Annotated in this window: 55 protein-coding genes (2 of these 55 only partly in view); 25 read left to right on the forward strand and 30 right to left on the reverse strand. The window is 58.7% G+C overall.

Annotation, left to right across the window (positions count from 1 at the left end):
* Nucleotides 1-558, reverse strand: the 5' portion of a protein-coding gene (locus CS919_RS05585) for a PspA/IM30 family protein (RefSeq protein ID WP_099298505.1). It extends 252 nt beyond the left edge of the window; only the first 558 of its 810 coding nucleotides appear in the window; the start codon lies at nt 556-558; its stop codon lies beyond the left edge, outside the window.
* A gap of 76 nt (nt 559-634) precedes the next feature.
* Here CS919_RS05585 and CS919_RS05590 point away from each other — a divergent pair, with 76 nt between their 5' ends.
* Nucleotides 635-1,693: an NAD(P)-dependent alcohol dehydrogenase gene (locus CS919_RS05590; protein WP_099298506.1), complete on the forward strand. Its 1,059-nt coding sequence runs from the start codon at nt 635-637 to the stop codon at nt 1,691-1,693.
* 25 nt (nt 1,694-1,718) lie between these two features.
* Here CS919_RS05590 and trxA (CS919_RS05595) read toward each other — a convergent pair whose 3' ends face one another.
* Nucleotides 1,719-2,102, reverse strand: a complete 384-nt coding sequence (gene trxA / locus CS919_RS05595; protein WP_099298507.1) for a thioredoxin — start codon at nt 2,100-2,102, stop codon at nt 1,719-1,721.
* Nucleotides 2,103-2,189: 87 nt separating this feature from the next.
* On the opposite strand from trxA (CS919_RS05595), the gene CS919_RS05600 reads away from it, so the two are divergent.
* Nucleotides 2,190-2,696, forward strand: coding sequence for a hotdog fold domain-containing protein (locus CS919_RS05600; protein ID WP_099298508.1), 507 nt, complete (start codon nt 2,190-2,192; stop codon nt 2,694-2,696).
* A 22-nt stretch (nt 2,697-2,718) separates the two neighbouring features.
* Here CS919_RS05600 and CS919_RS05605 read toward each other — a convergent pair whose 3' ends face one another.
* The 3 genes from CS919_RS05605 to CS919_RS05615 are packed head-to-tail and all read right to left on the reverse strand — an operon-like array spanning nt 2,719 to nt 4,227.
* Nucleotides 2,719-3,132, reverse strand: coding sequence for a CrcB family protein (locus tag CS919_RS05605; RefSeq protein ID WP_099298509.1), 414 nt, complete (start codon nt 3,130-3,132; stop codon nt 2,719-2,721).
* The gene (locus CS919_RS11000; protein WP_099298510.1) at nt 3,129-3,644 is read right to left on the reverse strand and encodes a CrcB family protein; all 516 of its coding nucleotides are present in this window, start codon (nt 3,642-3,644) and stop codon (nt 3,129-3,131) included. Before CS919_RS11000 ends, CS919_RS05605 begins: the two co-directional genes overlap by 4 nt.
* Before the next feature lie 40 nt (nt 3,645-3,684).
* The gene (locus CS919_RS05615; protein WP_099298511.1) at nt 3,685-4,227 is read right to left on the reverse strand and encodes a YceI family protein; all 543 of its coding nucleotides are present in this window, start codon (nt 4,225-4,227) and stop codon (nt 3,685-3,687) included.
* Between the two features lie 141 nt (nt 4,228-4,368).
* On the opposite strand from CS919_RS05615, the gene CS919_RS05620 reads away from it, so the two are divergent.
* A complete protein-coding gene (locus tag CS919_RS05620) occupies nt 4,369-4,851 on the forward strand; it encodes a MarR family winged helix-turn-helix transcriptional regulator (RefSeq protein WP_194187488.1) in 483 nt (160 codons plus the stop codon).
* A 54-nt stretch (nt 4,852-4,905) separates the two neighbouring features.
* Here CS919_RS05620 and dnaB read toward each other — a convergent pair whose 3' ends face one another.
* The 8 genes from dnaB to CS919_RS05660 all read right to left on the reverse strand — a co-directional run bounded on the left by dnaB (nt 4,906) and on the right by CS919_RS05660 (nt 13,313).
* Complete coding sequence (gene dnaB, locus CS919_RS05625) at nt 4,906-6,381, reverse strand: replicative DNA helicase (RefSeq protein WP_099298513.1); 1,476 nt, start codon at nt 6,379-6,381, stop codon at nt 4,906-4,908.
* Between the two features lie 693 nt (nt 6,382-7,074).
* Nucleotides 7,075-7,527: a 50S ribosomal protein L9 gene (gene rplI, locus CS919_RS05630; protein ID WP_099298514.1), complete on the reverse strand. Its 453-nt coding sequence runs from the start codon at nt 7,525-7,527 to the stop codon at nt 7,075-7,077.
* Nucleotides 7,528-7,617: 90 nt separating this feature from the next.
* Complete coding sequence (locus tag CS919_RS05635) at nt 7,618-8,223, reverse strand: single-stranded DNA-binding protein (protein WP_099298515.1); 606 nt, start codon at nt 8,221-8,223, stop codon at nt 7,618-7,620.
* Between the two features lie 90 nt (nt 8,224-8,313).
* Complete coding sequence (rpsF, locus tag CS919_RS05640; RefSeq protein WP_099298580.1) at nt 8,314-8,601, reverse strand: 30S ribosomal protein S6; 288 nt, start codon at nt 8,599-8,601, stop codon at nt 8,314-8,316.
* A gap of 141 nt (nt 8,602-8,742) precedes the next feature.
* A complete protein-coding gene (locus tag CS919_RS05645) occupies nt 8,743-8,934 on the reverse strand; it encodes a hypothetical protein (RefSeq protein WP_099298516.1) in 192 nt (63 codons plus the stop codon).
* Complete coding sequence (locus tag CS919_RS05650; RefSeq protein WP_099298517.1) at nt 8,931-10,424, reverse strand: glycosyltransferase family 87 protein; 1,494 nt, start codon at nt 10,422-10,424, stop codon at nt 8,931-8,933. Before CS919_RS05650 ends, CS919_RS05645 begins: the two co-directional genes overlap by 4 nt.
* 36 nt (nt 10,425-10,460) lie before the next feature.
* The gene (locus CS919_RS05655; RefSeq protein ID WP_194187518.1) at nt 10,461-12,518 is read right to left on the reverse strand and encodes a transglycosylase domain-containing protein; all 2,058 of its coding nucleotides are present in this window, start codon (nt 12,516-12,518) and stop codon (nt 10,461-10,463) included.
* Between the two features lie 399 nt (nt 12,519-12,917).
* Nucleotides 12,918-13,313, reverse strand: coding sequence for a DUF5318 family protein (locus CS919_RS05660; RefSeq protein WP_099298519.1), 396 nt, complete (start codon nt 13,311-13,313; stop codon nt 12,918-12,920).
* Nucleotides 13,314-13,424: 111 nt separating this feature from the next.
* On the opposite strand from CS919_RS05660, the gene CS919_RS05665 reads away from it, so the two are divergent.
* The 4 genes from CS919_RS05665 to CS919_RS05680 all read left to right on the forward strand — a co-directional run bounded on the left by CS919_RS05665 (nt 13,425) and on the right by CS919_RS05680 (nt 16,643).
* Complete coding sequence (locus CS919_RS05665) at nt 13,425-14,516, forward strand: inositol-3-phosphate synthase (protein ID WP_099298520.1); 1,092 nt, start codon at nt 13,425-13,427, stop codon at nt 14,514-14,516.
* 136 nt (nt 14,517-14,652) lie between these two features.
* Complete coding sequence (locus CS919_RS05670; RefSeq protein WP_099298521.1) at nt 14,653-15,102, forward strand: MarR family winged helix-turn-helix transcriptional regulator; 450 nt, start codon at nt 14,653-14,655, stop codon at nt 15,100-15,102.
* Between the two features lie 123 nt (nt 15,103-15,225).
* The gene (locus CS919_RS05675; protein ID WP_099298581.1) at nt 15,226-16,116 is read left to right on the forward strand and encodes a universal stress protein; all 891 of its coding nucleotides are present in this window, start codon (nt 15,226-15,228) and stop codon (nt 16,114-16,116) included.
* A gap of 59 nt (nt 16,117-16,175) precedes the next feature.
* Complete coding sequence (locus CS919_RS05680; RefSeq protein WP_228073615.1) at nt 16,176-16,643, forward strand: hypothetical protein; 468 nt, start codon at nt 16,176-16,178, stop codon at nt 16,641-16,643.
* Nucleotides 16,644-16,720: 77 nt separating this feature from the next.
* Here the strand turns inward: CS919_RS05680 and leuS are convergent, their stop codons facing one another.
* Nucleotides 16,721-19,678, reverse strand: coding sequence for a leucine--tRNA ligase (gene leuS / locus CS919_RS05685; protein ID WP_099298522.1), 2,958 nt, complete (start codon nt 19,676-19,678; stop codon nt 16,721-16,723).
* Nucleotides 19,679-19,942: 264 nt separating this feature from the next.
* Here leuS and CS919_RS05690 point away from each other — a divergent pair, with 264 nt between their 5' ends.
* Nucleotides 19,943-20,530 carry a metallophosphoesterase family protein gene (locus tag CS919_RS05690; RefSeq protein WP_159460957.1) on the forward strand — a complete coding sequence of 196 codons (588 nt, stop codon included), beginning with the start codon at nt 19,943-19,945 and terminating at the stop codon, nt 20,528-20,530.
* Nucleotides 20,531-20,658: 128 nt separating this feature from the next.
* On the opposite strand, the gene CS919_RS05695 is transcribed toward CS919_RS05690, so the two are convergent.
* Nucleotides 20,659-20,904: a ribbon-helix-helix domain-containing protein gene (locus tag CS919_RS05695; RefSeq protein WP_099298583.1), complete on the reverse strand. Its 246-nt coding sequence runs from the start codon at nt 20,902-20,904 to the stop codon at nt 20,659-20,661.
* Nucleotides 20,905-21,061: 157 nt separating this feature from the next.
* Between CS919_RS05695 and CS919_RS05700 the strand changes: the two genes are divergently transcribed.
* Nucleotides 21,062-21,679 carry an SdpI family protein gene (locus CS919_RS05700; protein WP_099298524.1) on the forward strand — a complete coding sequence of 206 codons (618 nt, stop codon included), beginning with the start codon at nt 21,062-21,064 and terminating at the stop codon, nt 21,677-21,679.
* Here the strand turns inward: CS919_RS05700 and CS919_RS05705 are convergent.
* On the reverse strand, nt 21,673-21,891 hold the full coding sequence (locus tag CS919_RS05705; RefSeq protein WP_099298525.1) for a hypothetical protein: 219 nt from the start codon (nt 21,889-21,891) through the stop codon (nt 21,673-21,675). The genes CS919_RS05700 and CS919_RS05705 overlap by 7 nt on opposite strands.
* A 149-nt stretch (nt 21,892-22,040) precedes the next feature.
* Between CS919_RS05705 and CS919_RS05710 the strand changes: the two genes are divergently transcribed.
* The 4 genes from CS919_RS05710 to CS919_RS05725 all read left to right on the forward strand — a co-directional run bounded on the left by CS919_RS05710 (nt 22,041) and on the right by CS919_RS05725 (nt 26,741).
* Nucleotides 22,041-23,057 carry a ribokinase gene (locus CS919_RS05710; RefSeq protein ID WP_099298526.1) on the forward strand — a complete coding sequence of 339 codons (1,017 nt, stop codon included), beginning with the start codon at nt 22,041-22,043 and terminating at the stop codon, nt 23,055-23,057.
* A gap of 158 nt (nt 23,058-23,215) precedes the next feature.
* The gene (locus CS919_RS05715; protein ID WP_099298527.1) at nt 23,216-24,226 is read left to right on the forward strand and encodes a nucleoside hydrolase; all 1,011 of its coding nucleotides are present in this window, start codon (nt 23,216-23,218) and stop codon (nt 24,224-24,226) included.
* A 138-nt stretch (nt 24,227-24,364) separates the two neighbouring features.
* Nucleotides 24,365-25,744: an MFS transporter gene (locus CS919_RS05720; protein WP_099298584.1), complete on the forward strand. Its 1,380-nt coding sequence runs from the start codon at nt 24,365-24,367 to the stop codon at nt 25,742-25,744.
* A 10-nt stretch (nt 25,745-25,754) separates the two neighbouring features.
* Entirely contained in the window at nt 25,755-26,741 is a 987-nt protein-coding gene (locus tag CS919_RS05725; RefSeq protein WP_099298528.1) for a bile acid:sodium symporter family protein, read from the forward strand.
* Between the two features lie 24 nt (nt 26,742-26,765).
* Here CS919_RS05725 and CS919_RS05730 read toward each other — a convergent pair whose 3' ends face one another.
* The 6 genes from CS919_RS05730 to CS919_RS05755 all read right to left on the reverse strand — a co-directional run bounded on the left by CS919_RS05730 (nt 26,766) and on the right by CS919_RS05755 (nt 32,484).
* Nucleotides 26,766-27,299 carry an NUDIX hydrolase gene (locus CS919_RS05730; RefSeq protein WP_099298529.1) on the reverse strand — a complete coding sequence of 178 codons (534 nt, stop codon included), beginning with the start codon at nt 27,297-27,299 and terminating at the stop codon, nt 26,766-26,768.
* A 47-nt stretch (nt 27,300-27,346) separates the two neighbouring features.
* Complete coding sequence (locus tag CS919_RS05735) at nt 27,347-27,700, reverse strand: branched-chain amino acid transporter permease (RefSeq protein ID WP_099298530.1); 354 nt, start codon at nt 27,698-27,700, stop codon at nt 27,347-27,349.
* Nucleotides 27,697-28,374 (reverse strand): AzlC family ABC transporter permease, encoded by a 678-nt coding sequence (locus tag CS919_RS05740; RefSeq protein ID WP_099298585.1) that lies wholly within the window; start codon nt 28,372-28,374, stop codon nt 27,697-27,699. Before CS919_RS05740 ends, CS919_RS05735 begins: the two co-directional genes overlap by 4 nt.
* A gap of 93 nt (nt 28,375-28,467) precedes the next feature.
* The gene (locus CS919_RS05745) at nt 28,468-29,196 is read right to left on the reverse strand and encodes a YqgE/AlgH family protein (RefSeq protein ID WP_099298531.1); all 729 of its coding nucleotides are present in this window, start codon (nt 29,194-29,196) and stop codon (nt 28,468-28,470) included.
* Between the two features lie 2 nt (nt 29,197-29,198).
* Complete coding sequence (locus CS919_RS05750) at nt 29,199-30,686, reverse strand: CCA tRNA nucleotidyltransferase (RefSeq protein WP_099298586.1); 1,488 nt, start codon at nt 30,684-30,686, stop codon at nt 29,199-29,201.
* 145 nt (nt 30,687-30,831) lie between these two features.
* Nucleotides 30,832-32,484: an AMP-binding protein gene (locus tag CS919_RS05755; RefSeq protein WP_099298532.1), complete on the reverse strand. Its 1,653-nt coding sequence runs from the start codon at nt 32,482-32,484 to the stop codon at nt 30,832-30,834.
* 228 nt (nt 32,485-32,712) lie between these two features.
* On the opposite strand from CS919_RS05755, the gene CS919_RS05760 reads away from it, so the two are divergent.
* From CS919_RS05760 to CS919_RS05790, 7 genes are all read left to right on the forward strand, one after another.
* Nucleotides 32,713-33,588 (forward strand): NUDIX hydrolase, encoded by an 876-nt coding sequence (locus tag CS919_RS05760; protein WP_099298533.1) that lies wholly within the window; start codon nt 32,713-32,715, stop codon nt 33,586-33,588.
* A gap of 7 nt (nt 33,589-33,595) precedes the next feature.
* Nucleotides 33,596-36,358 (forward strand): hypothetical protein, encoded by a 2,763-nt coding sequence (locus tag CS919_RS05765; RefSeq protein ID WP_143341759.1) that lies wholly within the window; start codon nt 33,596-33,598, stop codon nt 36,356-36,358.
* 56 nt (nt 36,359-36,414) lie between these two features.
* Nucleotides 36,415-40,032: a murein biosynthesis integral membrane protein MurJ gene (locus tag CS919_RS05770; RefSeq protein WP_200818345.1), complete on the forward strand. Its 3,618-nt coding sequence runs from the start codon at nt 36,415-36,417 to the stop codon at nt 40,030-40,032.
* 207 nt (nt 40,033-40,239) lie between these two features.
* Entirely contained in the window at nt 40,240-40,842 is a 603-nt protein-coding gene (locus tag CS919_RS05775) for an RNA polymerase sigma factor (RefSeq protein ID WP_099298535.1), read from the forward strand.
* Nucleotides 40,843-40,951: 109 nt separating this feature from the next.
* Entirely contained in the window at nt 40,952-41,989 is a 1,038-nt protein-coding gene (gene trxB, locus CS919_RS05780; RefSeq protein WP_099298536.1) for a thioredoxin-disulfide reductase, read from the forward strand.
* Between the two features lie 141 nt (nt 41,990-42,130).
* The gene (gene trxA, locus CS919_RS05785; RefSeq protein ID WP_099298537.1) at nt 42,131-42,454 is read left to right on the forward strand and encodes a thioredoxin; all 324 of its coding nucleotides are present in this window, start codon (nt 42,131-42,133) and stop codon (nt 42,452-42,454) included.
* 42 nt (nt 42,455-42,496) lie between these two features.
* Entirely contained in the window at nt 42,497-43,681 is a 1,185-nt protein-coding gene (locus CS919_RS05790; RefSeq protein ID WP_099298538.1) for an N-acetylmuramoyl-L-alanine amidase, read from the forward strand.
* 23 nt (nt 43,682-43,704) lie between these two features.
* Here CS919_RS05790 and CS919_RS05795 read toward each other — a convergent pair whose 3' ends face one another.
* The 8 genes from CS919_RS05795 to rpmH form a co-directional block, all read right to left on the reverse strand.
* On the reverse strand, nt 43,705-44,592 hold the full coding sequence (locus CS919_RS05795; RefSeq protein WP_099298539.1) for a hypothetical protein: 888 nt from the start codon (nt 44,590-44,592) through the stop codon (nt 43,705-43,707).
* Nucleotides 44,593-45,051: 459 nt separating this feature from the next.
* Entirely contained in the window at nt 45,052-46,296 is a 1,245-nt protein-coding gene (locus CS919_RS05800) for a ParB/RepB/Spo0J family partition protein (protein WP_099298588.1), read from the reverse strand.
* Between the two features lie 98 nt (nt 46,297-46,394).
* Nucleotides 46,395-47,321 carry a ParA family protein gene (locus CS919_RS05805; RefSeq protein ID WP_099298540.1) on the reverse strand — a complete coding sequence of 309 codons (927 nt, stop codon included), beginning with the start codon at nt 47,319-47,321 and terminating at the stop codon, nt 46,395-46,397.
* A gap of 195 nt (nt 47,322-47,516) precedes the next feature.
* Nucleotides 47,517-48,098, reverse strand: coding sequence for a 16S rRNA (guanine(527)-N(7))-methyltransferase RsmG (gene rsmG / locus CS919_RS05810; protein ID WP_228073636.1), 582 nt, complete (start codon nt 48,096-48,098; stop codon nt 47,517-47,519).
* 209 nt (nt 48,099-48,307) lie between these two features.
* The gene (gene yidC, locus CS919_RS05815; protein WP_194187479.1) at nt 48,308-49,291 is read right to left on the reverse strand and encodes a membrane protein insertase YidC; all 984 of its coding nucleotides are present in this window, start codon (nt 49,289-49,291) and stop codon (nt 48,308-48,310) included.
* A gap of 125 nt (nt 49,292-49,416) precedes the next feature.
* Nucleotides 49,417-49,638: a membrane protein insertion efficiency factor YidD gene (gene yidD, locus CS919_RS10850; RefSeq protein ID WP_255510490.1), complete on the reverse strand. Its 222-nt coding sequence runs from the start codon at nt 49,636-49,638 to the stop codon at nt 49,417-49,419.
* A gap of 40 nt (nt 49,639-49,678) precedes the next feature.
* Nucleotides 49,679-50,089, reverse strand: a complete 411-nt coding sequence (gene rnpA, locus CS919_RS05825; RefSeq protein WP_099298590.1) for a ribonuclease P protein component — start codon at nt 50,087-50,089, stop codon at nt 49,679-49,681.
* A 104-nt stretch (nt 50,090-50,193) separates the two neighbouring features.
* A complete protein-coding gene (gene rpmH, locus CS919_RS05830) occupies nt 50,194-50,337 on the reverse strand; it encodes a 50S ribosomal protein L34 (protein WP_099298543.1) in 144 nt (47 codons plus the stop codon).
* Between the two features lie 736 nt (nt 50,338-51,073).
* Here rpmH and dnaA point away from each other — a divergent pair.
* The 5 genes from dnaA to gyrB form a co-directional block, all read left to right on the forward strand.
* Nucleotides 51,074-52,774, forward strand: a complete 1,701-nt coding sequence (dnaA, locus tag CS919_RS05835; RefSeq protein WP_099298544.1) for a chromosomal replication initiator protein DnaA — start codon at nt 51,074-51,076, stop codon at nt 52,772-52,774.
* Nucleotides 52,775-53,299: 525 nt separating this feature from the next.
* Nucleotides 53,300-54,484: a DNA polymerase III subunit beta gene (gene dnaN / locus CS919_RS05840; protein WP_099298545.1), complete on the forward strand. Its 1,185-nt coding sequence runs from the start codon at nt 53,300-53,302 to the stop codon at nt 54,482-54,484.
* 27 nt (nt 54,485-54,511) lie between these two features.
* Entirely contained in the window at nt 54,512-55,750 is a 1,239-nt protein-coding gene (gene recF / locus CS919_RS05845) for a DNA replication/repair protein RecF (RefSeq protein ID WP_099298546.1), read from the forward strand.
* Nucleotides 55,743-56,342, forward strand: a complete 600-nt coding sequence (locus tag CS919_RS05850; RefSeq protein ID WP_099298547.1) for a DciA family protein — start codon at nt 55,743-55,745, stop codon at nt 56,340-56,342. Before recF ends, CS919_RS05850 begins: the two co-directional genes overlap by 8 nt.
* A 95-nt stretch (nt 56,343-56,437) precedes the next feature.
* A protein-coding gene (gene gyrB / locus CS919_RS05855; RefSeq protein WP_099298548.1) for a DNA topoisomerase (ATP-hydrolyzing) subunit B crosses the window boundary here: on the forward strand, nt 56,438-57,542 show its 5' portion. The gene runs 968 nt beyond the window's last position; the window shows 1,105 of its 2,073 coding nt (coding positions 1-1,105); it begins with the start codon at nt 56,438-56,440; its stop codon lies beyond the right edge, outside the window.

Genomic DNA, 57,542 nt, shown 5'->3' on the forward strand with positions numbered 1-57,542 from the left:
CACTGAATCATCGTCCTGCAGACCCTGCATGCCATTCATCTGCTGCACGGACTGCGCAGTAGCTTCCTGCATCTTGGCTTGATCCACTTGCTGCTGCAGCTGCTGAATCTGCTGTTGCTGCTCCTGGTAGCGCATATCGGCCTGCTGCTTCTGCGCCTCGGCCTGCTTAGCGGCCTGCACGGCACCAGCGTGCATCTGCTTGGTCTGCTCCAGCTCATTTTCCACCGTGACCAGCTGAGATGCAAACACTTCTGCTGTCTGGTTCAACTCCTGGGCCTTCGCTGCATCGCCCTCGGCGGTGGCCTTGTCCGCCTGCTGGATCGCCGTGCGCGCATTATCGGAAAGCTGCTGCGTGTCCTCCTGCAGGCGGTGCAGCTTCATCTCCAGCTGATTCCGGTTACCAATCACCGCTGCGGCCTGCTTGGTCAGCTCCGCATGCTGCTTACGGGCAGCCTCCGCAGCCTGCTGGATCTGCACCTTGGGATCTGCATTCTCCTCGATCTTGGTATCGAGGGATTGCAGAAGATAGTTCCAGCCCTTAGAAAACGGATTAGCCATGAGCTCTCCTTAGATCGCGGTGTGACCTATCAACAGTGGGACAGGCGCATTTTGCCATCAAGCGTAGACTTTCCCCATGGACGTTGCATGCTACACAGCCGAATCATCTGACTCCCCACTCACCAAATCCACGCTTTCTCGGCGCGAACTCCGCTCCGACGATTGCCTCCTCGAAATCCGCTGGGCTGGCATCTGCCACTCAGATATCCACACGGTCAACGGCGATTGGCCCCACGATAACTTCCCCATGACTCCCGGCCATGAGATCATCGGCAAGATCATCGAGACTGGCCCCGACGTGCAGAAGTTCACCACAGGCGATGTGGTGGGCATCGGTTGCTTGGTCGATAGCTGTGGCACGTGCAGTGCTTGCGTCGACAATGAAGAAAACTACTGCGAAGAAGGCGCCACGGGCACCTACAACGGTGTGGATCGCCACGATGGCAGCATCACCCAGGGTGGCTACAGCACGCACATCGTGTGCCGTGAGGACTTCCTCATCCGCATCCCCGAGGCGTTCAGCGACCTCGAATCCGAGCAGGCCGCCTCCGCTACTCCCCTGCTCTGCGCGGGAATCACCACGTTCTCCCCACTACAGAACGCGGGCGTGGGCCCTGGTTCCCGCGTGGGCATCGTGGGCATGGGCGGACTCGGCCACGTAGCCGTGCAGATCGCCGCTGCGATGGGCGCTGAGGTCACCGTGTTTAGCCACGGCCTGTCCAAGAAGGACGACGGCCTGCGGCTGGGTGCCACCAATTACGTGGCCACCGCGGACGAGGGCTTCGACAAGCCCTTCCGCAATACCTTCGACGTAATCATCGATACCGTCAGCGCACCTCACGACGTGAATTCGTTCATCAAGATGCTTGGCCGCAAGGGCCGTTTGGTTCTGCTGGGCCTGCCTACGGAAGCAATGCAGATCCCTGCCGGCTTGCTCATCGGCAAGGGTCGCAGCGTGCTGGGCAGCGCCATTGGCGGCATCAAGCAGACCCAAGACATGATCGATTTCTGCGCCGAACACAACATCACCGCAGAGACCGAAGTGATCCCTGCGGAGCAAATCAATGAGGCCTACCAGCGCGTCATTGATTCTGACGTGCGTTACCGCTTCGTCATCGACGCGGCAACGTTCTAGCAGCCGGAGCTACTAGAGCAGTGGGTTACTCCCCTGCTTGCTGCTGCTCAGCCTGAGCAGCCTCAATCTGCTTGCGCACCTCTTCCATGTCCAGCTCTTCGGCCTTGCCGATGAGCTCCTGGAGAGCAGCAGCAGGCAGCAGTCCGGCCTCGCGAGCCAGCAGTACGCCGTCGCGGAAGACCATCAGCGTAGGGATGGACTGGATCTGCAGTGCTGCGGACAGCTCTTGGTTAGCCTCAGTATCAACCTTGCCGAAGGTGTGATCAGGGAATTGCTCGCTGACCTCTTCAAAGATTGGTCCGAAGCGCTTACAAGGGCCGCACCACTCTGCCCAGAAGTCCAGCAGCACCACGCCATCCTCAGAGATGGTGTCCTGGAAGTTCTCGCCGGTGATTTCTACGGTAGCCATTTTGTAACTTCCCTTTCTTTAGCGGTTCGTTGTTCATTATCAACGCTACGCGACCCATTTCTTATTCCCTCGGTTAAGCTGTGGTTCATGTCTTCCAAATTCGACGCCAACTCCAACCCTTCCTCAACTTTCTCCATGTGGAAGAAGCTTTCCTCCAAGCCCGGGGGTTCGCGGCTTTTCTCCGTCGCGGTGTGTGCCAAGGCACCGTACTTTGGCACGGTCTTTCCGCATGTGATCGATATGCGCCCCGGATACTCCGAGGTCAAAGCACCAAAGTGGATTGGCGTGAACAATCACATCAAAACGTTTCACGCGATTGCCGCCTGCAATGTGGCTGAGATGGCGATGGGCATGTTGGCGGAGGCTTCACTCCCTGCCACGCACCGCTGGCTGCCGCAAGGGATGCGCACCAAGTACCTGACTAAGTCCACGGGCGGACTGACCGCCAAGGCGACTGCCGAGCTGCCTGATTTTTCCCAGATCACCAAGGAATCCGGTGGCCAAACGGTGACTGTGACCATTCATTACACCGATGCTGCGGGCAAGGAGCCCGTCTACGCCGAGATTGATATTTGGGTCACGGCGAAGAAGTAGTCTCTTTGGGCCGCGTCTGGGGTCACACAGGGAAATACGGAACTTGGAAGATCAGGCTGCCCAAAAAGGTCCCTATCAGGGCCAACAATCCGAAAGTCAACACGCAGAAGAGCAAGTTGAACACCAGGCTTGCTATAGAATTCCACATACCCCACGCTCGTTTTACCTCCTCCACCATCGCGGTGGAGAAAGTGGTGAAACCTCCACATACGGCGGCGGCAGATACCGCTGCGGGAACCATCACTGTTTGTGGTTGTGCTTCCACAGCCACAAAGATGATCCCAGTCAGCAGGCCCAGCAACGCGCTACCCAGCAGATTGATCACCGAAACCGTGCTCAAGGGGCTCCATCCTCGCGAACCCTTGAGGTACTGCTCCATCACGTAGCGTCCCACGGCGCCCAGGCCACCACACACGGCAATGAGAATCCAAGTCATGACTGGTCACCAGCTTGGCGTCGATCAATCAATTTCTGCGCCAACCACAGTCCCAACGCGGCGGCTAGGACTCCCACCAGCAGAGATACGGGCGCCAAAATGAGGCCTTCCAAGCCGGTATGGTCCAACACTGGATCTCGGCCGATCTCCTCAGTGCTATAGGTGCTGGGCGCTCCTGCCGTTCCATGCATCTCGGCCACGGCCTTCAGCGGAGGAAAGAGGCTAGCGGGGATCGCCGAGAAACTCGTGAAACCGCCCAACAGGCCGGTGCCGAGGAATAGTCGTCGCTGATCTTTGGCGTCGGGAATGAGACCAACCAACACTCCGAGCAACATGGCACCCACCACGTTGACCAGCAACAACGGCAGCGCTTCGTAGCCGATGAGTCGCAAACCCTGGACGCGGATGAGAGTAGAGATCAACACGCCTAGTGCCCCGCCGAGAAAAACTAACAGCACCGCTTTCCTGTTCGGCTTAGAAACCGTGTCAGGTAAGCGGTGCTGCCGTGTCATAGGCGCAGAATACTCGCGCGACTATGAGTCCTACAACTGTTTACTGCTTGATTGCAGAAATGTCGAAGTTCAGGACGATCTTTTCGGAGACCAGCACGCCGCCGGTTTCCAGTCCAGCGTTGAAGTTCAGACCGAAGTCCTTGCGGTTGATGGTGGTCTGGCCTTCGAAGCCCACGCGGGTGTTGCCGAATGGATCCACGGCCTCGCCGTTGAACTCGAAATCAATGGTCACGGACTTGGTGACGTCCTTGATGGTCAGATCGCCGGTGACGACCAGGGTCTCGTCATCCTTGGCGGTGACCTCGGTGGAGGTAAAGGTGATCTTTGGGAACTTCTCTACCTCGAAAAAGTCGCCGGTCTTCAGGTGTCCATCGCGATCAGCGTTGCGGGTATCCGCAGAGTTAACGTCAATCTCTACGTTGACCTGCGCATTGTTGAGATTCTCCTCGGAGGATGCGGTTCCGCTAAATTCGGTGAAGGAACCGCGAACCTTGGTCACCATGGCGTGGCGAGCGGTGAAGCCGATCTCGGAGTGGGTTGGGTCGATGACAAAGGTACCTGCGTAATTGTTGAGGTTAGACATTGTGAATTCCTTTCCTGGGAACTTCTTTGGGAGAAATCTTTTGGTGAGCGCCGTATCCAGTGGTGTTGGCGTTCCGGAAACAACAATAACCGCATATAGGTGATGTGTCAACTACTTGGTCGATGTGATTAAATGAGAGCTATGAGAGCGACTAACGAACAAGCACTCACCCCTGCCTCCCCTTGGCTCACCGATGCCCAACAGAGCACGTGGCGCGATTGGATCTTGGTCACCAGCCGCCTAGACACCGCCTTGGCGCGGCAAATGCAGAACGATTCCGCAATCTCCCTGGCAGACTACGGGGTGCTGGTGTATCTTTCCGAGCACCCAGAAAAGCGCGAGCGAATTGCCGCACTGGCAGATGCCCTGCAATGGGATCGATCCCGGCTTTCCCACCAGATCACCCGCATGACCAAGCGCGGTCTCGTTCGCCGAGAGCTGTGCAGCAACGATCGCCGCGGCGCCTTCGTGGCCATCGAGGATCACGGCATGGAGATCATCAAAGACGCAGCTCCCGGGCACGCCGGGGCTGTTCGCGAGCATTTCTTCGAGCAATTGGACGCCGAGGACGTCGAGGATCTCACCCGCATCCTCGGCAAACTGGCGGCACACTTCCGCGACTAAGAACGCGGCTCTTCCCTACCCTGGTATCAGCCGCTCAGGTATCGGCGCGGTTGCCTACATCGGCGAGCTGTAATCGCGCGCCATGTCGCTGAACTTTGAGTACTGCAGCTGGTGGGCCACCGTGACCGTGCCGATGGGACCACCACGGTGCTTCGCCAAGATGATGTCCGCCTCACCAGCACGCTCATGATCTCGGTTAGACGAGTCTGGACGGTTGATCAACATGACCATGTCCGCGTCCTGCTCCAGGGAACCGGATTCACGCAGGTCAGAGACTCGGGGAAGTGCGTCATCGCCACGAGATTCCACACCACGGTTAAGCTGCGAAATGGCGATCACCGGGACATCGACTTCCTTAGCCAACAACTTCAGCTGACGAGAGAACTCCGAGACCTCTTGCTGACGGGATTCCACGCGCTGGCCCGAGCTCATCAGCTGGAGGTAATCCACCACCACGAGTGAGAGATCGTGCTGCTGCTTCAAACGGCGGGCCTTTGCGCGAATCTCCATCATGGTCAGGTTGGGAGAATCATCGATGAAGATGGGTGCCTGGTCAATCTCTCCGAGGCGCAAAGTCAGGCGCTTCCAGTCATCCTCATCCATCTTGCCACCGCGCATGGCGGATAGATGCACTTCTGCTTCCGCCGAGAAGATGCGCATCATCACCTCAGACTTGCTCATTTCCAAGCTGAACAGTGCAGACGTCTTCTTGTGCTTAATGGATGCGCTACGCATGAAGTCCAAGGCGAGCGTGGACTTGCCCACACCAGGTCGCGCAGCCACGATGATCATCTGTCCGCCGTGCAGGCCATTGGTCATGTCATCCAGATCCACAAAGCCCGTAGGTACACCCTGAGCGAGGCCACCTTCAGCCTCCTTCTCCTCGATCTCCTGCATCGTGTCATCCAAAAGCTCGGAGAAGATCTGGTAATCCTCCGCAGCAGCAGTGTTCGTCATTTTGAACATCTCTTGCTGGGCGTTATCCACCACAGTGGCCACTTCTGCGCCCTCGATGCCGGAGTAGCCCAACTGGACGATCTTCGTTCCCGCCTGCACCAGCCGCCGCAGCGTGGCCTTCTCCGCGACCAAGCTGGCGTAAAAGCCCACGTTGGCTGAGGTGGGAGTGCGCGAAATGATGCTATGTAGATACGTGGCGCCGCCCACGCTATCCAGCTGCCCATCGCGATCCAAGCGTCCCGCCACAATGACGGGGTCAATCTCCTTGCCTTCGCCGTACAGCCGCAGAACGGTGTTAAAGATGGTGGCATGGGCGGGACGGTAGAAATCATCCGTGGTGAGCTTTTCCACCACGTCAGCGATTGCTTCCTTGTTGAGCATCATGCCACCCAACACGCCCTGTTCCGCCTCCACGTTCTGCGGCATTTGGCGGCCAAGGTCTTGCGCGCGGTACCTATCCCCCTGTGGCTTACCGCGCGACCATCCCCCTGGCGCTCCCCCGTCTTCAGGGAAATCGCCGTAGCCCGCAGCCCACTGTTCTTCGTCCGGCATACCCTGTCCCTGTGTACTCATGAGAAGTACTCTAGCGCGCGGCGAGACACTACTAAACTCCTTCGCCAACATCGCCCACAAACGAGTTATCCACAACTATACAGAGCGCACTGTGGATAACTTGGGGATAAGGTGTGGACAGTTTCCTTTTCCCCAGTTGGCCCTGTGGATAAACTGTGGATACGCAAGTCCGCGACCTGCGCGTTTCTACAAACCCGCAGGTCAGAGCATGCGCCGTGACGGGTTATTCACCGTTTATTGCGGTGGATAACTTGGGGATAAGCGTTTTCCCAGCTCGCGGTAAGTCAATACTTCTATACCCGCAGGTCACGCATTATTCGCTGATTTCACCTTTTATTCACATCTTCCAGCTCTGCCCCAAGGAAGTTTTGCACAGGCCAGGAAATCTCCAAAGCGTGCGGAAAATACACCGAAGGCCCCGGAACAATTTCCCCTATGGATACATAGGAAAGAAATCACCACGGGGCCCAAGTTGAGGCGCGCTGTTGTCTATATGTGTCTCAATTTCAGTGAGCAGGATCCCATCCAGCCGTGCGTGCTCCCCCAATAGAGAACACGCGTCTTGGGTGTCTAGGCCAAGCGGTAGGCAGGCATGCTGCTAAATAACTGTCTTGCTGCTGCGTTAGGCGCAGTTCTTCGCGGCCATCCGTTCACTATCGATATCTCTACCGGTAGCCAGAAAGCAGGTAAGAACTACTGAGCAACAACCTCGAAGTTCAGGGAAGCAACAATGTCCTTCTGCAGCTTCACATCCACGGCGTAGATACCCGTGGACTTCACTTCGTTCTTCTTCAAGGCAATAGAGTGCTTGTCCAGGGAACGGCCATTGGCCTTCTTCACTGCTGCGACTACGTCATCAGCGGTGACAGATCCGAACAGCTTGCCAGCCTCGGAGGTGCGAACCTGGACGGTTACACCGGAGAGGTTTTCCAGCTCTTGCTTGACTTCGCGTGCGTGATCCAGATCGCGGATCTCGCGTGCTTCCTGAGCGCGCTTGATGCCTTCGATCTGCTTCTCTGCACCGCGGGTTGCCAGGATGGCGTAGCCGCGAGGCAGCAGGTAATTACGTCCGTAGCCAGCCTTGACTTCAACGATGTCGCCGGGAACACCGAGATTGTCAACGGCGGCGGTGAGGATCAGCTTCATGATCCAGCCTTTCGTTGTGCAATGTTGTGCATTGGAGTGTGACTTTAAGCGTTTAAAAAGTTTTCTAGTGTCAACTAGTCAACTGGCGAATCAGAACGGTGGGTCTTCATCGCCACCACCGAAACCGGACTGCGGAGCGGAGTTCCATGGGTCGTCGTCGCGAGACGCATTACGTCCACCGAAGCCCTGGTTACCGCCATTTCCGCCATTGCCAGAGTTACTCTGACCGCCAAAGCCCTGTGCAGAGCCTTGACCACCCTGGTTGAAGTTCGATTGGCCTCCGCCATTTCCACCAAAGTTGCTGCCCTGGCCGCCTCCGCGGCTGTTAGGGGCTACCTTTTGCACCTGCGCGGTTGCATACTTCAAAGATGGGCCAACTTCGTCGACCTCAACTTCCATAACGCTACGGCGCTCGCCTTCACGAGTTTCAAAGGAACGCTGGCGCAAACGTCCGGTGACAACGATGCGATCACCCTTGGTTAGGGAGTTCGCCACGTTCTCCGCAGCTTGGCGCCACACGTTGCAGGTTAGGAACAGGGCATCGCCGTCAACCCACTGACCGGCCTGCTGATCGTAGCGACGCGGCGTAGATGCCACGCGAAAGTTTGCTACGGCTGCACCGTTAGGGGTGTAGCGCAGTTCGGGGTCAGCAACGAGGTTGCCAACCACAGTGATCGGAGTATCTCCCTGTGCCATAACTCGAGCCTTTTCCTCTGTGTTCGTGAAGTGGTGTGGTGGTGTCAGTGACCAGAAACTATCCGGTTTCTGGAAAGATCAAGAACCGTATTACTGGTCCTTGCGCAGCACCTTGGTGCGCAAGATGGTGTCGTTGATGTTGAGGACGCGGTCAAGCTCCTGCACGGTACTTGCTTCACAATTCAGGTCGAGAACAACGTAGATGCCCTCTTCCTTCTTCTGAATTGGGTACTCAAAGCGACGCTTGCCCCAGACGTCGACCTTTTCGACTTTACCGTTTTCCTTGCGGACAATATCCAAGAACTTGTCCAGCGACGGGGTAACGGTGCGCTCATCCTGGGAAGGGTCGATGATAATCATCATTTCGTATTGACGCACGGACCTCATCACCTCCTATGGTCTTTGTAGTTTCGGCCATACCCTTTTTGGCATGGCAGGAGGGTCGTTGCGTCAGCAACCCGTTCAGCTTACTCGCTGTGAGCAGGGAAACCTAATGGCTGTGCGAACCCGCGAGGAGATTCATTGCCCTGCCGCCGCAAAGAAAATTGCCACAGTAACTGGAACGAAGGTCATAAAGACCACCGCGAGGGCGAACAAGGACCACACCAGTACGCGAGATTTCCGGTAGGAAAAGGCCAAGTAGCTGCTGCCAAAGAGGATGAATCCGATCATCACGCTGGCCATGGTCACAAACATCGTTGTGTTGTTCATTCTTTTATTCTTCCCGACGACATCCTGGCCACACCACTCAGTGGGTCTTTTCCACCATGAGCTGCCCGAACGGGGTCAGGGGAGTAGCCGTATATTTGGCGCACCACAATCACAGCCATCGCGACCAACAGGCCCAGGCGAATGAGCGTGAATGAATCCACCAGCCAGTCCGGAGCCGCCAACTTGTGGGGGAGGAAGGTCCACATACGCAGGTACCAGTACACGGCCTCCACCGCGGCCCAGGAGAGCACCAAGCGCCAGCGAGGAAGGGCCAGGACCAGCAGCGGAACCAACCAGAGGGAGTACTGCGGGCTCCACACCTTGTTGGTGATCATGAAGGCAAGCACCACCAGGAACGTGATCTGACCCAGCCGGGGCGCCTGCCGTGCGGTGAGTACCACGACAGTCAGCGCGACCAGTGCGGCCAACAGCAGCATCAGGGTGATCATGTTGAACTGCTCTGCGCCCACCACTGCCTTGCTGGGGGTGGTGCCTTCCCAGCTGCTTCTTCCGGTGGCGTGAGCAATCACCGCATAAATGGTGGAGCCCTCCCATCCGCGGGTGGAGTTCAGGCGGAAGAATTCTCCCCACGCCTGGGGATATAGCAGGTAGATGGGCAGATTGACCGCGATCCACGTCAACACCGTGCCCGCGATCAATTTGGCCATCGCTGCCCACTGTCGCGCGCGCAGGCACAACAAAATGATGGCACCCACCAGGAAGATCGGCCATAGCTTGGCAGCAATTCCCAACCCAGCCAGCACGCCCGCCCCCGTGGGCTTGCAGTGTGCCCACGCCGCGATCGCTGCCACGGCAAACAGGATGGACAGCACGTCATAGTTTGTGAAGGCATGCACGATGACCAGGGGAGACAGTGCCATCAGAAGTGTGTCCCACTTGCGATTTCCTGCCAGCATCGCGATGATTGCGCAGGCAGCCATCCAGCACGCACCAAGGAACACTGCGGTCACACCGAGGTTGAGCGCAGCATCGGCTGCAGGTGGAAGTCCCAAGGCGCTCCATACCGAACTAACGATGCGGGTCAGTATTGCCATGAGGTACTGGAATAGCCCTGTGATCACGGGATATTCCAGATAGCGCGTCACGCCATCGGCTTGCCAGGAGTAAGCGTAGGGAAAAATGCCCTCATTGAGCCCCCGGCCGTTATAGAGAACGACGATGTCCGAATAGCAGGCGGAGGTGTACTGCGGCTGGCCGGACCAATCCACAAACGGGCCGTCGGGAGAGGTGCCCGTGCGTACACAGTTGGCTTTCTGCATCCAGCCAAAAGAGAGAAAGAATGCACTCAAGGCCAGGATGACACGCAGGGGAGTCCACCACGGTTGCTGTCCGATATACGCGTGCGATCCAGGGGGACCGCCCAGGAAACGAACAAACCCCCGAGCTGCAGGTTCCGTCTGGGAAGGCAGCACCCGCGGGTGCGCCGTGTTCCCTTCTTTAACCTGTGGCTCGGGGGAGTGGTGGGTCATCGTCGTTGCCTTCGAGATAACGGGAGAGTAGCTACCTTAAGGGTTAATCAGTCCGTCGATAATCGCGCCGATGTCCTGTCCGCCACCATTGTTTGGTGCTGGGGCAGGGGCAGGCACTGGTGCGGGTTCGTTCGGCGATGGTGCAGGCGCCGGTGACGGAGCCGGTGCCTGAGTCACCGGTGCTTGTTCCACTGGCTGTTGTTCTTCGTAACCGCCGCCGCCACCGCCGGTGGCTACCTCTCCCGCAGATCCACTGGCCGTGTCTCCGGAATCACCGAAGTACTCCACGTCGGCGTTCTGCAGGGAGCTATCCATAACGTTTTTCCAGATCGTGGCCGGCACGCTGGAGCCGTACATGATGCCGCCCCATTCGTTAACCAGAGGCTGGTTATCTACAGTTCCCAACCACACGGCCGTGGCCAGCTGCGGGGTGGAACCGATCATCCAGGCATCCTTATTCTGGCCGGTATCGCCCAGCTGAGAGGTACCTGTCTTGGCTGCCGAAGGACGTCCGCCCGCAAGGCTGTTGCCATTGGAGTAAGCGGCGATTGGGCCCATGGCCTCCACCACACCGTTGGCCACTTCCTCATCGATAACCTGGTCGCCCTCCGGGTTGGAGTTATCCAGCAGAACATCTCCATCAGCATTTTCTACCTTCTGCACGAAGTGCGGACGGTAGTACATGCCCTCATTGCTCAAGGTGGCCAAGATGGATGCCATGTCCAGTGGGGAGGACTGATACTGGCCCAGGGTGATGCCTTCGAACGGAGCTCCGCCGTTTTCCTTCAGCGTCTCACCCACGCCAGGCAGCGTCTCTGCTGCACCCAGGCGGTGAGCCATATCGGCTACGTCCTGTGCACCGCCGTTGAGCTCACGAGTCAGGCGGATAAAGGAGGTATTCAGAGACATCTTCAACGCCTGCGAAATCGGGCAGGAGCCACAGGACTGGTCGTCCACGTTGGTCACTTCGGTCTGGCCGGTAGTGACAGGGGAAGAATCGAAGTAATCGTAGATACTTCCTCCCTGGTCCAAGTAAGCCGCTAGGGCAACGATCTTGAACGTTGAGCCGGTCTGCAGGCCCGCACCCGCATAGTCGTAACCCACTGGATCTTCGCCGCCGTACCACGAGCGCACAGCGCCAGACTTCGGATCCACGGAGACCACTGCCTCACGCACATCCTCGGCCAAGCTCTCGGTCTGGGTGCGGGCTTGCTCCACCGCCGCGTTTTGCGCCTGCATGTCGATAGTAGTGGTGATTCGCAGGCCTCCCGTATTCACCTGCTCTTCGGTGATTCCGGCCTCTTCCAGCTCCGCAATCACGCGGGACTTGATCAGTCCATTCGGGCCTTCACCCACGTTGTTGTTGGCGGTTGCGGCAGGATCCTGCACGGCCGGGTACGTGGCATTAAGACGCTCGGTTCGCGAAATTGCACCAATGTCCACCATGCCGTCCATGACATAGTTCCACCGGTATTCAGCATTATCGCGGTTGGTCCACGGATCCAATGAGGATGGAGCCTGGATGGTAGCGGCCAATACCGCGCCTTCCTCCGGAGTCAGCTGGGAGACATCCTTGTTGAAATATGCCTTGGATGCTGCGGAAATGCCGTAGGCGTTTCGTCCGAAGTAGATGGTGTTCAGGTAGGCCTCAAGGATCTCGTCCTTGGACCACTCGCGTGCCATCTTGGCGGAAATCACCAACTCTTTGGCCTTACGAGTTAGGGAGAATTCATCGCCCACCAGCGCGTTTTTTACGTACTGCTGGGTAATCGTGGAACCGCCGCCGGCACCAGAGCGTCCCAGCAACTGGCCAAATGCCGCGCGGGCAAAGCCGGTCACGGAGAAACCGGGGTTGGTGTAGAAGTTGCGGTCCTCAGCCGAGAGCACAGCGTTACGTACTGGCTCGGGGATCTCACTCAGGTCCACGTTTTGCCTGTTGCCTTCTGGTGGCACGATGCGTGCCAATTCCGTGCCATTGTCCGACGCCATGATGTAGGAAATTTGGTTGTTCACCAATTCCTCTGGTTCTGGCACCTTAGTCACGGAGTAGGCGGTGAAGAATGCAATCAGAGGAACAATGATGGCCACTGCCATAAGAGCTGCGAATCCTGCGAGCAGGGAACGGCGGAACTCCTTGGACTTCCAGCTGTTCTTCTTCCGGGCGCGCGCAGTGATGTTGCCATTAGAGGCCACCTTCTGCTGCGTGGCCTTATTCTTAGGTCCATTCTTCGCAGCAGGGCGGTTCCGCTGGGCACTCGGGCGCTGGGCCTTAGAACCCTGGGCTTTAGCACCCTGGGAATTCGGGCGCTGAGCCTTAGAACTCTGGGCACCGTTGGATCGAGACTGGCCCTTGGCGCCAGCCTGGTTTCCCTTGCCGCGGGCATTGTTCGGACGACCCTGGTTGGCCGACGTGTTGCGGTTCGGGCGCTTCCTCGGTGGCTTACTGTCAGAAGACAATGGGATAAATCTCCATTACTCGAGTAATTCTGGCTATTAACGCAGCGTGAGTACCTCGTGCTGCGTTAAAAAGTTCCACTTGCAGTGCAAGCACACTTCCACAGTATGGATTGATAACTCCGCGTCCGCGCCCGTTTCGAGCGCAGCGAAATCCTCAATCAGTTTCTGTATCTCCGTTACATTACGCGCAGTACCCGACTTTTCACCTAACCACTGGCCGTGTATCCAGCGCGTCAACCTTAAGTTTTGCTGTCCGCACACCGGACAATCGGCGTCAATCGACTCGCCAAGAACTTCGGCGGAGGCGATCAGGGACGGGGTGGCGTCGAGAATTGAAGACCTGCTGCGCTCCCCACGCCGCACCTGGGCAAGCACCCGGGTGCGGTCGAGATGACGGTCCATGACGCGGCGCGAAAGGGAGGAGGCGGACATGCCGACATCCTACGTTCAGCGTCAACTTGATCGGTTCACTAAATCAACTTGATCGATAAACATCGCCGCCAACCACGGGATTTTCCGAGTAGAGACATAGCTTTGAAAGTTATGAGTGAAAACACAGTGAACATTGCAATCGTAGGTCTGGGCAACTGCGCCACCTCGCTGGTTCAGGGTCTGACCTACTACGCAGACGCCAACGATGGGGACGATATCCCCGGCCTGATGCATGCAAAGTTCGGCCCGTACCGCATCTCCGATGTAGAGGTTGTTGCCGCATTCGATGTGGACGAGGACAAGGTGGGCAAGGACGTCTCCGAGGCTCTGGAGGCTTCCCAGAACTGCACCATCAAGATCGCCGACGTGCCGGAGCTGGGAGTCAAGGTTCAGCGCGGACACACCTACGACGGCCTAGGCAAGCACTACCTGGAGACCATCGAAGAATCCTCCGAAGCACCGGTTGACGTGGTAGAAGCCCTCAAGGCCGCCAACGCAGACGTGCTGGTCAGCTACCTGCCTGTAGGTTCCGAAGAGGCAGACAAGTTCTACGCGCAGTGCGCCATCGACGCAGGCTGTGCCTTCGTCAACGCGCTTCCTGTGTTCATCGCTTCTGACCCGGAGTGGGCTAAGAAGTTCGAAGACGCTGGCCTGCCCATCGTCGGCGATGACATCAAGAGCCAAGTAGGCGCCACCATCACCCACCGCGTGCTGGCTAAGTTGTTTGAAGACCGTGGCGTGCGCTTGGAGCGCACCATGCAGCTCAACGTGGGCGGCAACATGGACTTCAAGAACATGCTGGACCGGGAGCGTCTGGAGTCCAAGAAGATCTCCAAGACTCAGGCCGTGACGTCCAACCTCAAAACCAGTCCGCTGGCCGGCAAGGTGGCAGACCGCAACGTCCACATCGGCCCGTCCGACTACGTGGAATGGTTGGATGACCGCAAATGGGCGTACGTCCGCCTCGAGGGCTCCGCTTTCGGCGAGGTTCCGTTGAACTTGGAGTACAAGCTGGAAGTATGGGATTCCCCTAACTCCGCGGGCATCATCATCGATGCCGTGCGCGCCGCCAAGATTGCCTTGGACCGGGGAGTGGCCGGTCCGGTCAACCCGGCGTCCAGCTACCTGATGAAGTCCCCTCCAGTGCAGTTGCCTGATGACGTTGCTCGCGCGCAGCTGGAAGAATTCATCAACGGCGCGTAGTTTGCCGGACGTGCGCGCCTTATTGGGTTCCCCTCCTGGGTTTGCCTCCTAGGGTGCGCCAATTGCACTGTTCAGCCCACGGGCGATTAAGGTTTATCTCGCAAACAACTTAAGCCCATTGAGGTAGCGTATAAACATGCCCAAGACTCCGCTAGAGATCGCACAAGATCTGCGACCGGCCCTGTCACGTCTCAACCTGCTGTACTTCCGCCAAGCAGATTCGTACACCATCAGCTTGGCGCAGATGTCCATCATGACGATTCTGGATGAAACTGGCCCCATGCGAATCAGCCAGATCGCGCAGGCAGAGGCCATTCGCATGCCAACCGCCTCCAACGCGGTCAACCAGCTGGAATCCATGGGCTTGGTCTCTCGCGTGCGAGATGTTTCTGACCGCCGCGGAGTCAGCGTGCAGCTGACCGAGAAGGGCAAGGAAGAGCTGATCCGCAGCGGTGAGAACCGCAATGTGGCACTGGCTCGCATGATCGAAAACCTCACGCCTGAGGAGATTGCTCAGGTGGAAAAGGCAGCTCCGCTGATCAACCTGATTTTGAATCGCTACACCGAGGCACACTCCAAGGACTAGGCGCACGCATTCGTGAGCAGCGAAAATACTTCCAAAAGCTTTAAGTCAGCTTTTCCCCGCAATCCTGCGAAGAGCTCTTCCCCGCAGGGGAAGGGCTCTGAAGTTCGTCCACTCCGGGTGCTGATGACGTGGCGCCCTGATTCCGCTGGCGATGAGGCCGCGCGGTTCGTGGCGTGGCTTTCTCGCACCCAACCCGTTCTTGTCCGCACCGCCACGGTGATTTCCCGAGTGTGGACCCAGCAGCCCGGTTCCCGGGAGAACGAAGAGTTTGCGCAGTGGCTTCAGGCTGAATCTGAGGCCTGTTCTCGGGCCGCCCGCTCGGCACTCCTGGATGCGGGAGTGCCCTCGTCCATGTTGGACGCTGAGGTTCCTTCCGCTGTTTCTACCGATCATTCGGAGACCTCCGTTCTTATCGACGCCGCCAAGGACTTTCAGGCGGATCTCATGCTGCTGGGATCCCATCCCGCCGCTCCTCAGGGGCGCTACCGCATCGGCTCCACTGCAGACGCGTTGCTGCACTGCTCACCAGTTCCGCTGGCTCTTGCTCCGCGTGATCCTAAGCTCTCTAAGCGGGGGATTACGCGCGTGAACTGTAGTTATGTGGATACAGAGCAGTCTCACCAAGCGTTGCGGCACGCGGCGGACTTGGCTGCACGATGGAATGTTCCTCTGCGTTTGGTGGCGTTCAGCCCGCGCGGGGCCACCATGTATCCCACGACGGTGCCATTTTCCGATAGCTACGACATGATGGTCGAGTGGCGCGAGCAGGCGCTGGCATTGTTGGATCGTGGTAAAGATCGCGCTTTGTCCCGTCATCCGGATCTGCACGTCCAGACTGAAGCTGGAGCTGGTTATGGCTGGTCCGGGGCTATGAACGATATGAAGTGGAAGAAGGGCGATCTGCTGGTCATGGGATCTTCCGTGCTGGGAGACTTCAACCGTGTTTTCATTGGACCTTCCACGAACCAGATTCTGCGGCACTCTCCGGTGCCGGTGATGATTAGCCCGGTGTAGCAGTAGTCCTGCAGGCTCAATAACCTGCGGTTTTTCGATTGTGTAGGCTCGGAAGCATCATGTCTAACACGCTTGGTTCCCCTGATCCCCACGAGCCACGTATCTCCGTGCCGCGTGACGGTGCCATGCCGTCGTCGCGGCCGGATACGTTGGATTACGAAGCAGATCCGCTGCTTCGCTTGGAGAAGAACAACCAGTCCACCCGCCACGCGGTGATTTTCTTCTTCGCCATCATTGCCGCCATGTTCGGCACTGCGCTGTTGATCTACTTGGTGTCCCAAGTGATGGGCGGCCCACGTTGCGAGGCAGATAGTTCCGCAATGCTGTGCAGCACCACGATGCGAGTTATCTTCGCCATCCTGCCCACCGCGATCGCACTATTCGGGCAGTTCGGCAGCGCCTGGATCACTTACGCCCGCTGGCGCGACCACCTGCGGTGGCGCCCTTGGCTGGCCGTGGTGTGGTTCATCATGCCCATCACTTTGGCCTGGGTTATCTCCATCGGGTCTGCGCTGCTGATCGGCTAGAGAATCAGGCACTCAAGACGGATGAAAGGCAGGCACCGATTTGTGGTGCCTGCCTTTCGCTTTTTCGACTACCGTGGTCACTTCGCGACGATGTTGACCATCTTGCCTGGTACAACGATGATCTTCGCCACCTTCTTACCCTCAATATGGCCCACCACGTTGGGCTCTTCCAATGCGGCCTTTTCTATATCCTCACGCGAGGCATCCGCGGGCACGGTGATCCGCCCACGTAGCTTGCCCATCACCTGAACAGGCAGCTCGATGCTGTCATCCTTCAACCAACGCTCTTCCCAGGTAGGGAAGGGGCGATAGGTGACGCCATTGTCGTTACCCAAGATCGCCCACATTTCTTCTGCGATGTGTGGAGCAACAGGAGCGAGCATGAGCACCAACGGCTCTACTGCAGCGCGTGGCACAGCAGCTTGGCCGTATGCACCGCTGCCGCCGTAAGTCTTGGTGAGGTAGTTAACGTACTCGATGAGCTTGGCCACGGCGGTGTTATCGCGCAGCTCAGCGTAATCCTCGTGGACGCCGGCGACGGTGCGGTGCAACGCGCGGTTGTCGTCGTCGGAAAGAGAAGCACTAGTGACTGTGGAATGGCCGGTGGACTCGTCCACAACCAGGCGCCACGCACGCTGCAGGAATCGCTGCGCACCCACCACGTCCTTGGTTGCCCACGGACGTGACGTGTCCAGTGGTCCCATCGCCATCTCGTAGACGCGCAGGGTATCCGCGCCAAAGTTCTCGCAAATGTCATCCGGGCTCACGGCATTCTTCAGGGACTTGCCCATCTTGCCGTACTCCTGGAAAACCTCCTCCTCAGAGCCATCTCCGGCGGGGTCGGTCCAGAAGAACTTGCCCTCGCGCTCAGTGACTTCCTCGGCGGGAACGTACACGCCACGGGCATCCGTGTAGGCGTACGCCTGGATGTAGCCCTGGTTGAACAAGCGATGGTACGGCTCGAAGCTGGATACGAAACCGAGGTCGAAGAGAACCTTGTGCCAGAAACGGCTGTACAGCAGGTGCAGGACAGCGTGCTCCACACCGCCGACGTACAGATCCACGCCGCCGGAGGGGCGGCCCTCGCGAGGGCCAACCCAATAACGCTCATTTTCGATGTCCACCAGGGCATCGTCGTTGGTGGGATCAATGTATCGCAGCTGGTACCAAGAAGAACCCGCCCACTGCGGCATCACGTTGGTATCGCGCCGGTACATCTTCGGCCCATCGCCTAGATCCAGCTCCACGTTGACCCACTCCTTGGCCTTAGCCAACGGGGGTTGAGGGGCTGAATCCGCATCGTCAGGATCAAAGCTGACCGGCTTGTAATCCTCTACCTCAGGCAACTCGATGGGCAGCATCTTCTCAGGCAGTGGGTGAGCTACACCATCCTCGTCATAGACGATAGGGAAAGGCTCGCCCCAGTAGCGCTGGCGAGCGAAGAGCCAATCGCGCAGCTTGTACTGAATCTTTCCTTGACCAGTACCGTTGTTTTCCAGCCAATCGATCGTTGCGGCCTTAGCCTCGTCCAGACCCAAGCCGTTGATGTCCAAGCCACGGTCGTTCGCACTATTGACAGCTACGCCGCCGTCAACGAAAGCCTTTTCCAGCTCGCCCTTTGGAGGTTGCTGACCTTCCGGAGCGACCACTTGGGTGATGGATAGTCCGAAAGCCTTGGCGAACTCGAAGTCACGCTCGTCATGCGCCGGAACGGCCATGATGGCACCGGTACCGTAGCCCATCAGGACGTAGTCAGCGATGAATACGGGAATGGACGCGCCGTTGACCGGGTTGGTGGCAGTCACACCCAAGTACACGCCGGTCTTTTCTTTGTTCTCCTGACGTTCCAGATCGCTCTTCGCAGCGATAGACGCACGGTACGCTGCAACTGCTTCAGCAGGATTGCTAGAACCATTGGTCCAGCGCTCGTCCACACCGTCATAAGTCTGGTCACCAGCGGCTTCCACCAGCGAGTCCACGAGCTCGTGCTCCGGAGCCAGCACCATGTACTGCGCACCGAAAAGAGTATCCGGCCGAGTGGTGAATACAGTGATCGAGTCATCGGTGGCGTCGGACGAAAAAACAACCTCTGCACCACGGGACCGACCAATCCAATTCCGCTGCATGGACTTGACCTTCTCCGGCCAATTCAAATAATCCAGATCATCAATCAGACGATCCGAATACGCAGTGATGCGCATCATCCACTGCTGGAGATTCTTGCGGAAAACGGGGAAATTACCGCGCTCGGAACGGCCGTCCGCAGTGACTTCCTCATTAGCCAACACAGTTCCCAAGCCGGGGCACCAATTGACCATGGAGTTCGAGCGGTACACCAAGCGGTGTTCATCGAGAATGGCCTGACGCTCAGCCTCGCTCAGAGAAGACCAATCCTCGCGCTCGCCAGCAAATTTTTCTTCCAGCTCAGCAATCGGACGCGCCTTACCCTTGCCGTCATTAGCCTCTGGATCAAACCAGGAGTTGTAAATCTGCAGGAAAATCCACTGCGTCCACCGGTAAAAATCAGTGTCCGTGGTAGCCACGGAACGGCGCTTATCGTGACCCAAACCCAGGCGACCTAGCTGGCGCTCCATGTTCTCGATATTCGCCATCGTGGTGGTACGCGGGTGAGTGCCGGTCTGTACAGCGTACTGCTCAGCGGGCAGGCCGAAAGAGTCATAACCCAGCGTATGCAGGACATTTGCACCCTTCATACGGTGGAAGCGCGCAAATACGTCCGTGGCAATATAACCCAGCGGGTGCCCCACGTGCAGACCCACACCGGACGGATAAGGGAACATATCCTGCACAAACATGCGGTCTTCCGGCAGCTGCAAACCCGGTTCCGAAAGATCTCCCGTGGGGTTGGGAGCGTTAAACGTGCCTTGCTGCCTCCACACGTCCTGCCAGCGCTTCTCAATCTCCGCTGCAAGCTGCGGGGTGTAGCGATACGTGGTGGCGTTCGCTGAATCCGCGTTGCCTGCGCCGGACTGGCCTTCTGGGCTGGTCGAATTGCCGGTAGCTGGGGTAGTCATGCTTGAAAATTGTAGTGGGTGGCCGGGACAACGGTGCAACCGCGTGGGCTGGTGGATGCACCGCAGGCGAAATATTGGGCGTTCGGCGGAGACGCCACTAGTGGCTAGCCATGTGACAACTTTGAACTCCCTAGGTGAGCTGCCAACTCTCTAGAGCCTCACATCAGATGCAAAATACGATTCCTCTGCTTACAGTTAGGGGATTGAACTCCTTGAGGTTAGGTAGAAATGGGTGCTGGTGAAGTAGGACCAGGTTTCTGGACGGTGTCTGATCTTCATCTGGGACACCGCTTGGTTTCAGAATTGCGTGGGTTTGTTTCAACTGATCAACATGATGCAGTGATTTTGAATAACCTTCGGGAGATTCCAGATCGCGTGAGACTAGTGTGTCTGGGGGATATTTCGGTACGTCGTGATGATGAGGCGTTGCAACGGTTGGGAGAGCTCAAGCGTGAGAAGTCTTTCAGGATGATTCTGGTGCCGGGCAACCATGATCGTGTGCATCCGATGTTCGGGATGGATTCGGTTAGGGAGTGGACACCGAAGTATAGGGAGGTCTTCGATGTGATCTCGTTTGATCTGCAGGTGCGGATTGGTCGGTGGCTTGTGCTGCTGACTCATATTCCGCGGGCTGTGGGGGAGTTTGCGGTGGTGGATCCTCATCAGACGGACAAGCTGGCCCGGTGGGCAGCTCGAGAGGGGTTCGAGTGCACGGTGCATGGGCATGCACATTCGGATGTGGCGATTCGGCGCGAGAACGTGAACGTATGTCTGAAGGCGACAGGCTTACGTCCGGTGTCACCGGCGGCGCTGGAGGAGATGGTGACCAAGGCAGTGCGATTAAAGCACTGAGCTAGGAACAGCAGTTCCCTCCATTGGGTGAGGTCATCATCGATGAGGTTCTATCCACAGCGGATGTGAGGCGGCGTGGATGCCATCGCTTTCTGCGACGCCGTGTTTAGTGGCAGATTTCGCTGCTCTCATGCCGCCGTGAGTGCGCTGATGGCTTGGCGAACAAGTTCGGATCGGGTGAGATGCTTTTCCGCAGCCAGGCGGTCTAGGGCGCTGAGTTCATCGGCGGTGAGGCGCACAGCGACCACTTGCGCAGGATCTGTTCCACGACCGGGGCGTCCGCGTCCGCGCTTTTTCAGAGCCTCCAGATCGTAGCCTTGTTCTGCTTCGGAGACCCAGGTGTCGAGTTGGTTTTGGGTGATGTTCACAGGCATAGAAATATTGAATAACGAAAATAGCTTATCGTCGATGCTAACCATGATTTCGCATGCCTGTTCGGCATCGTGAACATCTCTGGCGGAACGTGTTTGTTCGGTAGTAGCTACCTGCGTTTACTTGGTGATCCCCGCAGGCAGTTCTAGACTGTTAAGCATGAGTTTCCTGAGCATCATCGTGGCTATCGCTGGTCTGGGCATCCTGTTTATTGGATTGCTGTGTCTGACGGAAAATCTTCCGGGAAATGCCCTGGTAGGACTGCGGATCCCGGAGGCGCGCAAGTCTCAGGATTACTGGAACATGGGACACAAGATTGCTGGTCCAGCCTGGACAGGTTCCGGCCTCGCAATGCTGGCTGCGGGTGCCGTGGCATGGAGCGCTGCGGGATGGACATGGCTTGTCGTCGCCGGCCTGGTGGTGGCCTCCCTATTCCTCTTGGGAATGGGCGGTGCGCTTGCAGCACACGCTATGGCGCAGGTAGATGCCCGCGCGCAGAAGGAAGCCGACGCTGAATCAGGTTGCTGTTCTTCTGGATCAAGCGCCAGCTCAGCCGGCGCTTCGGATACCTGTTGTGGTGGGTCTGCGGACGTTTCACCCGAAGGGCAGGCTGCAGCCGATGGGGTAGTGAGCGCAGACGCGTGTGCGTCTGGCCAAGCCTGCGGATCCTGCTCGCTCAACGGTTCCTGCAAAGGTGGGGGAGCGGCATACGATTCTGCTCCTGCGCTAGACCTCGATGCCGCCCGGCGCGCAGTGGCTTCACAGGACACTCAGTAGTTCTTACCCTGCTGAGCGGCCTCTTCCTGCAACATTTCTTCGTCCTGCCAGGCCGCTTCGTCCTGCCAGACACTTTCTTCCGCTAAGCGCCTTTTAGAGATTCTCCGACGATTTCGGGTACGCAAGGCAAAGGTTGTCAGCCACGCAATAGCGAAGAACGCGAGAAGCAAGAGGATCCAGATGGTCGCCACGACCAGCACACCCGTGTTCACTAGTGATCAACTCATTTCTGCGCGTTCGGCTTTTCAATCTGATACAGAAAAAGTTTTGCCCTCAATTGTTTCATAGGTGCGTCCAACCTGACTTGGGAACCTCAGTCCCAGCGATAGCTTTTCCTTCCGTTTGGGTATTCTTGGGCGCCATGAACCGCTCTTCCACCCCAGCGCAGTCTGAGGCCTCCGCTACCGACGGACCGATCGTTGCCGTTTGCGGCACCATCAACGTTGATACCTTCGTGGGACTCACCGAGTTCCCCGCGCCCGGCGAGACCGTGATCGGCACCCGCGGTGTCCAAGGTCTAGGCGGAAAAGGTGCCAACCAGGCAGCGGCATCTGCCCACCTGGGCGTAGAGACTCTGCTGCTTTCTGCAGTGGGGCCAGGTGCAGATGGCACCAGCAGCTCTGCCGCCGACCCTCTGGCAGATCTTGCCCTGGATGAGCTGCAAGCACACGGGGTGGACACCACTCATGTGTCGCGTACTGATCTGCCCACCGGCCAAGCTTTCATCATGAATGATCAGTCTGGCGAGAACATCATCATCGTCACCTCCGGGGCCAACGAGACCGTCAGCCCGTTGGCATTGCGAGAGACGCTGAAGGGGGAGGGTGGCGTCGAAAAAAGAATCAAGGTCCTGCTCGCACAGGGCGAGCTAACCCCAGAACATTCGGCAGAGCTGCCACGTCTGGCGGAGGCGCTGCCCGGCGCGCGGTTCGTGCTCAACTTGGCGCCCGTCACCACGCGCGATGCAGACCTGCTGGCGGCGGCAAACCCGCTGATGGTCAATGAGATCGAGGCGGCTGATGTCACTGGCCTCCCGCGCGATACTCCCTTTGAGCAGCTGGTAGAGGCGCTGCGTTCCGTGGCGAAATCGGCCGTGATGACCCTGGGACCCAAGGGCGCGGCAGTGATCACGCAGGACGAGGTTCGCCTGGTGCCGTCTCCTCCGTCGCCAGACGTGGTGGACACCACCGGCGCGGGAGATGCTTTCTGTGGCACCTTTGCCGCGGCATTGGCGCAAGGCGCGGACATGGTGGAGGCCGTACAACTGGGAGCTGCGGCGGGTTCTTTGGCCACCCGCAAAGCTGGAGCGGCGGGTTCCTATGCCACCGAAGCAGAGGTGCGGGCGCTGGCCAAGGACTTCTTCTCTAGCGCCAACTAATCCGTCGACAGCGCTCGCCCATCAGGCGACCAGCACAACAATCCTCGCGCGACAGCGCGGATCACTGTCCCCGGTGTCCGCTCTGGGTCTACTCTGTCTTTAAAGTTCACCTTCTGAAACGATCAAGACTTACAAAGACATGAGAAAGGATCGCACCCATGACGAAGATCATCCTGGATTGCGACCCCGGACACGATGACGCCATCGCCATGCTCCTGGCCTGGGGAAACCCAGACATCGAGCTCCTCGGCGTAACCACCGTGGCCGGCAACCAGACGCTGGAAAAAGTCACAACCAATGCCCGTGCGCTCGCCACAGTGGGATCCATCACCGGAGTTCCCTTCGCGGCAGGTGCCAGCCGACCACTAGTAGGGCCACAACTCATCCCGGAGGAAATCCACGGCGATTCCGGTCTCGATGGCCCACAACTGCCAGCACCCGGCGTGGAACTGGATTCTCGCCACGCCATTCAGCTGATTGCGGACATCGTGGCCGAGCAACCAGACAAATCCGTGACCCTAGTACCCACCGGATCGCTAACCAACGTCGCGCTCTTCGCTCGGACCTACCCTGAACTGGTGGAACGCGTAGCAGGCGTGACACTGATGGGCGGTGGACACCACACCGGAAACATGACTCCCGCCGCAGAGTTCAACATCCTCGCGGACCCAGAAGCCGCGCAGATCGTCTTCGAGGCGCAGTGGCCCGTGACCATGGTCGGCCTGGACGTCACCCACAAGGTGCTCGCCACGCCCGATCGCATGGAGCAGCTCAAGAAGGTGAATACGGACGTCTCCCAGTTCATCGCGGAGCTGGTGGAGTTCTTCGGTGGTTCCTACATGAAGGAACGCCGCTACCCCGGACCTCCCATGCATGATCCGCTGGCAGTGGCGGCCGTAGCTGATCCGCTGATCCTCACCACCGTTCGCGCGCCCATCCAGGTGGAGACCAAGGGCGAGTTCACTCGCGGACAAACCGTAGTTGACCTGCGCCGCACCTGGAATCCCGACCAGGCGGAAGATCCCAGCGCGCTGGGAATCGCAGACGATTATGAAGCTGATGCCCACGGTGTGCGGCACTGCGTGGGCATCGACGTGGACGCGGATCGCTTCTGGGATCTGCTCACCAGCGCCTTGACCCGCATCGGCACCACCAATTTCCGCGGTTAGCGCGGCCAGATTCAACAGGATGACACTGTGACTAACAACCCTTCTTCACGCGCCACCGGCGCTTCCACCGGCACGGGCACTGCCTCTACTTCGCTTCCTGATCCCGTGGATTCCCGCAAGGGTGGCCTCGCCCTGCTGATGACCGTGCTGATCACGGCGGCCATCGCCTTCCAACTCAACGCCTCCATGCTCTCGCCGGTGCTGGCTACCATGGCGCGCGAGCTCAACACCGATGAGGCCGCCGTGGGCTTGACCCAGACGGCCTTCTTCACGGGCGGCGCGATGTGCGGCCTGTTCCTGCCTCGTTTGTCCGACATTGTTGGTCGGCGCAAGATCCTCCTCATCATGCTCGCCGTCATGGCCCTCGGCGGTGTGATCGCCGCACTAGCCCCCAACATTGAGGTGTTGATGCTGGCCCGCGCGATGCAGGGTATCGCCGGACCCACCATCCCGATGACGCTGATCATCCTGCGCAGCCAGGTCAAGGACGAGATTCGCCTGGGCACGCTGATGGGCTTGATCGCCGCCATCAACGGTGGCGTGGCTGGCTTGGACGTGCTGATTTCCGGCTGGATGGCGGAACACTGGGGCTTCCGTTCCGTGTTCTGGCTGATCGCGATCATCGGCGCCATTGCCGTAGCCGTGGTGGCTCTGTGGGCTCCGGAATCCAAGCCTTCTGACAACGTGAAGATGGACTGGGGTGGCGCGGCGATCCTGGTGGTCTCCGTCCTGTCCATCACCCTGGCCGTCAACGAGGCGGGCAAGGCCAGCACTGCGAACTGGCTGATGGTCGCTGGCCTGGTGATCCTAGGCCTGCTGGTCTTCGCACTGTTCTGGACGTACGAAAAGAAGCACGAGCAGCCTCTGGTGGCGCCCAAGTACCTGGCTCGCCGCCAAACCTGGGGCTTACTGTTGACCACCGTGTTGACCATGACCGGAGTGTTCGCCGCGGTCAATGGCGTGGCTACCTCTTTGGCCCAGAATCCCGACGCAGGCTTCGGCTGGCAAGCCGATGCAGCCTCCTTGGCACTGCTGACTCCCTACGCATTGATCGGTTGGGCGGTCGGCCCACTGGCGGGACGCTTTGCCCCGCTCATCGGCTACGCACGGATGCTTCGCCTGGCTAACGTTGCCACCGCGTTGCTGCTGGTACTGCTGGCCTTCGTGGGCATTCACAGCGCAGTCGTGTTGATTGCTTCCATCGTCCTGATCGGTGTCACCTACGCCGGTGTGGCGAACATCGTCCTGAACAACTTGGGCGTGGTGAATTCCCCGAAGGACTACGAGGGCTTCCTGCCCGGCATGAACTCTGCCGCATTCAACCTGGGCGCGGGCATCTCCTTCGCCATCCTTCCGGTATTCATGGTCGCCGGATCTCCCGCGGGCTCGGACAGCGCGGCGGGTTACACCACAGCGTTTATCGTGGGTGCCATCATTTTGGCAATATCCGCAGCCACGTCTCTTTTTATTCCTAAAACTACGACTGCTGAACTAGATAACGCATTGGAAACTGTCTAGCGTTAGCTGGATGAAACGCCTACTCAGCTATCGGCCAGACTTCCTGATTTGGATGATCCTGCTCGGGGTCATCGCCGGCATTGTGTTGCCGGTCAGGGGTGGAGCGGCCGAAGTAGCTGACTGGGTTGTCAAGATCGCTATCGCGTTTCTGTTCTTCCTCTACGGTGCTCGTCTGGCACCGCAGGAGGCGCTTCGCGGGCTGTTACATTGGCGGCTCCACGTACTGATCTTGCTGTTTACGTTTGTGCTCTTCCCTGTCGTCGGGCTGGCTTTCAAACCGCTCACACCATGGATCGGCGAGGACATGTACATGGGCATTTTGTTCATGACTCTGGTGCCCTCCACGGTGCAGTCCTCCGTGGCCTTTACATCTATCGCCCGCGGAAACGTGGCGGCTTCCATCGTGGCAGCAAGCGCATCCTCGCTGGTCGGCGTGGTGATAACCCCGCTGCTGGTGCTGCTGCTGATGACCGCGCCCGGTGGGGTCCACGTGGATGGCGGCACGTTCATCAACATCGGCGTGCAGCTGCTGCTGCCGTTCTTCATCGGCCAGATCCTGCGCTCATGGGTGAAGGGATTCGCCGCCTCCAAGATGACCAAGAAAGTGGACCAGATCTCCATCGGCCTGGTGGTCTACGTCAGCTTCTCCGAGGGCATGGTGCAGGGCATTTGGAGCTCCGTGGCATGGCAGGCGATCGTGGGGCTGATCTTGGGATCCGTCGTGTTGGTCTACCTGATGCTGTGGGTCACCAGCCTGATCACCCGCAAGCTGAACTTCAACTACGAAGACCAAGTAGCTATCCAGTTCGCCGGCACTAAAAAGTCCCTGGCCGCGGGCCTGCCCATGGCCGCGGTGATGTTCGGCTCCACCGGGCTGGGCCTGATGATCCTGCCGCTGATGATCTTCCACCAGATGCAGCTGATCATCTGTTCCATCCGCGCCTCCACGTACGCCGAGCGCTATGAACAGTCCCCGGAGACCGCGCACACCTGGTAGTTCGCGAAGCCCTTCGGCGGTTAGCTAGTTGCGCTTGCTATAGCCCATGCGCGGGCGGAAACCGCCGGGATGCTTCAACTGCGCTGCGGCATCGGCGATGATCAGCCGGAACCGCGGCTGCATAGGGGGGAGCTGGGAAATGGGGAAGAAGCCGACGTGGGAGGACTCGGCGTCGGCAACAAAAGGATCCTGATTCCCACCGTCCACCAAACTGCAACGCATCGCCGTGTCCACGTAATTGGTCACGTCACCGTTCGGGTACTCCACGGGACCCACCTGCCCCACGCCCAACAGCGCCACGGGCGTGACATCCACGCCGGTCTCCTCTTTGACCTCGCGCACCGCCGCCACGTGAGGCTCCTCGCCAGGATCCACGATGCCCGTCACGGGAGTCCACTGTCCGTTGTCCGCGCGCTTGACCAGCAACACCTCCGGAACCTGCCAGATGGGCGCGTCCGCGGGCACCTCTTTGAGCACGATCGCCGTGACGCCGGGGACCCACAGCGGCGCATTTCCCACGTGCTTGCGGAGTTCTAGGATGAATTCGGGTGTAGGCATGTGCTTCATCGTAGTGCGCAGGAAATGTAGCTTGGGGTCTAGCGTGACTAGAACACCCAGTTGACCAGCACCACATAAAACAGGGTGCCCAGCAGGATCGAGAGGCTGGCCGAACGCTTCCACAAGTGCAGCGCCACGGTAAATCCCACCCCTAGCCCCAAGGCGGCGTATCCGCCGGTCTCGCCATCGCTGCCCGTTAGTGCGTAGACCATCAGAATGGCCATCACACCGGCGGGCATCACCAGGCCCAGCCAGGTCACCAGCTCTGATTCACGGAAGAACCGTAGCGCGGCGAAGGGCAGCGCGCGCAGGGCGACCGTCACAGCAAACAACACTGCCAGGATCAGCACGGTAGGCAGCAGTTGCACACCTTCGGGCAAGCCCGCACTCGCTAGGATCATGCTCGCTCACCACCCTGTTCGCGCGCCCGAGCGCTGCCGACCAATAGCTTCATCGCCGCATCCACCGGTGGCACGAAGAACCGCACCAGCAGCACGACGAAGTACACGCTCATCGCCACCATCAGCATGTTCTCCGGAGAGATAAGCAAGCCAATCCCGGCCGCCACTACTGCGGTTAGGGGAAGCGAGAGGTCCTTGTATCCCGCGAAGGCCTCGATGGCCAACACGGTAAACAGCGCGGTCAGCGCGAATTCCATACCTTCGATCTCCATCGGCAGCATGGAGCCGAACAGCCCGCCGATGATTCCTCCGCCGACCCATCCGGATTGCAGCATCGCCTGCACAGTGATCACCCGTGGACCGGTCCATTCCACATCGCGGCGGGCGGAAATCACCGCATAGGTCTCGTCCGTGAGCGCATAGACGCCGTACATGCGACCCACCAGGCTTTTTATTTTGGTCAGCGGGTAGTTCAGCGCGTAAAAGACGTGTCGGAAGTTCACCAGCAGCCCATACAACGCGGCACTGAGCGGCCCCACCCCGCCGGTGATCAGCGAGAGAGCCAAAAACTCCATCGAACCGGCGTAAATCGCAATCGAGAGCGCCGGTGCCCAGAACCAGGCGAAGCCCAATTGCGTCACCAGCAGCCCAAAGGCCACGCCCAGCGGGAACATGCCCAGCGCCACGGCCCACACATCACCGATACCGGTCTTGATCTGTTGGGGCACCCAGCCGCGAACCTTATCGTTGTTTGTTCCCCGCGCCACTTAGTTCCGCTCCGGATGTTGCGCCCAGGTGGAGAAGAGATTCTCTGGGAAGGGGCGCCGAGCCATGATCTGCCGCCAGGTTTCGCTGGGCCTTTCGGCAAAGACGTCCTCGTAGGTAGCCTGCTCAGCTTCAATGAAGCCGGCCTTCACCCACTGCGTGATGTGCTCTACCGGGGCGGTGACGTAGCTGTGGAATAGGCGTAGACCGGCTAGCTCGCTGCCGGTGGCTTCCACTTGCTGCTCCACGGAGTTCTCCGGATCTCCCGTGTGGATGTGCAGGAACTGGTGGTTCTTGCCGAACAGTGGCGCACTGGTTTCTTCGTCATGCGCTGCGCGTTCGGCATCCATGGAGCTGGCGAGGTAGCCCACTCCCAGCACCACGGGCTGGTTGTGCCCGCCGATGAAAAACACCTTCGGCTTGCTCAGCGCCTTGGCCAGCTCTGGCAAATGATTGGCCACTGGGTCGGTAGACATCACGCCCAAGCGCACAGCGATGACCGTGTCATTGTCCTCCACAGAGAGCACCAGCAGGCTATCTGCCGTGGGGAACCCCGGTGCCGCCAGTTGTCCGGGCTCGGTGCCGAAGCAATCGGTGAAGGTGTGCATGGCGTCGAGATCAAGAACATCATCCTCAAAACCCAGCCCATCGAAACCAGGGTTGGCCACGCTGCGCGCGGACATGAAAAGGATGTCACCGGGGGAGACGTGCAGGTCAGAGGCTTGGCTCATGGTCACTTCTCCTTGTGCTGTTGGTGCTGTGCATGTTCTTGTTCTGCGTGATCCTGCTGCTCGGCCCACCACTGCTTCAGCGCCGTAATGGCCTCCTCGCGGTCCAGGGGACCCCGATCCAGGCGCAGCTCCTTAAGGTACGCCCACGCGCGACCCACGTCGCGGCCCGGCTTGAGCTGCAAGATCTCCATGATCTGGTTGCCATCCAGATCCGGGCGAACAGCTTCTAGATTTTCCTGCTCCTGCAGCTCCGTGATGCGCTGCTCGAGCCCGTCATAAGTGCGCTGCAGGCGGCGAGCCTTGTTCTTGTTCCGGGTGGTGCAGTCCGCCCGGACCAGCAGGTGAAGGAGGGGAAGCAGGTCTCCGGCGTCAGTGACATAGCGGCGCACGGCGGAATCCGTCCACGTGCCATCGTCCTCTGCAGAGCCCTTGCCCTGGCCGTACCCGTGGAAACGCATGTGCAGGCGCACCAGTTCAGAGATGTCCTTGATGTGCTGCTTGCTGTACTTCAACGCGCGCAAGCGGTGGCGCGTCATGCGGGCGCCCACTACTTCGTGCTGATAGAAGGTGACGTTGCCGTTTTCGTTGAAGTCCCTGGTCTCCGGCTTGCCGATGTCATGCATCAGTGCGGCCCACCGCAACTCCAGGTTGGGTTCCATCCCGCGTTCGCGCTCCAGCTCTACCGCATTGCCCAGCACCTTCAGCGAGTGCCAGTACACGTCCTTGTGCTGGCGGTGCTCATCCTGGGTCAACTTCAGCGCGGGCAGTTCGGGCAGCACATGCTCCGCCAAACCTGTGGTGACCATCAGGTCCAGGCCGCTCCACGGCTGTTCGCCGAGCATGAGCTTGTTCAACTCCACGGCCACGCGTTCCACGGTGATGCGCTGGATCTGGGTAGACATATCCTGCATCGCGGACTCCACGCGCGGTGCCACCTGCAGGCCCAGCTGGGAAACAAAGCGGCAGGCCCGCAGCATGCGCAGCGGGTCATCGTTGAAGCTGATCTGCGGCGAATCCGGGGTGTCCAGCACGCCCGCGGCTAGATCGTCCAGCCCGCCGAGCGGATCCAGGAAGGTGTGCTCGCCTTCGGTAGCAAGCTCCAAAGCCATGGCATTCACGCGGAAATCGCGACGCACCAGATCCCCGTCCAAGGTGTCACCGAAGGTGACCTCGGGGTTGCGGGACTGGCCGTCGTACTGGTCCGCGCGGAAGGTGGTGATTTCCAGGGTCATGCCCTTGACCAGCGCAGATACGGTTCCGTACTCGATGCCCGTATCCCACACCGTGCTGGCCAGCGGCGTGACAATCTCGATGATCTCCTGCGGACGTGCCGGAGTGGTGAAGTCCAGATCGTGCGTCAGCCTGCCCAGCAACGCATCGCGCACGGACCCGCCCACAAGGAAAATCGGTTGCCCAGCCGCAGCAAACGCCTCTGCCAGCGGGCGCAGCCAGCCATCCAGTTCCTGCAGACCCTGCCACGCGTTGGCCATCAGCTGCGCTGGGGCAACGCTATCTGCCGCAGCCTCCGACCCACCGGGGATCACCACATCAGACGCAGGTTCGGGCAGGCGTGGGGCGGGGGAGGAGGTTGGGTCAGTCACAGCGGTAATTCTACCTTGCGACTTTTGCGCGTTTTCAGCCCTCCCACTCACGCAGTTCGTTCTTTTTCACCTTGCCTGTGGAGGTGCGCGGAAGCTCGTCGATGATGCGGTAATCGCGTGGCACCTTGAACCCGGCCACCAGTCCGCGGCAGTGATCGATCACTGAGGCCTCCATGTTTTCATCCGCCTGGTTGCCCGGCGCGAGCACCACAAATGCCCGTAGCGCTTCACCCCATTTGTCATCTGGAATTCCAATGACAGCCACGTCCGCGATCGCCGGGTGGCTGATGATCGCCTGTTCCACCTCGATGGTGGAGATGTTCTCGCCGCCGGAGATCACCACATCTTTGTCTCGGTCCAGAATCTGGATGTACCCGTCCGGGTGTTTCACAGCAAGGTCTCCCGAGTGGAACCAACCGCCAGCGAACGCCTCCGCGGTGGCATCGGGATTGTGGAAGTATTCCCGCATCACCACGTTGCCGCGCATCACCACCTCGCCCATCGTCGCGCCGTCCGCAGGTACATCCACCAGCTGAACGTCAGCCGGGGAGTGCTTCGGGATCTGCTCTACCACGCGCACTTCTTCGCTGGTCACCATGGCAATTCCCTGGCGGGACTTCAGCTTGGCACGCTCCGCGGTGGACAGCTCCTTCCACGCGGGTTGCGGCGCGCAGGCCACCGTAGGTCCGTAGGTTTCCGTCAGCCCGTAGACGTGGATGATGTCAATGCCCAGGTCCTCGCACGCGCCGATGACTGTGGGGCTCGGCGGCGCTCCGGCCGTGGCGATCATCAGATTTGTCACTTCGTGTGCCTCCTCCGCGTTGACCAGCGTGGTCAGCACCGCAGGCGCACCACACAGATTGCTCACGCCCTCTTCGTCGATCAGCCGCCACATTTCCGGACCTCGCACCGCACGCAGCGCGATCTGCGTGGACGAGGCCGCCATCGCCGCCCATCCCGTGCACCAGCCGGAGCAGTGGAACATCGGCAGCGTCCACAAATAGACAGAATCGCGCGTGTACTGGTGCGTCATCACCATGCCCAGCGCCGCTAGATATGCCCCGCGGTGGGTGTAGACCACGCCCTTCGGCCGCCCGGTGGTGCCGGAGGTGTAGTTAATCGCGATGGCCGCGTCCTCGTCGTCCACGCCGTAGGTCAGCCCCCGGGTGCTTGCTTGTTCTTGTTCCTTATTTTCGACGCCAGCAACGAACTCTTCGAACGTGATAACCACCCCAGAATCTGGATGATGAGGCTGGGGTTGGGAGCCGTTGGCGTCGGGAATAAGAACGAACGTCTCCACCAGACCCGCGCTTCCGAGAGTGCGACGGCACGGATCGATCAGTACCTGCTCACCGAACAGGATGTTGATGCTGGCGTGATCGCAGATGTAGCGGACTTCGGCGGGAGCCAGGCGGGTGTTGATGGGGACGAGTACTCCGCCGGCGAGGGGGACCGCGAACTGGGCGAGTAGCGCCTCGTAGCTATTGGCGGCCAGCATGCCCACGCGCTCGCCAGGGCGTAGGCCGCGTTGCAGTAGACCCCGTGCCATGGCTTCTGCGTCCGCTTTCATCTGTGCGAACGTGAAACTGCGCGGGCCGTCTTGGCAGGCAGTGCGATCTGGGTAGGCGGTGGCGCTGCGCTCGAGGAAGCGAAGAGGGGACAGAGGTGCGTTGAGTCCGGCGAGCATGTTCGGCTCCTAACTTTGCGGTAGCTGGCGCTGATGGTCAGCAAAGGATGCTTCCATCCTTACCGCAAAGTAGTGACTCATATCACTTGGTTGGGAAAACTAGAGGGCTCCGCTGCTCGTTCAGTGCTGCCCTGTATATGACATCTGCCCCCATCCCACAGCGAACACATTTGTGCACGCTCGTGCCAAAGTTCCACATTATTTAGGTGGGCGGCTAGTCTTATCGGAATGAGTGAGAACGAGACCACCGGTGGCGCGCCACGTCGTCGTCGGCGGCGCCGTTCCAACCGCAATAACGCGAATAAGCAGGGCAACCAGCAACAGTCCGGCGGAAACCAAGGCAAGAACCCGCAGGCCAAGAACAATTCTGCGGGCAAGAGCGGAAATAAGCCCGGCAACCGTCCCGGCGGAAACGCCAACAACGGCGGCAAGTCCGGCAACCGCAACAACCGGGGCGGCAAATCACGCCGTTCAGGCAACGCGAATAGCTCCGGAGGTAATCGCTCCGAGAACAACCGGAATAATCGGCGTACCAGCTCCAATCAATACCGTCGCAGCCCGGCGCGTCCGTCGTCGCACTACAACGATGCCCACTCCGAGCTGCCCGTTTCCGTGGAAACCTCAGCAGGTGGCTTGGTCATTTCCGGGCTCGCAGAGGCAGTAGGCAACGATAATAACGTTGACCTCTCCAAGATCTACGTCGCTCTCATCGGGCGCTTGGACCGTCGCGGGCGCCTGCTGTGGTCCATGCCCAAGGGGCACGTGGAGCCGGACGAGTCTCAGCACGCCACTGCGGAGCGCGAAGTATGGGAAGAAACGGGTGTCGCTGGCGAGGTGATCGCGGATCTGGGAACGATTGACTACTGGTTCGTCTCCGAAGGCGTGCGCATCCACAAAACGGTGCACCACCACCTGCTGCGCTACGTTGATGGTGCCCTCAACGACGAAGACCCCGAAGTCACTGAAGTGTCTTGGCTGCCCGTAAACCAGCTGGTAGAGCGCTTGGCGTACGCCGATGAGCGTCGCCTGGCACGCCAAGCATTTGAACGGCTCCCCGATTACGCTCGGGAAGAAGCCAAGGCTGGCCGGTACACCCCGCGTTAGGTTGCTGATGTCTATTCGAGCCAATCGCCTGCGACAGCCTCAGCCCACCTCTGGGCTGAGCACGAGGTTGCGCAGGCCTGCGCTGACCGTGGCTGCCACGTGCGCTGCGACGATGATGACCTGCGCAAACGCTCTACCCGGCGCGATAAACAACGCGGTAGATCACGTACTTCACCCCATGGCCACGGCCCAGGCCCAGCAGAATCCGCGCCAATCTCACGACCCAGCCAATGACCAAGAGGCTGGGGTGTGGAGCAATCCGCAGGCACGCAGCACGGATCCTCACCTGGGCGTGCGCGTGGGGCTCGCCTCGCTCGATGTGCAGGACCGCTCCATCGATGCGCAGCTGTCCTTACGCAATGACACTGCCGCTCCCGTCAGCAACATCGCCCTGCGTGTGCTTTCGCAACCGGTGGCAGGCAGTGCCTCGGCGGTTCGTTCCGCCCAGTTGGCCAACTTCGGCGAATATCAGCAGTCCTCGGAGTTGCTCCGGCTACCAATTTCCGTTGCGCCAGGGGAAAGCCAGACTTTCTCTCTGCACCTGACCCCAAACGATTCCACAGACCCGGAATCTACAAGCACGCTGGTCACGCCCGGCCTCTTTACTGAAGGCAGTCACCCGGTGATGTTCAGCGTCACCGCCGATGCGCAGTCCTCAGATCAGTCGCAGGGCCAGCAGGAACCCACGCAGCAGTTGGTGGGCGTGGCCCGCACCACCGTCAGCATGACCGAGCCACGCACCCCGGTCGATCCAGCCGCCCCTGCCGCAAACCCTTCGGATGACGCTCCCACCAGCCCCACACCGGTGACCTTCGTGTGGCCATTGGCTGCGGAAACACACGTTCTTGGAGGAGCCACGGGCGAGGCACCACAGCGCGGCCCCCTTTACCTCACAGACGAGCATCTGGCCGACGAACTCGCTGACAACGGCCGTCTGCGCACCTTACTAGACACTTACCGCGAGGCACTGGAGGGCCCGGAGGGCACCAAGCTCAAGCAGGCCAGCTGCCTGGCCATCGATCCAGAGCTGATCGACACGGTGGACCGCATGACGCGTGGCTATCGCGTGGGTACCGAACGCCCGAGCCCAGTGGACGTGCCCAAGCAGCTGCGTGATTCTTGGGGCGATATCTTCGGCGGCGACGAGCCCAAGTATCAAGAGGGCCGGGGTGCCGCAGACGCTCGTCAGTGGATCGCGGATCTCAAGGACACGGTCAACCAGGGTTGCAGCGTCGCTCTGCCGTATGCAGGTGCGGATCTGGACACGATTGCGGCCACGCAGCAGGATTGGCTCGGCGTTCACGCCGTGGCCCAAGGTCCGCAGATTGTTCACCGCATTTTGGGTGTGTGGCCCACGCAGAATGTGGTGATTCCCGACGCCGGTTACCTCACTTCCGCCGCAGCCCCTCTGTTGCGCCATGCGGACACGCTGGGGGAGGAGTTGGATCTTTCCGATGAGTTTGAGCGCCGGGTTCGGCTCCATAACTTGGCGGACGGCGCTCCCGCTGCCACGCGCCCTGGAGCAGAAGGCGACGATGACACCGTCACGGCCATCGTCGCGGATAACACCCTCAACGTCTCCGCAAACAACCCAGAAGCGGACAATTCCGCGAACACCGGCATCACCCCAGTTCCCGTAGCAAATATTACCGGCGCAGTACCGCAGTCGACGCGCGGGCAAGTGACGCTGAATGCGGTGGGCTACTCCGCAGATTTGGGCTCGGCTCTGCGCGCCACCGGTTCGCACCCAGAGATTGCGGCGTATTCGGATCCCGCTAAGCGCTACAACGTGGAAGAAGACAGTCCCGCGGCGCGCATGGCTGATGCCACCGCGATTTTTGACGAGGAGGTACGCGCCGGCGATGCCGTGGTTGCCATCCCACCTGCGCTATGGTCCGTCGATCAGACTGGAGCCAACGCATTCTTGGATGCGGTGACCTCCAGCTTTGCAGACAACCGAGCAGAACCAGCGCCACTGAGCGCTGTGATGCAACAGCGCTCCCAGCCGGGCAATCTGACGGAAAGCTATACGGACCCCGGCGAGGTCTCGGCAGAAACGGTGCAACGGATTGCCGATCAGGCCAACACGCTGGGCGAGCTGACCACAACCATGAGCAATGATCCCACCATCGCTCTGACTCGCGAGGCCTTCACTCGGCCGTTGTATGACGATCTCACCCGCGCCACCAGCAGTTATCGCATGCGCGAACGTAGCTCGTGGGCGGACGTACGGGCGGGCCTCGCGCGCCGCTTGGATCAGGTGCAGGACATGATTGCCGCCCTGCAGCGCAGCGTGTCTTTGGTCCCACCCGGCAACGTGTTCACGCGTACTTCGGATTCCTCGCCGCTGCTGGTGCTGGCACGCAACGGGCTTCCCCTCCCAGTACCCATCACCTTGGACTATGAAGTGGAAGACGATAAGCCGCTGACACTGGAATTGCCGGACGATAACCAGTCCATCCCCGCCAAGGGTTCCATCACGTTGTCGCTCAATACGTCCTCGGAGAGCGCTAACGCAGAAGAGAGTGACGCAAACCTCACAATGTGGCTTAACTCCCAAGGTGGCGATCGCATCACGGAGCCCGTCCAGCTGCGCATGCAGTCCGTCCCCGGAGTCTCTCCCGGGTTGATCATCGGCGTGCTTATGCTGCTCATGGGAGTGGGCGTGGCAGGAAGGGTGTTGTGGAATCGTCGCTCCGGCTCGGCCACAACGTCCAAGAATCGCCGCGGCCGCAGCCACCCACAGCGCTTGGATCTGGACAACAAATAGCAGACACGCCCCGCACAGGTTAGGTATCCGCGCGGCTGGTGAACCAAGATGGTGGAGTGACTACCCCTCACTCTTTTTCTGACGATTCACGCACGGAGCACTCCGAGCGCTCGGAGCCGGACCTCACGGAGAGTCCACGCGAGACCACAGGACAGCGTGGCCGCTTCCGCCGTTCGCGCCCTCCGGCGCTAGCTCCCGAGCGCAAGCAGAGCACGCCTGCCGCGCCCGCAGCAGCTGCGACTGCCACCGAGACAGTGGATCACTCCACTCTGTCTGAGTCCCCCAGCGAGCGGCAGCAAATCAACGCTGAATTCGCAGAGGTGGCGTCGGAACAAGAAGTCGACGGCGACGGCCGGGAGGAAACGACCAGCGACACCCAGGTGGTGCGCGCGGGCGGCTCCATGGCCATCGCCACCATGATCTCCCGCATCACGGGCTTTTTGCGCACGGTCCTGATCGGCTCGGCGCTGGGCCCCGCGGTCGCTTCTGCGTTTAACACCGCAAACACGCTGCCCAACCTGATCACCGAGCTGGTGCTGGGTGCCGTGCTGACCGCCCTGGTGGTGCCGGTGTTGGTGCGTGCGGAGAAGGAGGACCCGGATAAGGGTGAGGCCTTTATCCGACGCCTACTCACCCTCACCTTCACGCTGACCGTGGTGATCACGCTGCTGTCCCTCCTGCTGACCCCGATTCTCACGCGCGTGATGCTGGACACGGAGGGCAAAGTCGATGTAAATATGGCCACCGCGTTTGGCTATCTAGTCCTGCCACAGATCTTTTTCTACGCCATGTTTGCGGTGTTCATGGCCATCTTGAACACCAAGGAGATCTTCAAACCCGGCGCGTGGGCACCCGTTGCTAACAACGTGGTCACACTCGCCGTCTTGGGTTTTTACCTGTTGCTTCCCGAGAGCTCAAAGCTGCAACCGTTCGAGAATGTCACTATTACCGATCCACACATCCTGTTGTTGGGATTGGGAACGACTCTGGGTGTGGTGGTGCAGGCGCTCATCATGGTGCCTTATCTGCGTAAAGCCGGAATCGATATTCGCCCTCTGTGGGGCATCGATGAACGCCTGAAGTCCTTCGGTGGAATGGCAGTTGCAATCGTTGTCTACGTTGCCATTTCCCAGGTTGGTTTCGCTCTGAATAACAGAATCGCAGCCAATTCCAGCGATTCGGCAGCTTTCATCTACCAGCAAGCCTGGCAGCTATTGCAAGTTCCATATGGCGTGATTGGCGTGACGCTGCTGACTGCCGTCATGCCTCGGCTATCCCGCAATGCTGCGGATGGCGATGACAAGGCCGTGGTCCGCGATCTCACGATGGCCTCTAAGTTGACCATGATGGCGTTGATCCCGGTGATCGTGTTCTTCACCTGCTTCGGCACGCTGATTTCTTCCTCCTTGTTCGCCTACGGAAGCTTCGATCTGCAGACCGCGAACGTGCTGGGCTGGACCATCAGTTTCTCCGCCTTCACCTTGATTCCTTATGCGTTGGTTCTGCTGCACCTGCGCGTTTTCTACGCCCGCGAGGAAGTCTGGACTCCCACGTTCATCATCGCCGGCATCACTATCACCAAGCTGGCCCTGGCTTTCAGTGCACCTCTGATTGCCACCGAGCCACGCTTGGTGGTGGTGCTGCTGGGTGCCGCGAACGGCATGGGCTTTTTGGCCGGCGCGATCATCGGCCACCGCCTGCTGAATCGTTCACTGGGCAGCCTTCGCTTCCGGGACGTCTCGCACGCGGGCGGTTGGGCCTTGGGCGCTTCGTTGCTGGGCGCGTTGGTTTCCTGGCGGTTGGATGCCCTGCTGACGCGCTTTGTTTATCCCGGCGACGGCATCGGCCACCCCTGGTTCCTCATCCGCATGGGCATCACGGGCATCGTCTTCCTCGCCGTCACTGGCATCGTGCTGTCCCGTTCGCGCCTGCCGGAGGTCACCACGGTGGGTGCCGCGCTCTCCCGGTTGCCGGGTGTTTCCCGTTTTGTTTCCCGACGCCAACCCGCCCCCGATCAGCCTCTTGCCCAGCAACCATCGCAGGCATCCGAGGCAGCTGTGGTGGCTTCCGCCACCAACACGATGTCCCCAATCCTTCCGCCGCTGTCCGCCGGACGAGTCCGCGGACCCCGTCTGGTTCCGGGTGCCCCGATCCTCGGCGGTCAGTACCGCCTCCTCGCCGATCACGGTGGCTCAGCGGCGGCCCGTCTGTGGCAGGCCCGAGACCTGTCTACAGGCGAGGTGCGGGCGCTGACCATCATGGATCCCGCCGTGCTGGGTGGGCACAAGGGCCGCGACGAAACCGCTTCCCGCACCCGCAGCAATGCCTCCCGTGCACAGGCCAAGGCGCAGATCCTGCGCCGGGCCAAACTGTTGGCGTCGCTGGATACGCCGGGCATGGCCAAGATTCACTCTGTGGTTGATGGTGGATCCTTGGTGCTGGTCATTTCCGAGTGGATTCACGGCAGTCCACTGGACGCCGTGGCTGAGTCCGGACCGGATCCGCTGGCTGCGGGCTATGCGGTGGCGGACTTGGCTGATGCGGCTGCAGATGCGGCGGACGTGGGCTCGCCCATGGGCTTGGACCACCGCGACCGCGTGCGCATCAACACGCACGGTTCCGCTGTTCTGGCTTTCCCTGGCGCGCTGCCGGAAAACAGCGTGCGCCAAGACGCTCACGGCGTAGCTACCGCCCTGGGACTGCTTTTGCGCAATGTCCCGGATGAAGAAATCCCAGACGAGCTTGCCCACGAGTATTTCCGCTTGCGGGAGCTGACTCGGAACAAGAGCGAAGAATTGAATCTTCGGGAAGCCGCGCGAACCTTGCGTCGACTCACAACGGGCGAGCTGGCGATCCACGAGGACACCACGCCGGACCCTTCCTCCCGCGCTGGATTCGGCGTGGAGAAGGTGCGGGCTCGCACGCTGGTCAAGGCCGGTGCCATCGCACTGATCTCCGTGGCCATCATCACTGCCATCGTGATCACGGCCGTCAGCGTGCTGGGCGGCAACCGCCAGGATTCCCCAGTCTCGCGCAACTCCTTGCAGGACGGGGCCAATGCTGTGGCGAACCATGACCCAGCCGTGATCTCGCTATCCGTGGCGGAGGAGTGGATGCCGCAGGACGGACGCGGTACTGAGGATTCGCCGGAGCTGGCCGAGCTCACCGTGGACCACAACGCATCCACCGCGTGGGAGTCCGATACCTACCTCAACCAGCTGGGCACGAGCCCCACAGCAACGAAGGAGGGAATCGGCCTGCTCATCGACCTTCCAGAGCAGACCATGGTCTCCTCCGTATCGCTCGAAGGCTTGCGGCCCGGCACCACCATTGAGCTACGCTCCGCCGACGGTAAACCCACGACGCTGGGCGATACCGAGTTGCTGGACACCGTCCGCTCAGATGGAGCCACGAAAACCGTGGATCTGACGAGCCAGGGCAGCAATGCCGACGCAGGCGCCGAGGCATCGAGCGCGGCCCAGCCCACGGAGACCGCGTCCCACAATGCGGATCGTCCAGTAGGCAACTACCTGCTGGTGTGGATCACCGAGCTGCCACTTCCGCAAGCTGCGACGATTAGCGAGGTCAGCGTCATGGGCACGTGGAAGGATCAACCGGCCGGCGGCACCTCCGCTTCAACACCGGCTCCCACCACGTCCGGCAGGGAGCAATAGTTAACTAGCCGCTGGTTATCCACAGCCGGCACAGTTATCCACACTTGAGGTGGCAGGACGCGCTTTTACACGGCGCGCCCTGCCACCTCGTTGTTATGGTGTAGCTGTACGCACGCTCGTCAACGAACAGCATGGCTTGTCACCGCATCGGGGGATGCGCAAGCACTGCGAACGGGCGGCACTGAAAAACTCTTGGGGGAAGAGCACATGACCATCCGTCTCGCCTACGATTACCGCGCCACCACAGACGCTGAACTATTGCACGGACACATCGCGGGCAACCGCGGCGCATTCAATGAGCTGGCACGCAGGCATCACAAGCTGATGTGGAGAGCAATCCGCCAAGTGGGCATCACCAACGAAGACGAAGGCTGCGACATCCTGCAAGATGCACTGCTGAAGGTGCATCGCCACGCACATCGCTGGGATGGATCCGCCAAGGTCGGGACGTGGATCTTCGCTTTGGTGCGCAACACCGCGCTGACTCACATCCGCGCGAAATCGCGGCGTGTGGAGCCTGGGCTGATTGAGTTTGAGGAGCGGATAAAGAGTGTCGCCGCAGCGGTCCCGCGGGAAGATTCCACCGTGATGCGGTTGGATCTGCACCGATATGTGAACGCCATGGCGTTGGAACTCAAAGAGGTCCTGGTACTGACCACGCTGTACGGACTCAGCGAAGTGGAAGTGGGGGAGAGGTTGGGCATACCGGTGGGGACGGTGAAATCTCGGAAGTCGCGAGCGCGCAGGACGCTACGGGAGATCATTACTGCCGACGGTGGGGACTTGGCTCCGATGGTGGTGGCGGCGTAGGGGAGCGAACGTGGGGGCACAACGGCGAGGAATATGCTGCGGGGGCTGGCGGTTAGAATGGGATGAAACTTTCAGCACGTCTCTACCTCTATAAGGAACTCGATTCACCATGACTCAGCCTTTCCTGCAGGCCCCAGGACTACTCGGCAACTCTACGGCGAAGGATTCCTCCGCAGTACCGGAGAGCTCCGTGGGCAACCAAGGTGACGTTCAGGGCGATCAGCACGTCCATGATGTGATCATTATCGGTTCCGGCCCTGCTGGTTACACCGCAGCGGTCTACGCAGCTCGCGCGGACCTGAAGCCTTTGGTGTTTGAGGGAATCGAATACGGCGGGCTGCTCATGCAGACCACCGAGGTGGAGAATTTCCCCGGTTTCCAAAACGGCATCATGGGCCCCGCACTGATGGAAGAAATGCGCGCCCAGGCTGAGCGCTTTGGTGCAGATCTGCGCGGTGAAGACGTGGAGCGCGTGGAGCTGGACGGCCCAGTGAAGAAGGTATGGGTCTACGGCGAGGAATTCCGCGCGAAGACCATCGTTTTGGCTACGGGCGCTGCGCCTCGCTACCTGGGCGTGCCCGGCGAGCAAGAGATGCTGGGACGTGGCGTATCGGCATGTGCCACCTGTGACGGCTTCTTCTTCAAGGAAAAGCAGATCGCAGTAATCGGTGGTGGAGATTCCGCCATGGAGGAGGCAGACTTCCTCACCAAGTTCGGCGATAGCGTCACCATCATTCACCGTCGCGATGAGTTCCGTGCCTCCCAGATCATGCTGGACCGCGCGCGCAACAACCCAAAGATCAAGTTCATCACCAATGCCCAGGTGGTCGCTGTCAACGGCGAGAGCGCTGTGACCTCGTTGACCCTGAAGGACACCGTGACCGGCGAGACCAGCGAGCTGTCGATGGACGCCATGTTCGTAGCCATTGGTCACGATCCTCGCACCGAAGTATTCGCAGGTCAGGTGGAATTGCAGGATAACGGTTACGTCAAGGTTGCCGAGCCGGGAACACATACGTCCATCGACGGCGTTTTTGCCGCTGGAGACTTGGTGGATTCCCACTACCAGCAGGCCATCACCGCAGCGGGCTCTGGCTGCCGTGCGGCATTGGATGCCGAGGAATTCCTCGCGGCGCTGACACAGTAATTGACGATATTTCCGCAGTTCACGTTACTACGGAACGTCGCTATGGTTGATTGTGGCCTACTCCGAGTAGGATGTGGCTTTGTAGATATTGTCTGCTTCAAGCGTGCACGCTTTTTTCGTCACAACTAGGAGGCCCACCCGATGGCTCAGATCCAAAAGGTTACTCAGGCCACTTTCAAGTCGACCGTCACTGATTCCAAACTCCCTGTTCTGGTGGATTTCTGGGCTGAGTGGTGCCAACCATGCCATCGCATGAACCCGGCTCTCGAAGAACTCGCGGAGGAACTGGATGGCAAGGCGGTTATCGCCAAGGTCAACGTGGACGAAGAGCGCGCTTTGGGGGCAATGTTCCAGATCATGTCGATTCCGGCTCTCCTCGTCTACAAGGACGGGGAAAAGGTTGCCGAGTTTGTTGGTGTGCAGTCCAAGGACACGCTCAAGGCCAAGCTCGAGAGCCTGGCATAAACCACCACGTTATTAAGATTATTGAAGTAGGTTTTTTGACCAGTGAATAAGTTCTTGCTCCGAGTAGGCGACCGCAGCCCGCGCGTCGCTGAGGTTCGTGGCACCTTGGCGCGACTTGGCCTCGTCGAGGATTTCGAGGGCGATACCACCGGTAGCAAAACCCAACAATGGGCCCACGAAGATGAATTCTTTGACGAGGACCTCGCCAACGCGCTGCGCGCTTTCCAGCAAGATCGCGGAATCGTCGCTGACGGTGCTATTACTTCCGGCACACTCCGCGCCCTGCGCGAGGCCTCCTACAAGCTGGGCGCACGCATTCTATCCCTGCAGAACAATCAGCTTGTGGGGGATGACGTCAGCGAACTTCAGGCTCAGCTTCATGACCTCGGTTTTTACACCAACCGAGTGGACGGACACTTCGGCCCTCAGACCCACAAGGCAGTGGTCGCCTACCAAACGGATTACGCTCTCCAGGCCGATGGACTAGTGGGGCCGAGCACACTGCGTGCTCTGTCCTACCTTGGACGCCGGATTACCGGCGGTTCACCGCAATCCATCCGGGAAAAGGAGCAGATTCGCGCCGCGGGCCCACAGCTGTCCGGCAAGCGTGTGGTCATCGATCCGGGCCTTGGCGGTTCGGAAAAGGGCGTATCGGTCCAGGGCAAGCACGGGCAAATCTCTGAGGAAGACATTCTGTGGGATCTGGCAGGGCGCATCGAAGGCCGCATGATTGCCGCCGGCATGGAGACCATTCTTTCCCGCCCGCGCTCAGCTAATCCCTCCCAGTCTGACCGCGCTTCTATGGCTAATGCTTTTGGTGCTGACGTAATGATCTCGCTGAAGTGCGATATCTATCCCAATGACAAAGCAAACGGCGCGGCGAGCTACTTCTACGGCTCTATGCACGCATACTCCTCCATGATCGGAGAGAAGCTCTCTGGCTTCATCCAGAGAGAAATTGCCGCCCGCACCCCTTTGCAGAATTGCTACAACCACCGCAAGACGTGGGATATTCTTCGCCTGACCACGATGCCCACGGTGCAGGTAGTTCCTGGCTATCTCACCAATGGCCAAGACGTGGCGGTACTGACTGACCCTTCCATGCGTGACACGATCGCTGAGGCCATTGTGGTGGCCGTGAAGCGCCTCTACCTGTTGGACAATGACGTTCACTCCACAGGGCAGTTTACTTTCGACGAGCTGTTGGCTCGCGAACTTCGTGGCTAAATTTGCTCCGCTTCACCTTTGAGCTATTTCCTCAGTGCTGCGGATAGGCTCTTCGCGTGCGCCGGATAGTTCTTTTTACCGCCGATGACTGTTGGCCAGGGGCTGACTGCAGCTCCTAGTGCTTGCTTGTCTTCGTTGACTCCCACAGCAAACATTGATGCGGCTTCTCCGATGTCATACCGGTATCGAGGGTATTTCGCGTGCTTCTGAATCAGAGTAAATCCCTGATCGCGGACAATGTCCTCAGAGATAACGGGGGAGACGCTGAGATGATCCATCCGCTGCTCGGAGTGATCATTCAACACGAGTTCGTGCCAACCCCCATAGGCCTCATCAAAGAAGTACTGCTGATTTTCTAGTGGCTGCGTAGCTCGGACTGCTCCCTCTACCGGGTTCTTCTTATCGTGTGCGCGAAGGTATCCGTCGATATCTAGCTGCAGCGCTTTTTCGATTAGATCCTCTTCATCCTCTGCTCTAGCGAAGGTCTCTATTGCCTTGATACCCCGCTTCCGCGCCTCGGCTACTACGGCCTCGATAATTTGATGTTCGAGATACAGTCCCATATATGCTGCCGTGACATAGACGTGCGACATGACTACAGCGTCCGGGGAGATAGGTCCAGACGGCATCACCGCATAACCAGGAAAGTAGCCAGCCGGGGCAAAGAATACAGTTGCTGCAGGTATTGACTTCGCGTCGCTTTCCCCCGTGCTTACCAGCGCGGTAAACCCGCACGTTCCCCATTCCATGAGCACGCGTTGGATCCACAACTGTTTATCGAAGGCTCCATCCTCGCATTGGCGCGGCCGGTGGTTGTCCTCCCACTCGAGCTCCCAACACGTGGTCGATCCCGCTGCCTTTTCCAGCTGCCCGAACGCAGAGCCGTTGACTGGCGCTATCTCTATTTTCATTTCACCTCCTCTGGGCTCTTTCTTTGTTTGTTCATTGATTCTCATCCCATCCTATGGGCATGGCGGTTTCCTGTCTGAGCTTTCTGAATATCCCCTTTTGTGTGCTGCTTCCCATCGCACATCGGATTCTTTTTGAGCGGTCCCAGCGATTCCGTTCGCGGTCCCTGGGCGTTTCACGTGAAACTTCTGCTTTGGCCCGTGGATCTTCTCTATTTAGCAGTCGAGGCGTTTCACGTGAAACATCGCTTCTTTTTCAGCGAACACCCGCCCCGCCCGAAGAGGATGTTTCACGTGAAACCAACCGAGCTGTGCATAGAAACGGGGTGAGCCTTCACCAAAAGACCTCTATACCGAGTCAGCAATAGCCGACACATTGACCCAACCTCGTTCACAAAAAGGCCGGATGTTTCACGTGAAACATCCGGCCTGTCCATCAAGGCAAGGGTACTAGAACCAAAATTAGTCAGATTCGAACTTCAACATCTCCACGATGCGATCGAAGTCCTCTGGGCCGCCGAACTCAACGACGATCTTGCCCTTCTTCTTGCCCATTTGTACAGACACTTTGGTTTCCAACGCATCTGAAATGTCATCCACCCAGTGATTCACGTGGGAGGGGAGCGGTGGCTTACTTCCCTGACCCTTCTTCTTTGAAGTGTCATCTCCAGCCTGACGGTTCAGGAGAACAACCGCTTCCTCTGTCGCGCGTACCGACATACCTTCAGCAATAATGCGATTAGCGAGCCTATCTTGGGCGTCAGCACCCGCACGGACTGAAAGCAGTGCTCGAGCGTGTCCGCTACTGAGTACACCTGCAGCTACTCGTCGTTGAACTCCTACCGGCAACTGCAGTAGTCGAATCATGTTGGTAATTCTTGGGCGAGAGCGTCCGATGCGACGTCCGAGCTCGGCTTGAGTGACTCCGAATTCCTCCAAGAGCTGCTGGTAGGCCGACGCTTCTTCGAGTGGGTTCAACTGCACACGATGGATATTCTCCAGCAAGGCGTCACGAAGCATTTCTTCGTCATCCGTCTCGCGCACGATCGCAGGGATAACCTGAAGACCAGCACGCTGTGACGCCCGAAGCCGCCTTTCACCCATGATCAGTTCATAGTGAGTATCCGCATCCGGTGCCTCGCGGACAACAATCGGTTGCATTAAGCCAAATTCTCGAATGGAATGTTCGAGCTCTTGCAGTGCCTCTTCGTCAAACACTGACCGAGGCTGCTTGGCGTTAGTACGGATATCACCCAGAGAGATCTCTCGGTAGGTAGCTCCGAAATTCGTGTCTGTTGTCACCTCGTTGGCATCAGAAGACCTAGTTGACTGATCGTCAAGACTATTGGCCTGGGCTCCGTTCCTCTTCACACCTGAATCATCCGCGGAAGCTGCGACGCCAGTCTGAGATCCCTTGGTGGAATCCTCATTCGGGAAGTTTTTGGGTACAACCTTCGTGTCTGAACCTTGGCCGGCACTCACAATCGTTTCGTCACTGTGACCCTTCGTCGCTGCTGCGGTTGATCCCGAGGCAGGTGAAGTTTCGGCCGAATGAGCCGAACGACCGGAAGGGGAGTGGGTTCCTAGAATTACATCCGCCGCCCCATTGCCCAGAGAGGGACGAGCATTGCCCGTAGGAATTAGGGCGCCGAGACCTCGTCCGAGACCACCCCTTCGCGCGTTCGATACTGCGCTAACGGAAGGCATCCCAGACTTGTGCGCCTTGTTAGGGGCACCGTCATCAATCTCTGACTTAGATGATTGACGTTTCCCATTATTGTTCGTAGCCATAGTCAGGGTAATCCTTAGTGGAGATCCGGAGCAATACCAATTGGAGCAGTTTCAGAAGTGGGTGAATAGTCACCACGTTCGGCTAGCTCTACAGCAGCGTCAAAATACGCCCGTGCTCCGGTCGATCCACCGTCGTATTGAATCACGGTCTGACTGTATCCCGGTGCTTCTGAAACCTTAACACTACGCGGGATGTGATTGTTAAGAACAACCGAGCCAAAGTGGTTACGTACTTCGTCAGCAACCTGCTGCGAGAGCTTGGTACGAGCGTCATACATCGTAAGCAATACCGCAGAAATATGGAGAGAGGGGTTGAGGCTCTCCCGAATCATCGTGATGTTGTTTAACAGCTGTCCCACGCCCTCAAGGGCGTAGTACTCGCACTGTATAGGGATAAGAACCTCTTGCACCGCATTCATGGCGTTAATCGTGAGCAGGCCAAGGGAGGGAGGACAGTCAATAAACACATAGTCGAATCCATGCTCTTGCATGAAGGACTCTCCTAAGGCATCTGATAGCCGGTATTCGCGACGCACCAGAGAGACCAGTTCAATCTCCGCTCCAGCCAAATCAATAGTCGCAGGGATGCAGTAAAGATTAGGGTTTTCTCCGCTTTGCTGCATGACCTCAGAAGGTGTTGCTTCGCCGATCAGCACTTCGTAGGACGACGGAGTGCCCACGTGATGATCAGCATCGAGAGCCGTGGAAGCGTTGCCCTGAGGATCGAGGTCTACCACCAACACCTTTAAACCGTGCATGGCGAGAGCCCACGCAAGGTTCACTGTAGAGGTAGTCTTACCCACGCCTCCCTTCTGATTGGCGATGGTGAAGGATCGACAACGCTCTGGGCGATCCAAGTGCAGGTTTGCGGTATTACTCAGCCGAGCTGCTTGCCGAGCAGCCACATCAATAGGTGTGGAATCCCAATCCATACTGGTCATGAACTTCCTCTAGTCTCTACGCACCTTTTCAATGCGAAGTTTCACGTGAAACATCGGAACCTGACGATTCACAAACCGCTACCGATGACAACGATGTGTCGATGACTCAACACTAGTGGGCGAGGGAGACAGCAACAACGCGACTGTTCTTTATAAAAAGCACAAAGGGGCCGACCCCATAAAACCCAGCAAATACTACTTAACTCGCGAGATGATCACGACGTGCGTCGGTTCTCCCAAAACGGCATCTCCAACCGTTTCCACCCGGCCCGCATCTCCGCCGGCCTTCCTAATCTCCACAGCGTCGCGAGTTAGCTCTTCGGCAACAGAGTCCCCCTTCAGAGCGCGCATGCTGCCCCCCTTACGAACAAGTGGCAAAGACCACCGTGTGAGCTTGCCAAGAGGCGCAACAGCTCGCGAGGTAACGATGTCCGCTCCTCCTACTGCAACCACTGATTCTCGCTCCTCAGCGCGGCCGCGAACTACTTCGACATTCGGCAGCTCAAGGGCCGCCACAACCTCATTCAAAAACGTCGTGCGTCGCAACAGCGGCTCCAGGAGCTGGATCTCCAAGTCCGGTCGGGCGATCGCCAAAGGTAATCCGGGAAGCCCAGCGCCAGACCCCACATCAACAACACGGGCACCTTCGGGAATGACCTCTTCCAAAACTGCAGAATTGAGGATGTGGCGATCCCACAAGCGACTCACCTCACGGGGACCAATCAGGCCTCGCTCGATACCCGCGCCAGCAAGCCACTCAGCGTAGAGGTTGGCCATATCCAAACGCGGGCCGAACAATTCGGAGGCGTTTGCGGGGGACAGGGGAGCAGAGTTCTCATTGTGAAGTTCCACGTGAAACATTCTAGCCCCCCAGCGCACGCACAAAAAAGGGAGCCAACACCCCACACGGGATGTTGACTCCTCGAGGCTCCAATTGTCCTAAAGCTCCGAAAGAAAACACATCTTCAGGCCGGACGATTCACGAACTACCTGTTGCCCTTCTTACCCTTCTTCGGAATATCTGGGCGCGCGCCAACCTTTGGCGCAGACGTCCGCTTCAGCGCCGCCTTAGCTTCCTTCTCTTCTTCTTCCTCGCGGTCCATCTTGGCGAACAGCAAACGCTGCTGGACCAAGGTCCACAAGTTGTTAGTAAACATGTAGAGAGCAAGACCAGTCTGCCACAGGAAGCCACCCATCAGGTACATAACGGGCATAACCCACAACATCATGCGCTGCATCAGATCCATCTGCATCTGCATCTGCTGAGCCTTCTGATCATCGGCAGGCTTCTTAGGGTTCGCAGCCTGACGCTTCTTCTGGCGATCCATAGACATGCGCGCGCTGAAGTGCATCATGACGGCCGAAGCCAGCATCAGCGGAACCACCACGAAGATAATGTTGTTGCGCGTGAAGTCCGCCGCTACACCCAACGGGGAGAACGCATCGTAATTACCCGGATCCATCGAAATGTAAGCGGACAACGGGCTACCGAACAGACGAGCATCCAGGAAACTCTGCACATCGTCCACACCAAAGATGTAGTTAGGGGTGTTTCGCGTCTCTTCAACAGTCATGCCAAGCTCACCGAAAGCGCCGCCCGTGCGGTTGAACGAGCGCAAAACATGGAACAGACCAATGAAGATTGGGATTTGCACAAGCATCGGCAAGCAGGATGCGAGGGGGTTGAATCCCATATCCTTCTGCAACTTGCGCATTTCCAGAGCCAGCGTTTGCTGGTCATTCTTGTACTTGCGCTGCAGCTCCTGCATCTTAGGTTGGAACTCAGCCATCTTGCGAGTGGACCGAAGCTGGTTGGCCATGGGCTTGACCAGCAAAATGCGGATGGTGAACACAAGGAAGATGATGGCCAGCCCCCAGGTGATGCCGGAAGCCGGGTCGAGCACGAGGCTAAATGCCTTGTGCCAGAACCACAACACCGCCGAGATGGGGTAATAGATAAAGTTCAGCACGTCTGAAGGGTTCTCCTATGTCAGAGTTCTGGGAAAACTGATGGGCAAAAAACTTGGTCGTCCTCAGCGGCACGCATATGTATCCAAGAGCGAAACTCGGATCATCACGTCCACAGTTCGATACGTCAGTTGCGGCGTGACGGTGGAACGGGATCCCATCCGCCGGGGTGCCACGGACCGCATCGAGCCAATCGTCCAAGAGTCAGAACCAACCCCTTGAGCGCCCCATGTCTGGAAAACGCCGTCAAGGCATAGTTGCTGCACGTCGGATCAAAACGACACGTAGGCCCCATTTTAAGACCTGAAAGGTATTCCTGGTAACCCAAGATTGCTCGGCGCGCCCACAGAGCTCGGGTTTCAGTGGGCTCCACACGTTCTGCCGGTGACTCATTGGGAATCGGCTCGTTGCTTGGCGATTCGTCTGAGGCAGCTGCGCACATCCTTTTCTACCTCCTCGGTGGTTGCGGTGGCGCTGTTGGAAAGCGCTCGGATGACGATCGTGTGGTGTGATTCGATGTCGACGCCACTTCTGTCATCCAAGATAGAGCTAAACGCGGCCCTGATCTTTCTCGCAGTATTGTGGCGTACCACTGAGTTACCTACGGCCTTGGAAACCACGAGTCCCATCTGCGGACCGCCCCAGGAATCAATACGAGGATTAGAGACCTTCCCCAGCTTCTTAGGGATCGAGGGTTCCAGGACGTAGACCACCACCGTGCGACTACCCTTTTTGCGACCGCGCTTAATCGTGCGCGCAAAGGCTGCGGACGATCGCAAGCGGTGAGGAGCAGGAAGCACGGCGGTCAAGACCTTTTCTTAAAGGGAATAAATGAAAGAAAAGCCCGGCTCCCACTTCGAGGGGAGAGCCGAGCTTTCACAAGATCGAGCAGTGAACGCGAATTTTACGCGGTCAGAGACTTGCGACCCTTGCGACGACGTGCGGACACGATTGCACGACCTGCACGGGTATTCATGCGGGTGCGGAAGCCGTGCACGCGTGCGCGACGACGGTTGTTCGGCTGGAAAGTACGCTTGCCCTTAGCCACGGTACTTCACTCCTTCATTACTAGTAACCCGAGTACGCACCGGTGACCTTCAACCTGAGTATTCATTTACTTCAGACGAGTGAGCCAGGCGGCTTCCGTTGGAACCCGCATCTGCCTCAAGGTGTTCACCTTTGCGCCCACGGATTGTGGACGGTTGTGCCGCGAAGAACTAGATATTGCGGCTTATATGGCATCTGTTGGGATAACGGGGGTAAAGCGTGAAGCTCACTTCTTACCCGCTACACCGTGTGTGATGCCGCAGACCTCACCAAGGATACGCGGTCAGAACAGTCAAAACAAAACGAGCGCACATATGACCTCGGGATTAGCTTGTGGAAACGATGCGCCGATTCTTTGTCCACAAACTGTTTGCGGGATAAATGCCATATCGTCTAGCTGTGGACAACACCCACACCCCCGAAGTTTAAAGTGAGAGTTTAGGGTATGTTTATGCAGGTCACGCGATTTTCCCCAAACAAGTAGAGTTATCCACAAGCATCGACTACATTGGGGATAACTCTGAACTGAAAGTTATCCATAGCTGTGCACAACTCTGTGGAATACCAGTTAAACGGACATGTTTGGCTGTGGAACAAGCAGTGAAGAACTTGAGTATAAGTTCATGAACTTCAGGTGACGTTTCACTGCGAGCTGACAGGCACTTGCCAGCCTGCCAATACCCCCCAATCACGAACCCAGACGACCCACCACTGACAGATCGCGACACACTGACCCAATGACTGACCCCAACGCCTCCGCTTCTATGCCGTTTCCAGACCTATGGAACGCTGTCATTCCTCAATGGATCTCCGATGACCCACAGCAACCGCAATTTCCTGCGATTACCCAAAGGCAAGGGGCACTACTCGATCAAATTGAGCCGGAAGTTTTAGCTGGTCACTACATGATTTTGAAGACCACGTCCCGGCTGGTCCGCGAGGAAGTAGAGACCAAACTCAACGCCAAAATCTGCGATGTCTTCAGCAAGAAGTTAGGCCAAGACATTCAGCTGTCCATCAACATCATCGAACCTACAGAACCTTCTTCTAAAACAACCACTTCGGCTAATTCCGTACCGAGATCAGAAGCGGGAACTCCCCAGGATTCCGCCGGCCAGGTATCCCGCGCGCAATTAGCCGAGGAGCACGCTCGCAGCTACCAAGCCTCTACCGAGCACATCAACGAAGAGCCGTCGCCCACTCCAGAATCCTGGGGAAAGATGGTCAGCCCAGGGCTTCGGGAACACGATCGTGGATTCCAGCCCCCTAATCCAGCCCAGGCAGCGCCTACTCAGGGGAGTAGACAGGGCTCGAAGGGGGAGAGGTTGGCGTCGAGAAAAGAAAACGACGTACAACCACCTGCGCACAGCAAGCCTGCCCAACCCACCCCGGCTGGTCCCGGCAACGAAGACGAAGTGTTCCTGAACCCCAGCTACACGTTCGAGAATTTCGTGACTGGTTCCTCGAACCAGCTGGCCTATGCGGCGTGCCGCGCCGTGGCAGAATACCCCGGAAATTCCTACAACCCGCTGCTCATCTGGGGTGAATCGGGACTCGGCAAGACCCACCTGCTGCATGCGATCGGACACTACGCACGCGAACTGCGTCCCAACATGCGGATCAAGTACGTCTCCAGTGAAGAGTTGACCAATGACTTCATCAACTCGATTTCCACCGGTGCGCGCGACGATTTCAAGCGGCGCTACCGCAACTTGGACCTGCTGATTGTGGACGATGCTCAGTTCCTGCAGGGCAAAGAGTCCACGCAGGAGGAGTTTTTCCACACCTTCAACGCTCTGTACCAAACCGGTAAGCAAATTGTGCTGAGCTCCGATAGGCCGCCGCGGCAGCTGACCACGCTGGAGGATAGGCTGCGCACGCGCTTCGAATCAGGGCTGATCACGGACGTGCAATCGCCTGATCTGGAAACGCGCATGGCGATTCTGTCCACGAAATCCACGGTGGAGTTGCCGCAGGACGTCAAGGAACTGATTGCCTCGCGCTATGAAAAGTCCATCCGTGAGCTCGAAGGTGCGCTGATTCGCGTGGTGGCATACTGCAACCTCGGCAAGGAACCGCTATCTATGCAGGCGGCCGAGGCGGCGCTGCGGCACATCATGCCTGGTGACGGGGATATTGAGATCACCCCGGAACTGATCATTGAGATTGTCAGCGAGTTTTTCTCTCTGACTCCGGACGAGATCGTGGGTAAAGGCCGCGCACGTCAGGTGGCCAATGCCCGGCAAATCGCCATGTACCTGGGACGCGAACTCACGGATCTATCTCTGCCCAAGCTGGGGCAGGCCTTCGGCGGCCGAGATCACACAACGGTGATGTACTCCGAACGACGAATCCACGACAAGATCCAAGAGGATCACAAGACCTTCAATCAGGTCCAAGAGCTCACGCAAAGAATCAAGGCTCGCGCAAGGAATTAAGAGAATCTCAGCCCCGCAGGGGGTTGGGGAGTGCACTTGTCCACAGTTATCCACAGATTCCTGGGGACAAGTGGAAAGTTCTGTGGATAAAGTGCGCCCGCTCGACCACTACAGATAGAAGTTATCCACAATTCCACAGTGTTTTCCACATGTGTAATTACAAGAATGTCATTACGGGTGACCCCGCACCGCTGCTGACAGGCTTGAGATTTTGATTCGAACTTGGGGATAACCCATGGTTAAACACGGGAGAAATGGTGAACAAGATGTGTATAACTGCCCCACGCAGATTTTTCTCCACAGCCTGCGGAAGTTATCCACAGTTTCATCCCCACAGTTTCAACAACTAAAAAGTGGCCACGACGTGCCCAAACAGGCACTATCCCACAGTTCACACAGCCCCTATTACTACTTCTAAATCCCTATCTAAAGGGAAAAGAGAAGCAACTTGGGGATGTGAGTTAATCTGGGAGACGTTAAACGTGCCCACCCTGGACTCCACGACAAGGAAGACGAAAGACAGCAATGGAACAACACACCGTGAGTTTCACAGTGCCGAAGGACGACTTCTCTTCAGCACTCGCCTGGGTTGCTCGCTCTTTGCCTTCCAAGCCCACCCAGCCAATTCTGCGTGGCGTAATGATTGAAGCCGACGATGACGGACTTCACCTCTCCGGCTTCGACCGCGAGGTCTCCACTCGCGTGCACATCAACGCGGAAGTCGATGAGCCAGGCAGCATCTTGGTGGCCGGCAAGTTGGTCTCCGACATCGTGGGATCATTGCCAAATAAGCCCATCACCATGCGTTATGAGGATTCCACGGTTACGCTATCCACCGGGTCCTCCCGCTTCGAGCTGCGTCCAATGACCATCGAGGACTACCCCGTTCTGCCGAAGCTTCCAGAAAACACCGGCACGATTGATCCGCACCTGTTTTCTCAAGCCATCTCTCAGGTGGCCGTGGCCGCAGGACGCGATGACACCCTGCCCATGCTCACTGGTGTGCACGTAGAAATTGATGGATCGAATGTGGTTCTGGCCGCCACGGATCGTTTCCGTTTGGCAGTGCGCCAATTCTCGTGGAATCCATCTGATTCTTCGTCGAAGGCAACGTTGTTGGTTCCTGCGCGTACGTTGGCGGACGCCGCACGCTCGCTGGATCCACACAACAACCAGGACATCGCCATTTCCGTGGGATCCGGAGAAAACATCGGCAAGGAGGGCTTGCTGGGCATCGAAATGAACGAGCGTCACATGACCACTCGTTTGCTGGATGCAGAATTCCCCAAGTTCCGTCCCCTGTTGCCACAGAATCACACTGCGCTGGCCAGCGTGGAGATTGATCCTCTGCAGGATGCCATCCGTCGCGTTTCCTTGGTGGCGGACCGCAACGCGCAGATCCAGATGGAATTTTCTGAAGGTAGCGTGACGCTATCGGCCGGCGGCAGCGAAGTGGGTAAGGCAACTGAGCAGTTGCAGTGTGCGTTCACTGGTGAACCATTGACCATCGCCTTCAACCCCGGTTACCTCAAGGACGGTTTGGCAGCGATTGGCTCCCAGCGCGTCGTTTTCGGCTTCACGATGCCTTCCCGCCCCGCCATCCTGATCCCGGAGCCAGCTGAGCTGCCGGAAGCAGATGCCGAGGGAAACTTCCCCACCCCATCCACGGAATTCATTTACCTGCTGATGCCCGTGCGCTTGCCGGGCTAAGCCAACACGGCCTTTCAAGAAAGCACCATGTATGTTCGCGCGCTACACCTCGAAGACTTCCGCTCATGGAAGTCCCTCGATCTGGAGCTTTCTCCAGGTGTAACCGTGTTTTCCGGCCCCAATGGGCACGGGAAAACCAACATCGTGGAGGCGTTGGGCTACCTGGCCCATTTGAGCTCGCACCGGGTCAACAGCGATTCCGCGCTCGTGCGGGAAAATGCCACCGCGTCCATGATTAGTGCCACGGCCGTCAACGGAAGGCGCGAACTCACGGCGCGCATGACGTTGCGTGGCCACGGAGCCAATAAGGCGCACATCAATCGCACCACCTTGGCCACCACCCGCGAGCTGTTGGGCATCGTGCGCACCACGCTGTTTTCACCAGAGGACCTCGCGCTCGTGCGCGGTGAGCCGGAGCAGCGACGCCAATTCCTCGACACCATCATGATCGCCCGCTATCCGCGGCTGGGCGCCGTTAAGGCGGATTATGACAAGGCCCTCAAGCAGCGCAATGCTCTGCTGCGGTCGCACGCGATGCGTTCAGCGCTGGGTGGCACGCGTTCAGAGGAGGAAGAAGCGGCCCTGACCACCCTCGATGTGTGGGATGCTCAGTTGGCGGCGCTGGGTGGGCAGATCATGTCCGCCCGCATTCAGATCGTCCATGATCTGGCTCCGCACCTGGCGCAGACCTATCAGCGCCTGGCCCCCGGGTCGCGTCCGGCGCACGTGTCTTACACCTCCACCATCGATGGCCCGCTGGCTGAAGTGGGTGTTCATCTGGGTCAGTCGGTGCCGGCAGAGCCCACCGCTTTGCTCACTCCGGAGGTCGCCGAGGCAACCCTTCTGCATGCGTTCGCAGACAAGCGTTCGCAAGAAATTGATCGCGGCACGACCTTATTGGGCCCGCACCGCGATGACGTGATTTTGATGCTCGGCACGCAACCGGCCAAGGGTTTCGCCTCCCACGGGGAGTCCTGGTCCGTTGCATTGTCCCTGCGTCTAGGCGCTTTTTTCATGCAGCGTGGCGATGGCACTGAGCCCGTAGTCATCCTCGATGATGTGTTTGCGGAGCTCGATTCTTCCCGACGCCAAGCTCTTGTCTCCCTGATCTCCGATGCCGAGCAAGTACTCATCACGGCCGCGGTGGAGCACGATATCCCGCAAGCGCTGAAGCAAGATGCCACGATAGTGTCTGTCTTAGCGCGAGATACGCCCGACGGCCGTATCTCGGAATTGACTCTCAAGGCAGGTGTAGACGATGAGTGAACAGGATGACTTTCGTTCTGCTGAGCGGCCTGAGAACTCCGCGGAAAACAACGCGGATCACAACCTGGACCCTATCGCCCAGGCTCTCGAAGGATTGAGAAAAGCGGGAGGAAAACCGGGAGCGGCTTTGCCCAGGGTGGCATCGAAAAAAAGAATGAGCGACACACGAGGACGTGGATCGCGCGTGTTTAAGCGACCCACTGGACTCGACGGGCGAGCGGACCGCAGCTACCGAAACCCGAAGTCTTTGCACGATCTGATCAAACCCACCATCGGGCGTTTTGGCTGGGCAGAAGACTTTGCCGTGGGATCGGTGATGAATAACTGGGAAGAAATCGTGGGTCCCACGGTGGCGGATAAGACGCGGCCGGTGGCTTTTGATAAGCGCAAGCGCGAACTGTCTATCGAGTGCGATTCCACGCCGTGGGCCAGCAACCTGCGATTTATGAAGCCGCAGATTCTGCAGGCGATCGAGCGGCTAGCAGGTGAGGATATTGTTCGAGATTTGGAGATTCGTGGGCCAGATCTGGGTCCGAAACGCAAGGGTCGCTACAAAGTTCAAGGTCGAGGGCCACGCGATGATTATGGATGAGATATCCACAGAAGCTGTATCGCTACGTGAATTTGGGGTGCTAACAAGCTAGGATGGTGAGGTTAATGTCCACTGTTTAAGGAGCTTGACCCACCGTGGCAGAATCAAATGCAGCTGAATCCAACGCAGCAGAGTCCTCCGCGGCTCAGCTAGCCGTAAAGAACAATTACGGCGCGGATTCCATCACCATCCTCGAGGGATTGGAAGCTGTCCGTAAGCGCCCCGGCATGTACATCGGTTCCACCGGTGAGCGCGGCCTCCACCACCTGGTGTGGGAAGTTGTGGACAACTCCGTGGATGAGGCCATGGCAGGATACGCCACCACCGTGGGCGTGACCTTGCTGGCTGACGGTGGCGTGGAAGTCACCGATGATGGCCGTGGTATTCCCGTGGAGATGCACCCCACGGGTGCGCCAACCGTCCAGGTGGTTATGACCCAGCTGCACGCCGGCGGCAAGTTCGATTCCGATTCCTATGCGGTCTCCGGTGGTCTGCACGGTGTGGGTATTTCCGTGGTGAACGCGCTGTCCACGCGCATGGAAACGGAGATCAAGCGCGACGGTTACCTGTGGCGCCAGAACTTCGAATACGCTGTTCCCGCTGAGTTGGAGCAGGTGAAGAAGGCCCGTGGCACCGGCACCAAGCAGCGTTTCTGGCCAGATGCAGAGATCTTCGAAACCACGGATTTTAACTTCGACACCGTGGCAAAGCGTCTGCAGGAGATGGCATTCCTGAACAAGGGATTGACCATCGTCCTGACCGATGAGCGTCCCCAGGCTGAGCCGGAGAAGGACGAGCTGGCCGAGGCCACCGAGGATGCTGAAGCACCAAAGTCTGCGGAAGAGAAGAAGGCGGAAGAGGCCAAGAAAAAGGGCCCACGCACCCGCACCTTCCATTACCCAGAAGGTCTCAAGGACTATGTAGACCACATCAACCGCAAGCGCACCCCAGTCCACCCCAGCGTGATCTCCTTTGAAGCCAAGGGCAAGGATCACGAGGTGGAGGTGGCCATGCAGTGGAACAACGGCTACTCCCAGTCCGTGCACACCTTCGCGAACACCATCAACACCTTTGAAGGTGGCACGCACGAGGAAGGCTTCCGCGCCGCGCTGACTTCCTTGATGAACCGCTACGCACGTGATCACAAGTTGCTCAAGGAAAAAGAGTCCAACCTGACCGGCGATGACGTCCGCGAAGGTC

This window comes from Corynebacterium dentalis, from assembly GCF_900232865.1.
GTDB classification, from domain to species: Bacteria; Actinomycetota; Actinomycetes; order Mycobacteriales; family Mycobacteriaceae; genus Corynebacterium; species Corynebacterium dentalis.

Bases quoted from the DNA above. Each gene is read 5' to 3' on its own strand.
- CS919_RS05735 (WP_099298530.1), bottom strand. From the start codon at position 27,700: ATGATCCTAGCGAGTGCGGGCTTGCCCGAAGGTGTGCAACTGCTGCCT.
- dnaB (WP_099298513.1), bottom strand. From the start codon at position 6,381: ATGAGTACACAGGGACAGGGTATGCCGGACGAAGAACAGTGGGCTGCG.
- trxB (WP_099298536.1), top strand. From the start codon at position 40,952: ATGACTCAGCCTTTCCTGCAGGCCCCAGGACTACTCGGCAACTCTACG.
- trxA (WP_099298507.1), bottom strand. From the start codon at position 2,102: ATGGCTACCGTAGAAATCACCGGCGAGAACTTCCAGGACACCATCTCT.
- CS919_RS05800 (WP_099298588.1), bottom strand. From the start codon at position 46,296: ATGCCTTCCGTTAGCGCAGTATCGAACGCGCGAAGGGGTGGTCTCGGA.
- CS919_RS05730 (WP_099298529.1), bottom strand. From the start codon at position 27,299: ATGCCTACACCCGAATTCATCCTAGAACTCCGCAAGCACGTGGGAAAT.
- CS919_RS05675 (WP_099298581.1), top strand. From the start codon at position 15,226: ATGACGTGGCGCCCTGATTCCGCTGGCGATGAGGCCGCGCGGTTCGTG.
- CS919_RS05760 (WP_099298533.1), top strand. From the start codon at position 32,713: ATGAGTGAGAACGAGACCACCGGTGGCGCGCCACGTCGTCGTCGGCGG.
- dnaA (WP_099298544.1), top strand. From the start codon at position 51,074: ATGACTGACCCCAACGCCTCCGCTTCTATGCCGTTTCCAGACCTATGG.
- CS919_RS05850 (WP_099298547.1), top strand. From the start codon at position 55,743: ATGAGTGAACAGGATGACTTTCGTTCTGCTGAGCGGCCTGAGAACTCC.
- CS919_RS11000 (WP_099298510.1), bottom strand. From the start codon at position 3,644: ATGACACGGCAGCACCGCTTACCTGACACGGTTTCTAAGCCGAACAGG.
- CS919_RS05650 (WP_099298517.1), bottom strand. From the start codon at position 10,424: ATGACCCACCACTCCCCCGAGCCACAGGTTAAAGAAGGGAACACGGCG.
- CS919_RS05710 (WP_099298526.1), top strand. From the start codon at position 22,041: ATGAACCGCTCTTCCACCCCAGCGCAGTCTGAGGCCTCCGCTACCGAC.
- CS919_RS05750 (WP_099298586.1), bottom strand. From the start codon at position 30,686: ATGGCCAACGCGTGGCAGGGTCTGCAGGAACTGGATGGCTGGCTGCGC.
- CS919_RS05660 (WP_099298519.1), bottom strand. From the start codon at position 13,313: ATGTCCGCCTCCTCCCTTTCGCGCCGCGTCATGGACCGTCATCTCGAC.
- CS919_RS05670 (WP_099298521.1), top strand. From the start codon at position 14,653: ATGCCCAAGACTCCGCTAGAGATCGCACAAGATCTGCGACCGGCCCTG.
- CS919_RS05720 (WP_099298584.1), top strand. From the start codon at position 24,365: ATGACCGTGCTGATCACGGCGGCCATCGCCTTCCAACTCAACGCCTCC.
- CS919_RS05635 (WP_099298515.1), bottom strand. From the start codon at position 8,223: ATGGCACAGGGAGATACTCCGATCACTGTGGTTGGCAACCTCGTTGCT.
- rsmG (WP_228073636.1), bottom strand. From the start codon at position 48,098: ATGGCCAACCTCTACGCTGAGTGGCTTGCTGGCGCGGGTATCGAGCGA.
- dnaN (WP_099298545.1), top strand. From the start codon at position 53,300: ATGGAACAACACACCGTGAGTTTCACAGTGCCGAAGGACGACTTCTCT.
- CS919_RS05655 (WP_194187518.1), bottom strand. From the start codon at position 12,518: ATGGCAGTGGCCATCATTGTTCCTCTGATTGCATTCTTCACCGCCTAC.
- rplI (WP_099298514.1), bottom strand. From the start codon at position 7,527: ATGAAGCTGATCCTCACCGCCGCCGTTGACAATCTCGGTGTTCCCGGC.
- CS919_RS05745 (WP_099298531.1), bottom strand. From the start codon at position 29,196: ATGAGCCAAGCCTCTGACCTGCACGTCTCCCCCGGTGACATCCTTTTC.
- CS919_RS05615 (WP_099298511.1), bottom strand. From the start codon at position 4,227: ATGTCTAACCTCAACAATTACGCAGGTACCTTTGTCATCGACCCAACC.
- CS919_RS05605 (WP_099298509.1), bottom strand. From the start codon at position 3,132: ATGACTTGGATTCTCATTGCCGTGTGTGGTGGCCTGGGCGCCGTGGGA.
- CS919_RS05590 (WP_099298506.1), top strand. From the start codon at position 635: ATGGACGTTGCATGCTACACAGCCGAATCATCTGACTCCCCACTCACC.
- CS919_RS05680 (WP_228073615.1), top strand. From the start codon at position 16,176: ATGTCTAACACGCTTGGTTCCCCTGATCCCCACGAGCCACGTATCTCC.
- CS919_RS05765 (WP_143341759.1), top strand. From the start codon at position 33,596: ATGTCTATTCGAGCCAATCGCCTGCGACAGCCTCAGCCCACCTCTGGG.
- CS919_RS05700 (WP_099298524.1), top strand. From the start codon at position 21,062: ATGAGTTTCCTGAGCATCATCGTGGCTATCGCTGGTCTGGGCATCCTG.
- CS919_RS05740 (WP_099298585.1), bottom strand. From the start codon at position 28,374: ATGTTCCCGCTGGGCGTGGCCTTTGGGCTGCTGGTGACGCAATTGGGC.
- recF (WP_099298546.1), top strand. From the start codon at position 54,512: ATGTATGTTCGCGCGCTACACCTCGAAGACTTCCGCTCATGGAAGTCC.
- leuS (WP_099298522.1), bottom strand. From the start codon at position 19,678: ATGACTACCCCAGCTACCGGCAATTCGACCAGCCCAGAAGGCCAGTCC.
- CS919_RS05715 (WP_099298527.1), top strand. From the start codon at position 23,216: ATGACGAAGATCATCCTGGATTGCGACCCCGGACACGATGACGCCATC.
- trxA (WP_099298537.1), top strand. From the start codon at position 42,131: ATGGCTCAGATCCAAAAGGTTACTCAGGCCACTTTCAAGTCGACCGTC.
- CS919_RS05795 (WP_099298539.1), bottom strand. From the start codon at position 44,592: ATGAAAATAGAGATAGCGCCAGTCAACGGCTCTGCGTTCGGGCAGCTG.
- CS919_RS05665 (WP_099298520.1), top strand. From the start codon at position 13,425: ATGAGTGAAAACACAGTGAACATTGCAATCGTAGGTCTGGGCAACTGC.
- CS919_RS05600 (WP_099298508.1), top strand. From the start codon at position 2,190: ATGTCTTCCAAATTCGACGCCAACTCCAACCCTTCCTCAACTTTCTCC.
- CS919_RS05725 (WP_099298528.1), top strand. From the start codon at position 25,755: ATGAAACGCCTACTCAGCTATCGGCCAGACTTCCTGATTTGGATGATC.
- CS919_RS05620 (WP_194187488.1), top strand. From the start codon at position 4,369: ATGAGAGCGACTAACGAACAAGCACTCACCCCTGCCTCCCCTTGGCTC.
- CS919_RS05805 (WP_099298540.1), bottom strand. From the start codon at position 47,321: ATGACCAGTATGGATTGGGATTCCACACCTATTGATGTGGCTGCTCGG.
- CS919_RS05645 (WP_099298516.1), bottom strand. From the start codon at position 8,934: ATGAACAACACAACGATGTTTGTGACCATGGCCAGCGTGATGATCGGA.
- CS919_RS05755 (WP_099298532.1), bottom strand. From the start codon at position 32,484: ATGCTCGCCGGACTCAACGCACCTCTGTCCCCTCTTCGCTTCCTCGAG.
- CS919_RS05695 (WP_099298583.1), bottom strand. From the start codon at position 20,904: ATGCCTGTGAACATCACCCAAAACCAACTCGACACCTGGGTCTCCGAA.
- CS919_RS05775 (WP_099298535.1), top strand. From the start codon at position 40,240: ATGACCATCCGTCTCGCCTACGATTACCGCGCCACCACAGACGCTGAA.